Annotated in this window: 45 protein-coding genes and 1 pseudogene; 17 read left to right on the top strand and 29 right to left on the bottom strand. The window is 73.0% G+C overall.

Annotated elements, in window-relative coordinates; genetic code table 11:
• The 15 genes from IE239_RS35040 to IE239_RS34975 form a co-directional block, all read right to left on the bottom strand.
• Window positions 1-184: flavodoxin-dependent (E)-4-hydroxy-3-methylbut-2-enyl-diphosphate synthase (locus IE239_RS35040; protein ID WP_190153515.1), on the bottom strand; the 184-nt coding region annotated here is incomplete at its 3' end.
• 4 nt (window positions 185-188) lie between these two features.
• Window positions 189-1,211 (bottom strand): adenosyl-hopene transferase HpnH, encoded by a 1,023-nt coding sequence (gene hpnH, locus IE239_RS35035; RefSeq protein ID WP_190153514.1) that lies wholly within the window; start codon window positions 1,209-1,211, stop codon window positions 189-191.
• A gap of 5 nt (window positions 1,212-1,216) precedes the next feature.
• Complete coding sequence (locus IE239_RS35030) at window positions 1,217-1,858, bottom strand: phosphorylase family protein (RefSeq protein ID WP_190153513.1); 642 nt, start codon at window positions 1,856-1,858, stop codon at window positions 1,217-1,219.
• Window positions 1,858-3,879, bottom strand: a complete 2,022-nt coding sequence (shc, locus tag IE239_RS35025) for a squalene--hopene cyclase (RefSeq protein WP_190153512.1) — start codon at window positions 3,877-3,879, stop codon at window positions 1,858-1,860. Before shc ends, IE239_RS35030 begins: the two co-directional genes overlap by 1 nt.
• Before the next feature lie 117 nt (window positions 3,880-3,996).
• Entirely contained in the window at window positions 3,997-5,139 is a 1,143-nt protein-coding gene (locus tag IE239_RS35020) for a polyprenyl synthetase family protein (protein ID WP_190153511.1), read from the bottom strand.
• Window positions 5,136-6,641 carry a hydroxysqualene dehydroxylase HpnE gene (gene hpnE / locus IE239_RS35015; protein ID WP_190153510.1) on the bottom strand — a complete coding sequence of 502 codons (1,506 nt, stop codon included), beginning with the start codon at window positions 6,639-6,641 and terminating at the stop codon, window positions 5,136-5,138. The genes IE239_RS35020 and hpnE overlap by 4 nt, the downstream gene beginning before the upstream one ends.
• The gene (locus tag IE239_RS43390; RefSeq protein ID WP_352307096.1) at window positions 6,638-6,742 is read right to left on the bottom strand and encodes a DUF6380 family protein; all 105 of its coding nucleotides are present in this window, start codon (window positions 6,740-6,742) and stop codon (window positions 6,638-6,640) included. The genes hpnE and IE239_RS43390 overlap by 4 nt, the downstream gene beginning before the upstream one ends.
• 47 nt (window positions 6,743-6,789) lie before the next feature.
• Window positions 6,790-7,740, bottom strand: coding sequence for a presqualene diphosphate synthase HpnD (gene hpnD / locus IE239_RS35010; RefSeq protein WP_190153509.1), 951 nt, complete (start codon window positions 7,738-7,740; stop codon window positions 6,790-6,792).
• Entirely contained in the window at window positions 7,737-8,657 is a 921-nt protein-coding gene (hpnC, locus tag IE239_RS35005) for a squalene synthase HpnC (protein ID WP_190153508.1), read from the bottom strand. The genes hpnD and hpnC overlap by 4 nt, the downstream gene beginning before the upstream one ends.
• A 604-nt stretch (window positions 8,658-9,261) precedes the next feature.
• Window positions 9,262-10,191, bottom strand: coding sequence for an ABC transporter permease (locus IE239_RS35000; RefSeq protein ID WP_190153507.1), 930 nt, complete (start codon window positions 10,189-10,191; stop codon window positions 9,262-9,264).
• 98 nt (window positions 10,192-10,289) lie between these two features.
• Entirely contained in the window at window positions 10,290-11,174 is an 885-nt protein-coding gene (locus tag IE239_RS34995; protein WP_190153506.1) for a glycosyltransferase family 2 protein, read from the bottom strand.
• The gene (locus IE239_RS34990; RefSeq protein WP_190153505.1) at window positions 11,171-11,950 is read right to left on the bottom strand and encodes a CDP-alcohol phosphatidyltransferase family protein; all 780 of its coding nucleotides are present in this window, start codon (window positions 11,948-11,950) and stop codon (window positions 11,171-11,173) included. Before IE239_RS34990 ends, IE239_RS34995 begins: the two co-directional genes overlap by 4 nt.
• Complete coding sequence (locus IE239_RS34985; RefSeq protein WP_190153504.1) at window positions 11,928-12,989, bottom strand: iron-containing alcohol dehydrogenase family protein; 1,062 nt, start codon at window positions 12,987-12,989, stop codon at window positions 11,928-11,930. Before IE239_RS34985 ends, IE239_RS34990 begins: the two co-directional genes overlap by 23 nt.
• Window positions 12,977-13,729: a phosphocholine cytidylyltransferase family protein gene (locus IE239_RS34980; RefSeq protein WP_190153503.1), complete on the bottom strand. Its 753-nt coding sequence runs from the start codon at window positions 13,727-13,729 to the stop codon at window positions 12,977-12,979. The genes IE239_RS34985 and IE239_RS34980 overlap by 13 nt, the downstream gene beginning before the upstream one ends.
• Window positions 13,726-15,555, bottom strand: a complete 1,830-nt coding sequence (locus tag IE239_RS34975; RefSeq protein WP_190153502.1) for a DUF5941 domain-containing protein — start codon at window positions 15,553-15,555, stop codon at window positions 13,726-13,728. Before IE239_RS34975 ends, IE239_RS34980 begins: the two co-directional genes overlap by 4 nt.
• A 330-nt stretch (window positions 15,556-15,885) precedes the next feature.
• Between IE239_RS34975 and galE the strand changes: the two genes are divergently transcribed.
• The 3 genes from galE (at window position 15,886) to idi (ending at window position 18,730) form a co-directional block, all read left to right on the top strand.
• Window positions 15,886-16,854, top strand: coding sequence for a UDP-glucose 4-epimerase GalE (gene galE, locus IE239_RS34970; RefSeq protein WP_190153501.1), 969 nt, complete (start codon window positions 15,886-15,888; stop codon window positions 16,852-16,854).
• Between the two features lie 151 nt (window positions 16,855-17,005).
• Window positions 17,006-17,947, top strand: a complete 942-nt coding sequence (locus tag IE239_RS34965) for a cation diffusion facilitator family transporter (protein ID WP_190153500.1) — start codon at window positions 17,006-17,008, stop codon at window positions 17,945-17,947.
• Window positions 17,948-18,136: 189 nt separating this feature from the next.
• Window positions 18,137-18,730 (top strand): isopentenyl-diphosphate Delta-isomerase, encoded by a 594-nt coding sequence (idi, locus tag IE239_RS34960; protein ID WP_190153499.1) that lies wholly within the window; start codon window positions 18,137-18,139, stop codon window positions 18,728-18,730.
• 3 nt (window positions 18,731-18,733) lie between these two features.
• Here idi and IE239_RS34955 read toward each other — a convergent pair whose 3' ends face one another.
• Entirely contained in the window at window positions 18,734-19,252 is a 519-nt protein-coding gene (locus tag IE239_RS34955; RefSeq protein WP_190153519.1) for an ATP-binding protein, read from the bottom strand.
• Between the two features lie 308 nt (window positions 19,253-19,560).
• Here IE239_RS34955 and IE239_RS34950 point away from each other — a divergent pair, with 308 nt between their 5' ends.
• The 3 genes from IE239_RS34950 (at window position 19,561) to IE239_RS34945 (ending at window position 23,127) form a co-directional block, all read left to right on the top strand.
• On the top strand, window positions 19,561-20,304 hold the full coding sequence (locus tag IE239_RS34950; protein WP_190153498.1) for an enoyl-CoA hydratase/isomerase family protein: 744 nt from the start codon (window positions 19,561-19,563) through the stop codon (window positions 20,302-20,304).
• 181 nt (window positions 20,305-20,485) lie between these two features.
• Window positions 20,486-20,617, top strand: a complete 132-nt coding sequence (locus IE239_RS43050; RefSeq protein ID WP_268254552.1) for an LPFR motif small protein — start codon at window positions 20,486-20,488, stop codon at window positions 20,615-20,617.
• A gap of 98 nt (window positions 20,618-20,715) precedes the next feature.
• Entirely contained in the window at window positions 20,716-23,127 is a 2,412-nt protein-coding gene (locus IE239_RS34945) for a Tex family protein (RefSeq protein WP_190153497.1), read from the top strand.
• Between the two features lie 382 nt (window positions 23,128-23,509).
• Here IE239_RS34945 and IE239_RS34940 read toward each other — a convergent pair whose 3' ends face one another.
• Window positions 23,510-24,208: a TetR/AcrR family transcriptional regulator C-terminal domain-containing protein gene (locus tag IE239_RS34940; RefSeq protein ID WP_190153496.1), complete on the bottom strand. Its 699-nt coding sequence runs from the start codon at window positions 24,206-24,208 to the stop codon at window positions 23,510-23,512.
• 112 nt (window positions 24,209-24,320) lie between these two features.
• Here IE239_RS34940 and IE239_RS34935 point away from each other — a divergent pair, with 112 nt between their 5' ends.
• Window positions 24,321-25,508: an FAD-dependent oxidoreductase gene (locus IE239_RS34935; RefSeq protein WP_190153495.1), complete on the top strand. Its 1,188-nt coding sequence runs from the start codon at window positions 24,321-24,323 to the stop codon at window positions 25,506-25,508.
• On the opposite strand, the gene IE239_RS34930 is transcribed toward IE239_RS34935, so the two are convergent.
• Complete coding sequence (locus tag IE239_RS34930; RefSeq protein WP_190153494.1) at window positions 25,505-27,148, bottom strand: ABC-F family ATP-binding cassette domain-containing protein; 1,644 nt, start codon at window positions 27,146-27,148, stop codon at window positions 25,505-25,507. The two genes, IE239_RS34935 and IE239_RS34930, sit on opposite strands and share 4 nt — an antisense overlap.
• 90 nt (window positions 27,149-27,238) lie before the next feature.
• On the opposite strand from IE239_RS34930, the gene IE239_RS34925 reads away from it, so the two are divergent.
• Complete coding sequence (locus IE239_RS34925) at window positions 27,239-28,195, top strand: NAD(P)/FAD-dependent oxidoreductase (RefSeq protein ID WP_190153493.1); 957 nt, start codon at window positions 27,239-27,241, stop codon at window positions 28,193-28,195.
• 83 nt (window positions 28,196-28,278) lie between these two features.
• Here the strand turns inward: IE239_RS34925 and IE239_RS34920 are convergent, their stop codons facing one another.
• Complete coding sequence (locus tag IE239_RS34920) at window positions 28,279-30,228, bottom strand: Xaa-Pro dipeptidyl-peptidase (RefSeq protein WP_190153492.1); 1,950 nt, start codon at window positions 30,226-30,228, stop codon at window positions 28,279-28,281.
• Window positions 30,229-30,614: 386 nt separating this feature from the next.
• On the opposite strand from IE239_RS34920, the gene IE239_RS34915 reads away from it, so the two are divergent.
• Window positions 30,615-30,794 (top strand): hypothetical protein, encoded by a 180-nt coding sequence (locus IE239_RS34915; protein ID WP_190153491.1) that lies wholly within the window; start codon window positions 30,615-30,617, stop codon window positions 30,792-30,794.
• 126 nt (window positions 30,795-30,920) lie between these two features.
• Here the strand turns inward: IE239_RS34915 and IE239_RS34910 are convergent, their stop codons facing one another.
• Together IE239_RS34910 and IE239_RS42620 are read right to left on the bottom strand one after the other, a co-directional pair.
• Window positions 30,921-31,904 (bottom strand): PfkB family carbohydrate kinase, encoded by a 984-nt coding sequence (locus tag IE239_RS34910; protein ID WP_190153490.1) that lies wholly within the window; start codon window positions 31,902-31,904, stop codon window positions 30,921-30,923.
• Window positions 31,901-32,056, bottom strand: a pseudogene (locus IE239_RS42620) (Appr-1-p processing protein); the annotation flags it as partial. The gene IE239_RS34910 and the pseudogene IE239_RS42620, both read right to left, overlap by 4 nt.
• Before the next feature lie 222 nt (window positions 32,057-32,278).
• Between IE239_RS42620 and IE239_RS34905 the strand changes: the two are divergent.
• Window positions 32,279-32,992: a MerR family transcriptional regulator gene (locus tag IE239_RS34905; protein WP_190153489.1), complete on the top strand. Its 714-nt coding sequence runs from the start codon at window positions 32,279-32,281 to the stop codon at window positions 32,990-32,992.
• Window positions 32,993-33,005: 13 nt separating this feature from the next.
• Here the strand turns inward: IE239_RS34905 and IE239_RS34900 are convergent, their stop codons facing one another.
• Genes IE239_RS34900 through IE239_RS34890 form a run of 3 tightly spaced genes read right to left on the bottom strand, consistent with a single transcriptional unit; the run spans window position 33,006 to window position 37,647 of the window.
• The gene (locus tag IE239_RS34900; protein ID WP_190153488.1) at window positions 33,006-35,183 is read right to left on the bottom strand and encodes a 3-hydroxyacyl-CoA dehydrogenase NAD-binding domain-containing protein; all 2,178 of its coding nucleotides are present in this window, start codon (window positions 35,181-35,183) and stop codon (window positions 33,006-33,008) included.
• Between the two features lie 40 nt (window positions 35,184-35,223).
• Entirely contained in the window at window positions 35,224-36,438 is a 1,215-nt protein-coding gene (locus IE239_RS34895) for an acetyl-CoA C-acetyltransferase (protein ID WP_190153487.1), read from the bottom strand.
• 39 nt (window positions 36,439-36,477) lie between these two features.
• Complete coding sequence (locus tag IE239_RS34890) at window positions 36,478-37,647, bottom strand: CaiB/BaiF CoA transferase family protein (protein WP_190153486.1); 1,170 nt, start codon at window positions 37,645-37,647, stop codon at window positions 36,478-36,480.
• A 182-nt stretch (window positions 37,648-37,829) separates the two neighbouring features.
• Here IE239_RS34890 and IE239_RS34885 point away from each other — a divergent pair, with 182 nt between their 5' ends.
• Together IE239_RS34885 and IE239_RS34880 are read left to right on the top strand one after the other, a co-directional pair.
• Window positions 37,830-39,002: a saccharopine dehydrogenase family protein gene (locus tag IE239_RS34885; RefSeq protein WP_190153485.1), complete on the top strand. Its 1,173-nt coding sequence runs from the start codon at window positions 37,830-37,832 to the stop codon at window positions 39,000-39,002.
• A 469-nt stretch (window positions 39,003-39,471) separates the two neighbouring features.
• The gene (locus IE239_RS34880) at window positions 39,472-39,660 is read left to right on the top strand and encodes a hypothetical protein (RefSeq protein ID WP_190153484.1); all 189 of its coding nucleotides are present in this window, start codon (window positions 39,472-39,474) and stop codon (window positions 39,658-39,660) included.
• On the opposite strand, the gene IE239_RS34875 is transcribed toward IE239_RS34880, so the two are convergent.
• The 3 genes from IE239_RS34875 to IE239_RS34865 all read right to left on the bottom strand — a co-directional run bounded on the left by IE239_RS34875 (window position 39,609) and on the right by IE239_RS34865 (window position 41,923).
• Complete coding sequence (locus IE239_RS34875; RefSeq protein ID WP_190153483.1) at window positions 39,609-40,331, bottom strand: endonuclease V; 723 nt, start codon at window positions 40,329-40,331, stop codon at window positions 39,609-39,611. The two genes, IE239_RS34880 and IE239_RS34875, sit on opposite strands and share 52 nt — an antisense overlap.
• Before the next feature lie 86 nt (window positions 40,332-40,417).
• Window positions 40,418-40,747 carry a plasmid stabilization protein gene (locus IE239_RS34870; protein WP_190153482.1) on the bottom strand — a complete coding sequence of 110 codons (330 nt, stop codon included), beginning with the start codon at window positions 40,745-40,747 and terminating at the stop codon, window positions 40,418-40,420.
• A 96-nt stretch (window positions 40,748-40,843) separates the two neighbouring features.
• Entirely contained in the window at window positions 40,844-41,923 is a 1,080-nt protein-coding gene (locus IE239_RS34865) for a WD40/YVTN/BNR-like repeat-containing protein (protein WP_190153481.1), read from the bottom strand.
• A gap of 253 nt (window positions 41,924-42,176) precedes the next feature.
• Here IE239_RS34865 and ssgD point away from each other — a divergent pair, with 253 nt between their 5' ends.
• The 4 genes from ssgD to IE239_RS34845 all read left to right on the top strand — a co-directional run bounded on the left by ssgD (window position 42,177) and on the right by IE239_RS34845 (window position 46,611).
• Window positions 42,177-42,593 (top strand): spore wall synthesis regulator SsgD, encoded by a 417-nt coding sequence (gene ssgD, locus IE239_RS34860; protein WP_190153480.1) that lies wholly within the window; start codon window positions 42,177-42,179, stop codon window positions 42,591-42,593.
• A 278-nt stretch (window positions 42,594-42,871) separates the two neighbouring features.
• Window positions 42,872-44,494 (top strand): ABC-F family ATP-binding cassette domain-containing protein, encoded by a 1,623-nt coding sequence (locus IE239_RS34855; RefSeq protein WP_190153479.1) that lies wholly within the window; start codon window positions 42,872-42,874, stop codon window positions 44,492-44,494.
• 138 nt (window positions 44,495-44,632) lie between these two features.
• A complete protein-coding gene (gene ddaH, locus IE239_RS34850) occupies window positions 44,633-45,409 on the top strand; it encodes a dimethylargininase (RefSeq protein WP_190153478.1) in 777 nt (258 codons plus the stop codon).
• Window positions 45,410-45,636: 227 nt separating this feature from the next.
• The gene (locus IE239_RS34845) at window positions 45,637-46,611 is read left to right on the top strand and encodes an acyl-ACP desaturase (protein ID WP_190153477.1); all 975 of its coding nucleotides are present in this window, start codon (window positions 45,637-45,639) and stop codon (window positions 46,609-46,611) included.
• A 339-nt stretch (window positions 46,612-46,950) separates the two neighbouring features.
• Here IE239_RS34845 and IE239_RS34840 read toward each other — a convergent pair whose 3' ends face one another.
• Window positions 46,951-47,196, bottom strand: a complete 246-nt coding sequence (locus IE239_RS34840) for a WhiB family transcriptional regulator (RefSeq protein ID WP_190153476.1) — start codon at window positions 47,194-47,196, stop codon at window positions 46,951-46,953.
• Between the two features lie 426 nt (window positions 47,197-47,622).
• Here IE239_RS34840 and IE239_RS34835 point away from each other — a divergent pair, with 426 nt between their 5' ends.
• Window positions 47,623-48,414 carry a VOC family protein gene (locus tag IE239_RS34835; protein ID WP_190153518.1) on the top strand — a complete coding sequence of 264 codons (792 nt, stop codon included), beginning with the start codon at window positions 47,623-47,625 and terminating at the stop codon, window positions 48,412-48,414.
• Between the two features lie 44 nt (window positions 48,415-48,458).
• On the opposite strand, the gene IE239_RS34830 is transcribed toward IE239_RS34835, so the two are convergent.
• On the bottom strand, window positions 48,459-49,487 hold the full coding sequence (locus IE239_RS34830; protein WP_190153475.1) for a LacI family DNA-binding transcriptional regulator: 1,029 nt from the start codon (window positions 49,485-49,487) through the stop codon (window positions 48,459-48,461).
• Window positions 49,488-49,764: the final 277 nt, after the last annotated feature.

The following is a 49,764-nucleotide window of genomic DNA, read 5'->3' as shown; positions in this document are numbered from 1 at the left end:
TCAACTCGGCGATCTGCTGCAACGTCGCACCGATGTCCGACGTACGCGTCGTCGTCATCGACTGCACCGACACCGGCGCGTCCCCGCCGACCGCCACCGGGCCGACCTGGATCCGCCGCGACGCACGCCGCGGCGACACCGGCCGGACCGGCAGCTCGGGAACACCCAGGGACACGGCGGTCATGCCGTCACTCCCGGTTCCCGTTGACGGTGTCGCGCAGGGCGCGCAGGGACTCCTTGAGCGAGCCCATGGTGGCCAGGACGGCGGTGGGCTCGTAGCCGCAGTGCGCCATGCAGTTGGCGCAGCGCGGGTCCTTGCCCCGGCCGTACTTGTCCCAGTCCGTTTCCTCGATCAGCTCACGGTAGGTCGGCACATACCCGTCGCTCATCAGATAGCAGGGGCGCTGCCAGCCGAAGAGCGAGTAGTTCGGGATCGCCCACGCCGTGCACGGGAAGTCGGCCCGGCCCTCCAGGAAGTCCAGGAACAGGGGCGAGTGGTTGAGCCGCCAACGGCGCCGGTTGCCGCCCGAGAAGGCCTTCTTGAACAGCTCGCGGGTCTGCTCCACGCCCAGGAAGTGCTCCTGGTCGGGGGCCTTCTCGTAGGCATAGGCGGGCGAGATCATCATCTCGTCGACCTTGAGGTCGTCGTTGAGGAAGTTGAGCACCTCGACGACGGTCTGCGGGGTGTCGGTGTTGAAGAAGGTCGAGTTGGTGGTCACCCGGAAGCCGCGCCGCTTGGCCTCCTTGATGGCGGCCACGGCCTCGTCGAACACCCCCTCCTTGGCCACGGACTCGTCGTGCCGCTCCCGCAGCCCGTCGATGTGCACGGCGAAGGCGAAGTAGGGCGAGGGGGTGAACTTCTCCAGCTTCTTGCGCAGCAGCATGGCGTTGGTGCAGAGGAAGACGTACTTCCGTTTCGCCACCAACTGCCGCACGATCTCGTCGATCTGAGGATGCATCAGGGGCTCGCCGCCGGCGATGGACACCATCGGCGCACCGGACTCCAGCACCGCGCCCACGGCCTGGGCGACCGGCATGCGCTGCTTGAGCACTCCCGCCGGATGCTGGATCTTGCCGCAGCCCTCGCACTTGAGGTTGCAGGCGAAGAGGGGCTCCAGCTCGACGATGAGCGGGAACTTGTCGCGCTTGCGGAGCTTCTGTTCGGCCAGGTATGTAGCGACCTTGATGGACTGGCGCAGCGGCATGGCCATACGGCTCACCTCCGGGGGAGCAGAACATTACGGTGCCATTCGAAAAAAGCAGGCAGGACGCAGCGAAGAACGCGGAAAGCCGATATTCCACCGCGCACCGTGCCGATCCGGACGAGTTCATGTTCCGGAGCGTCCACGACCACCCGGACGGCCGCAACCGGGCGCGGCTCGGCGCGCACGGCGCTCAGGAGCGTGGCCGCCGATTCCATGTCGACCGCGATCGCGCCGGTCGCGAGCAGATCGCCCCGCTCGTGGCCGCGTACCACGTGGTCGGAGCCGGTGAGCGGACCGGTGTGGACGGTCCGCCCGGGCAGGGTGCGCACGAGTTCCTTGACGAGCAGTTCGGTGCCCACGCAGGGCACCCGGCCCCGCGGGTCGCGGGTCTCCTCGGCGACGACCAGGTCGCCGGGGTGCATGCCGGGGGCGAGCCCGGCGCAGAAGCCCGTGGCCAGCACGGCCGCCCCGCCCAGCACCGGGTCGGACAGGACCCGGGTGACGGAGCGCTCGGCCGCCTTGGGGCCCATGCCCGTCCGCAGGACGGTGACCGGCCCGTCGGCGCCGCCGCGGTCGCCCATGCGCAGGGCGAGGTGCTCGATGCCGAGCGCGCAGGCGATCAGCAGCGGCGCCGGGACGGGCTGGGCTCTCATCAGCTCCCCTTGCCCTCGGCGGACGCCGCGTGCGGGGCGGGCTGCTTGCTGAACGGCTCTCCGTGGACGTAGCGGCCGAGCGCGGTCAACGGGAAGACCTGCCGGTAGAGGTGGTAGTTGATCGAGAAGTCCCAGGGGAAGCCGGTGCCGGTGAAGTGGGGCTCGTCCCAGGAGCCGTCCTCCCGCTGGGTCCGGGCCAGCCACGCCACGCCCCGTTCGACGGCCTTGGAGTCCCGCTCCCCCGCCGCCAGCAGGGCCATCAGCGCCCAGGCCGTCTGGGAGGCCGTCGACGCCCCGCGGGCGCTCCATCGCGCGGGGTCCCGGTAGGAGCGCAGGTCCTCGCCCCAGCCGCCGTCGTCGTTCTGCACCCGCTCCAGCCAGCCGACCGCCGCCCGGATCGCCGGGTGCCGGGCGGGCAGGCCCGCGGCCGTGAGGGCGGGCACCACCGACCCCGTGCCGTAGACGTAGTTGACGCCCCAGCGTCCGAACCAGGAGCCGTCCGGCTCCTGGTTCGCGAGCAGCCACTCGATGCCGCGCCGGGTGCGCGGATCGTGCGAGAGTCCCTCGATCGCCAGCATCTCGACGACGTGCGCGGTGACGTCCGCGGACGGCGGGTCGATCACCTCGCCGAAGTCGCAGAACGGCATCCGGTTGGGGAACGGGCTGGTGTTGTCGACGTCGAAGGCGCCCCAGGCGCCGTTGCGGGACTGCATCCCGAGGTTCCAGCGCACTCCGCGCGCGATGGCCCGGTCCATGCGTTCAGGGTCGTGGTGGCGGACCCGGCGCAGCGCGAGGACGACCTCGGCGGTGTCGTCGATGTCGGGGTAGTTGTCGTTGTGGAACTCGAAGGCCCATCCGCCGGGCGGGAGTTGGGGTCGTCGCACCGACCAGTCACCGGGGCGCACCACCTGCTCGCCGAGCATCCAGTCGGCGGCCTTGACCAGTTGGGGGTGGTCGGCGGGCAGTCCGGCGTCGGCGAGGGCGATGGTGGCCAGGCAGGTGTCCCACACCGGCGACTGGCAGGCCTCGACCATCCGTGCGCCGTCCTCGCGCCACACCGTGTACCGGTCGAGGGACGCCAGCCCGGCCCGCATCACCGGGTGTCCGAGGTCGTAGCCGAGCAGGTGCAGAGCGATGAGCGAGTACACGGCGGGCGGCTGGATCCCGCCCCAGCAGCCGTCGTTCTCCTGGCGCTCGACGATCCAGCGGGCGGCGGAGTTCAGGGCCGCCCTGCGCAGCCTGCGCACGGCCACGGACCGGTAGCCCCGCACCACCTTGTCGAGCCGCTGGAAGAGTCCGTCCCAACTGTTCACAGGGGCGAGGGGCTTGGGCGGGCAGGGGTTCGCGGGGTCGGTGTGCAGCTCGTCGAGGGAGAACGGCGCCGGACGCACCGGCCGCTTCGCCGAGACGACGGTCAGGGGGACGATCGTCTGCCGGGCCCAGCAGCCGAAGTTGTAGATGCTCAGCGGGAACCATTTAGGGAAGAACAAGAGCTCGGGCGGCAGTTCGGGCAGGTCCTCCCATTTCCACCAGCCGAACAGGGCCAGCCAGATCCGGGTGAAGACCCGGGCGGCGGCGATGCCTCCCTGGTCGCGGACCCAGGCGGAGGCCCGGGCCATGTGCGGGGCGTCGGGGGCGTCGCCGGCCAGGCGCAGCGCGACGTACGCCTCGACGGTGGCGGACAGGTCGGGCGGGCCGCCGTGGAAGGTGGCCCAGGTGCCGTCCTCGCGCTGCTCGCCGCGCACGAAGAGGGCGGCGGCGCGGGTGGTCGGCTCGTCGCGGATACCCAGGAACTGACGGAGCAGCAGGTCCTCGGCGTCCATGGTGACGTTCGTCTCCAGGTCGCCCTTCCACCATCCCTCGGCGTCCTGCCGGGCCAGCAGGAAGTCGGTGGCGCGCTGCATCGCGCGTGCGGCGGCTTCTTGTACCCCGGCCGCCACGGGGACGGTGATGTCGGTTTCGCTGGCCGCGGCAGCGCGGGGCGGCAGGGCCCCGGTGCTTCCGTCGGTCGTCGCTGTCATGGCTTCCCCTTCGTGCAGTGTGCATGTCGTTGCGTCTGCTGTGGGTCCGCCGTCGGCCGGTGTCCTCTCCTCGCACACCGGCCGGCGACTACGCGAGGGCTATTCGACCGATAGTGATCATCTCTTTCGTACGACGACGAAGTCGGCGAGCGCCGTGAACCCGGCCCGCACCTGCTCGGGCATGTCGACGGCGTTCAGGGCCTCGATGGCGATGGTGTGCTGACGGCGTGCCTCCCCGGCGGTCCAGTCACGGCCGCCCGCCTCCTCGATCAGGGCCGCGCGGGCCGCGAACTCCTCCTCGGAGAAGTTCTCGAAGTCGCTGCTCTTGGCGTCGGCGGCGAGCATCTCGCCGAGCCGCTCGGAGGCGGGGCCGCCCGCCGCGAGCGCGGCCACCACGGGCAGGGACTTCTTTCGCTGGCGCAGGTCGCTCCAGGTCTGCTTGCCGGTGGCCCCCGGGTCGCCCCAGATGCCGAGGAGGTCGTCGACGGCCTGGAAGGCGAGGCCGAGGTGGTAGCCGTACCGCTCCAGCGCGTCGGCGGTGCGGTCGTCCGCGCCGCCGAGCACCGCGCCGATGGAGGAGGCGCAGGCCAGCAGCGCGCCGGTCTTGTTGCCCTCCATCTCCAGGCACTCCTCGACGCTGACGCGGTCGCGGTGCTCGTAGGAGATGTCCTGGGCCTGGCCGTCGATGAGGGCGCGGGTGGCCGTCGTCAGACGCCGGGTGGCGCGGCCGGCCTCCACCGTGCCGAGTTCGAGGAGGACCTCGTTGGCGAGGGCGAACAGCGCGTCGCCGACCAGGATGGCCTGGGCGGGTCCGTGCACCTTCCACACGGTGTCGCGGTGCCGGCGCTGCTCGTCGCCGTCCATCAGGTCGTCGTGCAGGAGGGAGAAGTTGTGGACCAGTTCCACGGCGACCGCGCCGGGGACGCCGGCCTCGGGGTCGGCTCCCGCGACCTCGGCGGAGAGCACGGCGAGCGCCGGGCGCACGGCCTTGCCGCCGTCGCCGTCGGTGGGGTTGCCCTGGGCGTCGATCCAGCCGAAGTGGTAGGCGGCGACCGTGTCCATGGGCGGGGCGAGTCGGTCGACGGCCGCCCGCAGCACCGGTGTGGCCAGGGTGCGGCCGCGCTCCAGGAGCGCGGTCACGTCCACCGCGGTCCGCCGAGCGGCCGGTGAGGCCTGGGGCACAGTGGGCACATTTTCTCCTCTTGTCGCGGTACCGGAGGGGGTGCGGGGGTGTGCCGAGCCGTGCTGATCGAACTTCACCGGGTGCCACCTCGCAGGGGAACGCCGGTTCCCTCCGGCTCTCGGCCGGGGGTCCGGGGGATGTCCCCCGGAACGATGCAGTAGGCCGTCTCCTCGGATTCGAAGCGACGGCGGGGTCGGGGCCGGCCGAGGGCGCTCAGCGCGGCGTCCGCCGCGTTCACGCCGCTGCGGACCGCACTCTCCATGGTCGCGGGCCACCCGGTGGCGGTCCACGCTCCGGCCAGGTACAGGCCGGGGGCTTCGGTGCGGGCGCCGGGCCGCAGGCGCCCGACGCCGGGGGTGGGGGCGAACGTCGCCGTGCGCTCCCGGGTCACGAAGAAGTCCCGTACCTCGGCGCGGCGCGCTCCCGGCAGCAGCCTGCGCAGCTCGGGCAGGTAGCGCTCGCGCAGGACGGCGACGGGCTCGTCGATCTCGTCCTGCGCGGCGGACTGGGACACGGCGAGGTACTGGCCGCTCCGCAGCCCGGAGGCGTGGGTGCGGTCGAAGACCCACTGCACGGGGGTGCCGAGCGCCGCGAAGAAGGGCGTGTCGAGCACGGTGCGGTCGTAGACGACGTGCACGTTGAGGATCGGCGCGGTGCCGATCTCCAGCAGTCGTCCGGCGTCGTCCAGCGCCCCCTCGGGCAGCAGGTCGTACGCCTCGCGCTGGGGGACGGCGAGGACGACCGTGTCCGCGCGGAGGGTCTCGCCGGGAACCCCGACGCTCCACGTCCCGTTCGCCGCACGGGAGAGGGAGGTGACGCGTGCGCGGACCTCGGTCCGCACGCCCGCGGAGTCGAGCGCCCTGCGGGCGAGCCCGTCGTGCAGTTCGCCCAGCGGCACGTGCGCCCAGCCGATGTCGGCCGCGCCCGGGTCGGACAGCAGACCGGTCTTGAACACCATCGCGGCGAGCCCGAGCGAGCAGTCGCCGGCGACCGCGTTGAGGGTCGCGACGCCGACCAGGTCCCACAGGGCCTCGACGGCGCGCCGCGACTGGCCGTGCGCGGTCAGCCAGCTGCCGAAGTCCTGTGCGTCCAGGGCCGGATCGGCGAGGTCGAGCCCCTTGAGGGCGAGCGCGGCCCGGCCCACCCTCAGGCGTTCGGCGAGGGAGAGATGCGGATACGCGGCGAGGCTGCGCCCCAGATGCAGGGGCACGGGCAGCGCGTCGCGCCGCAGTCTGCCGAGCCGTCGTCCCTCGGGCTTGGCGAGGTCGACGACCGGCACGTCGAGACGTTCCTGCAACGGCGCCAGCGCGCTGCCCCCGATGCGGTCCAGGAACCAGCGGTAGCCGGTGCAGCAGCGCAGATACACGTGCTGTCCGTTGTCGACGGTCAGCTCGCCGCGCCGGAAGGAGAAGGCGAGGCCGCCGAGCCGGGGCCGGCCTTCGAGCAGGGTGACGCGCACGCCCGCGTCGGCGAGCGCGAGAGCGGCGGTGACACCCGCCAGCCCTCCCCCGACGACGACGGCGGAACGCCCCGGGGAGGCGGCTGCCGCCCCGGCGTCCGCCGGCTGCTCGTCGTTCATCGTGCACCCTCCCGCGCGGGCCGGTCATGGTGCCTGAACTCTGCACCGCGGACCGTCGCAGTCAGGGACGCCGCGCCGCATCGGAGGGTTGCGTGGCGCATTTCTCCGGCCGTGCCGCCTCGGTCCAGCACATCGCCCGCCGCGTCCATCAGGTGTGCCTCCTGACGGCCCGTCGCGACACGTGCCGGGTGTCCAGACCGGACAGCCCGCGCACGGCGACATAGGCCTTCTCCCGGCCGGGCAGCGAGACGCGCCCGCGCAGCACCGCCTCGGGGTCGCGTTCGATGCGGTCCAGGAGCCGCCGGTAGATGCCGGCCATGGCGGCGACGCAGGCGCCGCTGCGCCGGTCGAGCAGGGGCAGCAGCCGGTACCCCTCGGCGAACAGGGTGCGGGCCCGGCGCACCTCGAAGTGCACGAGACCCGCGAAGTCGGAGCCCTCCGGCGGCTTCGGCCCGTCGAACCCGGCCGAGCAGCCGAACTTGGCGAGGTCGTCGGCGGGCAGATAGGTGCGGCCGCCCGCCGCGTCCTCGCGGACGTCTCTGAGGATGTTGGTGAGCTGGAGCGCGAGTCCCAGCGTGTCCGCGTACTCCGGGGCGCGCTCGGCGCCGCGGGCACCCTGTTCGGCGCCGAACACGCCGAGCGAGAGACGCCCGATGGCGCCCGCCACGCAGCGGCAGTACGTCTTCAGGTCGTCCCAGGTCTCGTAGGTCTCGCCGCGCACGTCCATCAGGACGCCGTCGATCAGCTCGTCCAGGCCGCCGAGCGGGACGGGGAACGCCCGCGCCGTGTGCGCGAGGGCGACCGCGACGGGGTCGGTGTCGTCCTCGTCGACCTCGCCGGCCCGGACCCGGGTCAGCAGCGCCCGGGTCTCCTCCAGCCTCGCGGTCTTGACGTCGTCGTGCAGCGCGCCGTCGCCGATGTCGTCGACGCGGCGCGAGAACGCGTACAGCGCGGACATCGCGCGGCGCTTCGGTGTGGGCAGCAGCCTGATGCCGTACGCGAAGTTCCGGGCCTGCTGTCCGGTCACGGTCTCGCAGTAGCTGTAGGCGGCGAGTACCGGTGCGGACACGTGCGGTGACGACTCCACGGTCCGGATCACCCCTCTCCTCGCAGGGTCACGCCCACCTCGCGCAGCAGCCGGAGCTTGCCGGGCTCGGGCGGGCCGGGAAGTACGTCGTATTCGGCGGCGGCGATCGCCCGGATCGCCGCCCTTCCTCCCGCCACGAACCCCGCGAGCAGCAGTCTCAGCCTGCCGTCGACGCTACCCACCAGGGGGGCGCCTTCATTCAGGAGATCGCGGGCGCGTTGCGCCTCGTACGCGACCAGCGCGCGCACCGAGGCGCCCGAGGTCCGCGCGGCGAGGTCCGCCTCCTGGACGTGAAAGCGCTTCATGTCCGCGGCGGGCAGATAGACGCGGTCACGGCCGAGGTCCTCGGCCACGTCCTGCAGGTGCTCGACAATCTGCAGTGCGGTGCAGACGGCGTCGGACCGGCGGATCCGTTCCGGGGTCGCGGCGCCGGTGACGGCGAGGACGAGACGGCCGACGGGGTTGGCGGACAGTTCGCAGTAGGCGAGGAGGTCGTCGTACGTCTCGTAGCGGGTGACGAGCTGGTCCTGACGGTTGGCCTCGATCAGGGCGAGGAAGGGCTCCGGGGTGAGCGAGCGGCGGCGCACGGTCGGCCGGAGGCGGCGCAGCAGGGGGTGGCGGGGCGATCCGTCCGGTCCGTCGCATCCGTCGAACACGCGGCGCAGGTCGGCCTCGAAGGCGTCCAGCAGCACGAGCCGGTCCTCGGCCTCGGTGGCCGACACGCCGAGCAGGCGGGCGTCCTCGCCGCCCGGGGCCAGGTCGCCGTCGCCGATGTCGTCGACGAGGCGGGCGTAGCCGTACACGGCCATGAGGTCCTCGCGCCAGGCCCTGGGCAGGAAGAAGGGGGCGACGGGGAAGTTCTCGTGCGCCGCTTTGCCGAGGGTGTTGCGCTCGGGGTCGCCGGTACGTGGCGCCGTGGCCGCCGTCACCGTCGCCCGCCCGGGGCCGGGACGGCGCGGCCTGCGTCGAGCTGGGGAGTTTCCGTAGCCATTGCCGTCACATCTCCCGTTCTACACTGCCGACCCAATACGCACTATTTCGGACACGCCGCCCGGCTGTCCGCGCGACGGCCCCGACGAGGGGGCTGCGCAGTATCGCCCCACTTGCCGCGTTTCGGGACCGGTCCAGCTTACGTTGTACAACGCGCCGGGGATCGCGGGGGTGTCCCGCGCATCACAACAACACACCGATTGGCGTCAAGATTCCTGCGCGGGGCCCGAGTTGACGCTTCCTTTGCAGACGCGTCGCCCCGCCCGGCAGTTCCGCCGGAGCCTGGCCGAAACGCCGTGCCCGGCCGTGGACTTCTCGTACGCCTCAGGGATCCCCTGCGGCCGGGCCGTCCGGGCGCGGCCGGCTCCGCCCACGCAACCGGAGGCGGCCGCAGGTGACGGGCCGTCTGCCGGCCTTGACCGCCTCGTGCCGGCCGGACCTCAGGCGCGCATCGCCCCGGCGCCGCCGTAGCGGGGGCCGGAGCGGTCCTCGCCGGCGGCGACGGCCGGCGCCCGCGGGCCCGCGGGCCGCGCCGGGAGCGGCTCAGCCACGGCCGTACCTCTCCTCCGCCCTCCAGAAGTACACGAAGCCGCCGACGGCGATCAGCACCGCCCAGCCGCCCGCGAGCGCCCAGGCGTGTTCGGGGAGGTTCTCGGCGCCGTAGCCCTCGATGAGCGCGAAGCGCATCAGGTCCATGTAGACGGCGGCCGGGTTCCACTGCAGGATGTTCGCCGCCCACTGCGGCTTGTCCGCGAGGAAGACCGGGATGGAGAACATCACGCCGGACGCGTACATCCACGTCCGCATCACGAAGGGCATCAGCTGCGCCAGGTCCGGGGTCCTGGCGCCGGCCCGGGCGAGGATCAGCGCGAGCCCGGTGTTGAAGCAGAACTGCAGGGCGAGCACCGGGACGATCAGCGCCCAGGACAGGTCCGGGTAGCTGCCCATGCCGATCACCACGAGGAACAGCACGAGCATGGAGTAGAGCAGTTGCTGGAGCTGCTGCAGGGCGAAGGAGACGGGCAGCGCGGCGCGCGGGAAGTGCAGGGCGCGGACCAGTCCGAGGTTGCCGGAGATCGCGCGCACGCCGCTCATCGCGGAGGTCTGCGTGAAGGTGAACACGAAGACGCCGGTGACCAGGAAGGGGATGTAGACGTCCTTGGACATCCCCCGGCCGGCGTCGAGGAGCAGGCCGAAGATCATGAAGTACACGGCCGCGTTGAGCAGCGGCGTGGCCACCTGCCACAGCTGGCCGAGCCTGGCCTGGCTGTACTGCGCGGCCAGCTTCGCCCGGGAGAACGCCAGGATGAAGTGACGGCGCCCCCAGAGCCGGCGGACGTACTCCGGCAGCGGGGGCCGGGCTCCGCTCACGGCCAGTCCGTGCCGGGCTGCCAACTGCGCGGCCGTGAGGCCCTCGTGGGGTGGCGGAAGCGCGCTCACGGCGACTCCGACGTCTTGTGTCGACTCACTCACCAGTAGGAAACCTTCGTCTTCGGGGTGTGCGCCCCTGGCGGGGCCGGCACGATCCGGGGCCCCGCGGCACGGCCCGGGCGCCCTCGGAAACGAGCTTGTCAGATCACCGGAGGCCGGCCCAGCCGGGTGAGCCGCCACACCGTTCGCCACTTCATGGGCCTGCGCGGTCCGCACGCGGTCGTCCACCCTTCCCGGAAACCGCCGGACCACGCCCTGAGCGCGGCTCCCGAGGGGCGGCGGGCGAGGGTGAGCAGCAGCCAGACCCCGAGATACACCGGGACCAGGGGGGCGGGAAGGTTGCGGCGGGCCAGCCAGACGCGGTTGCGGGCCACCATGCGGTGGTAGACCGCGTGCCGCGAGGGCGCCGTCGTCGGGTGGTGCAGCACCATGTCGGACCGGTAGTCGATCATCCAGCCCGCGTCGAGGGCCCGCCAGGCCAGGTCGGTCTCCTCATGGGCGTAGAAGAACTCGTCCGGGAGCCCGCCGACCTCGGCGAAGACCTTCGTGCGGACGGCGTTGGCACCGCCGAGGAACGTGGTGACCCGGGAGGAGCGCATCGGGTCGGAGGCGCGCAGCCGGGGCACGTGGCGACGCTGGGTGACGCCGGTGTCCGGGTCGGCGATGCGGAAGCTGACGATGCCCAGCTTCGGATCGGCGTCGAAGGCCCGGCGGCACAGCTCGGCCGTGTCGTGGCGGGCGAGGAGGCCGTCGTCGTCCAGGAACAGCAGGACGTCGACGTCGCGGCCGCCGGGGCCGAAGGCCTCGATGCCCACGTTGCGGCCGCCGGGGATGCCGAGGTTCTCGGGGAGTTCGACGGTGCGGACGCCCTCGGGGACGGGCGGGACGGGCGAGCCGTTGCCGACGACCACCACCTCGACGCGGTCGCCTTCCTGCTCGGCTATCGAGTCGAGCAGGGCGCGCAGCTCGTCGGGGCGGTCGCCCATGGTGATGACGACCGCGCCGACCTTGAGGGCCGCGCTCACTTCAGCCTGCTCGACGCCAGGATCGACACCAGGTGCAGCAGGGTCTGCACGAGCGCGATGCCGGCCAGGACCGCGACGCCGAGCCGGGAGAAGAACAGGTCGCCGCGGACCTGGTCGGCGACCGCCAGGACCAGGATCAGCAGGGAGGCCTCGATGCCGAGGATCAGGCGGTGGAACTTGAGCAGGGAGGCGGCCCTGCGGGCCAGCGCCATGCCGGAGGAGCGCATCTCCGAGGCGGCCTCCTGCACCGGCGGCTTCCCGCTCTGGTGGCGGGCGACGGCGACGAGGTCGGTCTCGGCCTTGATCAGGATCGCGCCGAGCGCGGCCAGCGTGCCGAGGAAGGCCCACAGCCAGTCGATGCGCCCGCTGCCCCACAGGTCCGCGGCGCGCAGTCCGAAGCCGACGAGGACGGCGGCGTCGGTGAGGTAGGCGCCGACGCGGTCCAGGTAGACGCCGTTGAGGGAGTACTGCTTCTTCCAGCGCGCTATCTCGCCGTCCACGCAGTCCAGCAGCAGGTACATCTGCACGCACACCACGCCGAGCACGGCTCCCGCGATGCCCGGCACCAGCAGGGCCGGGGCGGCGAGGACGCCGAAGACGGTCATCAGATACGTGAGCTGGTTGGGCGTGACCCTGGTGTTCACCAGGTAGCGGTCCACCCGCAGGGACACCTCGCGCATGTAGAGGCGTCCCATCCAGTGCTCACCGCTGCGCCGGTCCTTCACCCCCGGAGGGTGGACGACCGGTCTGAGTTCAGCTACCGATGGCCTTGACATAGTCGGCGTAGACGTCCTTGATCTGTTCGGTCTTGAGGTCGAGGTGTTCGAGGATCGTGTAGCGGCCGGGCCGGGTCTCCGGGGCGAACTCCACGGCCCGGACGAACTCGTCCGCCGTGAAGCCGATGTCCTCGGGCAGGACCGGCAGTCCGTGCCGGCGCAGCACCTGCGCCATGTAGGCCGACTCCTCGACGGCTCCGCGCAGGTACATCGCGAAGGCCGCGCCCAGGCCGCACTGCTCGCCGTGGGCGGCCGCCCGTCTGGGGAAGAGCAGGTCGAAGGCGTGGTTGATCTCGTGGCAGGCGCCGGAGGACGGGCGGGAATCGCCCGACACCGACATGGCGATGCCGCTGAGCACCAGCGCCTCGGCCAGGACCTGGAGGAAGTCGGTGTCCTGGATGCCGCCCGGGTGCCTGAGCACCGCCTCACCGGCCTGGCGGGCGATCGCGGCGGCCAGACCGTCGATCTTCTCGCCCTTGACCCGGTTGGCCAGCTCCCAGTCCGCGATGGCCGAGATGTTCGACACCGCGTCGCCGATGCCGGCGCGCACGAACCGCACCGGGGCCTCGCGGATGACGTCCAGGTCGATGACGACGGCGATCGGGTTCGGGACGCCGTAGGAGCCCCGACCCGCGTCGTTGTCGAGGGTGGCCACCGGCGAGCACAGGCCGTCGTGCGCGAGGTTGGTCGGCACGGCGACGAGCGGAAGACCCACCCGCGCCGCGGCGAACTTGGCGCAGTCGATGATCTTGCCGCCGCCCAGGCCCACGACGGCGTCGTAGCGGCCGGCCTTTATGTCGCCGGCCAGCCGGACGGCGTCGTCGAGGGTGCCGCCGCCCACCTCGTACCAGGTGGCGCCGGGCAGGGCCGGGGTGAGGCGCTCGCGCAGCCGGGCGCCCGAGCCGCCGCTGACGGCGATCGCGAGCTTGCCCGAGTGCGAGATGCGCTCGTCGGCGAGGACGCCGACCAGGTCGTCGAGGGCACCCGGGCGGATGTCGACGACGACGGGCGAGGGGATCAGCCGGGTCAGTACTGGCACGCGATCTCCCGTCCGCGGGCGAGGTCGTCGTGGTTGTCGATCTCGACCCACGCGACGTCGCCGATCGGCGCCACGTCGATACGGAAGCCGCGGTTCACCAGTTCCTGGTAACCGTGCTCGTAGAACTGCTGCGGGTCGGTCTCCCAGACGGTCCTGAGCGCGTCGGCCAGTTCCGGGGCGGCGTCGCCCTCGATGAGGGTGACGCCGATGTACTCGCCGGTGGCCTCGGCCGGGTCCATCAGCTTGGTGATCTTCGTCATGCCCTTGCCGGGGTCGACGACGACCTTCATCTCCTCGTCGGCGAGGGACTTCACGGTGTCCAGCGCGAGGATGATCCTCCTGCCCTCGCCGCGCGCGGCGAGCAGCGTCCTCTCCACGGAGACGGGGTGCACGGTGTCGCCGTTGGCGAGGATCACGCCGTCCTTGAGGGCGTCACGGCCGCACCACAGGGAGTAGGCGTTGTTCCACTCCTCGGCCTTGTCGTTGTCGATGAGGGTGAGCCTGAGGCCGTACTTGGCCTCCAGCGCCGCCTTGCGCTCGTACACGGCCTCCTTGCGGTAGCCGACGATCACCGCGACCTCGGTCAGACCGATCTCGGCGAAGTTGCCGAGCGTCAGGTCGAGCACCGTGGGCTCGCCCTCTATGCCCGCGGGCCCCACCGGCACCAGCGCCTTCGGCAGGCTGTCGGTGTAGGGGCGCAGACGCCGTCCGGCGCCGGCCGCCAGCACGAGGCCGATCATGCGGGTTCTCCTTCATCGTGTACGGCGGGGGCCCCTGCGGACACCCAGAAGCGGATGCTCTCGACGAGCACCACGACGGCGACGGCCACGGCGACGACCGTGAGCGCGACCGTGAACTGCGAAGCGGTGAGCACCACGGCCAGCACGGCGACGAGCAGCGTGCGCCCGTCCTGGCCCCCGATCGCCCGCACCAGCCAGGCCGGCGGCGCTCCGGCGTCGCCGCGGATGCGGTACACCGTGTCGTAGTGATGGTAGGCGACGGCGGCGACCAGTCCGAAAGCCGCGGGAAGGGCTCCGTCGGCCCCGGCCTTGGCCGCGAGGATCAGGACCGTGCAGTACTCGCCGGCCCGGAAGAGCGGCGGGACCAGCCAGTCGAGGGCGCCCTTGAGGGGGCGGGCGACGGCTTCGGCGCACAGCAGGACGTACAGGACGGCGGCCAGCAGGAGCGAGAAACCCGGTCCGTCGAACGCGGCCGCGAGCACCAGCAGGACGACACCGGCGAGCGCGCTGAGCGGCGCCGGGATGCGGAGGCCGGCCGGGACCCTGCGGGCCAGCAGTTCCGTGAGGGGGCCGCTGTCCGCGAGGTCCGCCAGCGCCTGCGCCGCCCGGTCGGTGCGCCGGGCCTTGCGGGTCAGTGAGCGCAGGACCCGCCCGGCCGTGGTGTACGTCGCCGCGAAGGCGCAGCCGATCAGCAGCGCGTAGAAGGTGATGCGCGGCGTCGTCGCGGCGGTGAGAACGGCGATCATGGCCCATCGTTCACCGATGGGCAGGACTATCATCCGCCGCACCCAGACGGTCCAGCCGACGCTGTCGAGCTTGTCGGAGAGGGCGGCGGTGGGGCTGGTGTTGGCGGTGGCGTCGTGGTTGGCCTCGTTGAAGGAGAAGTCCACGACGTGCCGGCAGGTCTGCAGGACCATGGCGCCGAGCGCCAGGGCCCACACGTCGTCGCCGCCGCGGGCGGCGCCGAGCGCGAGACCCGCGTAGTAGGCGTACTCCTTGGCGCGGTCGAAGGTGGCGTCGAGCCAGGCGCCGAGGGTGGAGTACTGGAGGGAGTACCGGGCGAGCTGGCCGTCGGTGCAGTCCAGGACGAACGACGCGATCAGCAGGACGCCGGCCGCGACGAAGCCGCCCCGGGTGCCGGTGGCCGCGCAGGCCGCCGCGATCAGCGCGGTGATCAGCGAGGCGGTGGTGACCTGGTTCGGGGTGAGGCCGCGGCGGGCGCACCAGCGGGCGAGGTAGCGCGAGTACGGGCTGATGAAGTGGGTGGTGAAGAAACCGTCGCGGGCTTTGACGGCCGACTTCAGCCGGACGGCCTCGTCGTCCACGGCGGCGACGGCCTGCCGTGCCTCGTTGCGGGCCTGCGGGTCGGCGGGTACCTCGGCGACCAGGCTGCCCAGCTCGGGGCGGTGCACGTCGGCGCCGTCGGCGTCGAGGGAGGCGACGACGCGGTCGGCGAGGCTGTCGACGTCCTGCACGCTCGACGTGGCCAGCGCGGGGGCGCCGCCGGGAGCTGCGCCGCCGGGAGCGGAACTCTCCCGGGCCATCGCGCGGGTCAGGGCCGGCCGGCCGGCCGGCTGCGCGGTCACCGCGCCCGGGATCGCGGCGAGCGCGAAGCGGGGGTCGGTGAGGCCGAGGCGCAGCGCGTGTCCGTGGCCCACGAAGCGGGCGTCCACGACGGCGACGCGCTCGTCGCCGGGGACGGCGGCGAGGAGGGCCTCGGCGTCACCGGCGTCGGAGGCGGTCCGGACGTCGAAGCCGAGGGACCGCAGATCGCCCTCGATCGACGATCCGGGGACCGGCGAGCCGGTGAGGATGGCGGTCGACAACCGAACTCACTCCCTGGTCCGGCGCATACGCGCCGGTCATGTACACAATGGGGGGCGGCCCCTTGGCCGCACCGGCGGTCTCACCGGTGGCCGCGCCGGGCGGGCGGCATGTCGGCAGAGGCTATCGGATGCCGGGAGGCCCGCGTTCACCGCCCGTTCGGGCTCGATCCACGTGGTCCGACGGCCCGGCTCGAACCGGCCTGTGCCGAGATCATCATCGGTGATCGGCGGCCCGGCCGACAAACCGTGCCGCACAGATCCGATATCGCCGACATCACCGACATCGCCGACCGCGCGGGGGTCCCCGCCTCTCGGCATAGGGTCTCAGGCATGACATGGCTGATCACCGGCGGAGCCGGATACATAGGGGCGCATGTGGCACGGTCCATGACCGGCGCCGGGGAGCGCGTCGTCGTTCTGGACGACCTCTCCACGGGCACGGCCGCGCGGCTCGGGCCGGACGTCCCGTTCGTGCGGGGCTCGGCCCTCGACACCGGCCTGGTCGAGCGCGTCCTCGCCGAGCACTCCGTGACGGGCGTGGTGCACCTGGCCGCGCACAAGCAGGTCGGCGAGTCGGTTGCGCGGCCCACCCGCTACTACCGGGACAACGTCGGCGGTCTCGCCGACCTGCTCGACGCGGTCGCCGGGGCCGGGGTCCAGCGGTTCCTGTTCTCCTCCTCCGCGGCCGTCTACGGCAACCCGGACGTGGACCTCATCACGGAGGACACCCCGTGCGCACCGGTGAACCCGTACGGCGAGACCAAGCTGGCCGGGGAGTGGCTGGTGCGGGCGGCGGGCCGGGCACACGGCTTCGCGACCACGTGTCTGCGCTACTTCAACGTGGCCGGGGCGACGGCGCCCGAACTCGCCGACACCGGCGTGTTCAACGTCGTCCCGATGGTCTTCGACCGGCTCACCCGGGACGAGGCCCCTCGCATCTTCGGCGCGGACTACGACACGCCGGACGGCACCTGCATCCGCGACTACATCCACGTCGCCGATCTGGCGGACGCGCATCTCGCGGCGGCCCGGCGGCTGTCCGCGCCGGACACGGTGGGCGATCTCACGGTGAACATCGGCCGCGGTGAGGGTGTGTCCGTGCGCGAGCTGGTCACGCTCATCGGCGAGGTCACCGGCGACACCCGGCCCGCGGTGGTCGAGGACCGCAGGCCCGGGGACGCGCCGCGCGCGGTGGCCTCGGCGGAGCTGGCGGCCCGGGAACTCGGGTGGAAGGCCCGGCAGGGCGTGCGCGACATGGTCGACTCGGCCTGGCGCGGCTGGCAGTTGCACCACTCCTGAAGCCCAGGGTGAGGGTGCCCTGACCTGCGGTTCGTTTCCGCAGGTCAGGGCACATGACAACGGTGTTCAGTGCCGCGTTGCCGGATACCCCCCACCCGTAGTTGACTGTGGCCCAGGGCGGGACACGACCGATCACGAAGGGGCGGCTTCCATGGGGGCTGGGCACGACCACGGCCACACCCACACGCACGCGCCGGCCACCGGCACGGCCGCGGCGGCGTACCGCGGCAGGCTGCGGGTCGCCCTGTCGATCACGCTCGGCGTCATGGCGGTCGAGATCGTCGGCGGGCTGCTCGCCGACTCCCTCGCGCTGATCGCGGACGCGGCGCACATGGCGACGGACGCGCTGGGCCTGGGCATGGCGCTGCTCGCCATCCACTTCGCCAACCGGCCGCCGAGCGCCAACCGCACCTTCGGGCTGGCCCGCGCGGAGATCCTGGCCGCCCTCGCCAACTGTCTGCTGCTGCTCGGAGTGGGCGGCTACGTCCTGTACGAGGCGGTCCAGCGGTTCCTCACGCCGGCCCCCACCGAGGCCGGGCTGATGATCTGGTTCGGCGCGGTCGGCCTGGTCGCGAACATGATCTCGCTCACTCTGCTGATGCGCGGCCAGGCGGACAGCCTGAACGTGCGCGGGGCGTTCCTGGAGGTGGCCGCGGACGCGCTCGGCTCGGTGGCGGTGATCGTCTCGGCGGTGGTGATCCTGACCACCGGCTGGCAGACCGCGGACCCGGTCGCCTCGCTCGCCATCGGCCTGATGATCGTGCCGCGGACCGTGAAGCTGCTGCGCGAGACGCTCGACGTGCTGCTGGAGTCGGCCCCCAAGGACGTCGACATGGCGGAGGTGCGGTCCCATCTCCTGGCCCTGGACGGGGTGCAGGACGTCCACGACCTGCACGCCTGGACGATCACCTCGGGGATGCCGGTGCTGTCGGCGCACGTGGTGGTGGACTCGGACGCGCTGAACGCGATCGGCCACGAGAAGATGCTGCACGAGCTCCAGGGCTGTCTGGGCGACCACTTCGACGTGGAGCACTGCACCTTCCAGCTGGAGCCCGGCGGACACGCGGAGCACGAGGCGCGGCTCTGTCACTGAAGGTCCGCGCGTTCCCCGACGGCGTATCCGCACAGGCGTTCCGGGCGGTTCCCCGCCCCCCGCGCCGGGCAAGATCAGCTACCGGGTCTCCTGCCGCGCGCGGGACATGCGCGCGTTCGCGCGAAGTGCCGGGAGTGCCGGGCGCGTACGGCAGACTGGGGACGCGAGGACCGATGCTTAAGGATGGGTATGCCGATCACACCTGCCACCGCGACACACAACTCGTCGAACGGCACCGCTGAAGCGATCTTGCTGGAGCTGGTCGACGAGAACGGCGTCACGATCGGCACCGCGGAGAAGCTCGCCGCCCATCAGCCGCCGGGGCAACTGCACCGCGCGTTCTCGGTGTTCCTGTTCGACGAACGCGGCAGGCTGCTCCTGCAGCAGCGGGCGCTCGGCAAGTACCACTCCCCCGGCGTGTGGTCGAACACCTGCTGCGGTCACCCCTATCCCGGCGAGGCGCCGTTCGCGGCGGCGGCGCGGCGCACGTTCGAGGAGCTGGGCGTCTCCCCGTCGTTGCTCGCCGAGGCGGGCACGGTCCGCTACAACCACCCGGACCCGGACTCCGGCCTGGTGGAGCAGGAGTACAACCACCTGTTCGTCGGGCTGGTGCAGGCTCCGCTGCGGCCGGACGCGCAGGAGGTCGGCGACACGGCCTACGTGACGCCCGCCGAGCTGGCCGCACGGCATGCCGAGGCCCCGTTCTCCTCCTGGTTCATGACCGTGCTGGACGCCGCGCGGCCGGCGGTCAGGGAGCTGACCGGACCCTCGGCCGGCTGGTGACGTTCAGGGCAGCGGCACCGGCTTGAGCGGCAGGGCGGCCCAGACAACCTTGCCGCCGCTCGCCGTGTGCTCGACGTCGCACACCCCGCCCGCCTCCCTGGTGAGCTCCCGTACCAGGAGCAGTCCGCGGCCGCCCGTGCGGGCGTGGTCGGCCTCCAGGGCGGTCGGGCGGTAGGGGTGGCTGTCCTCGACGGCGACCCGCACCCACTCGGCTCCGACGGCGATCTCCACCTCGAGCGTGGGCGACAGCACCGCCGCGTGCCGGACGGCGTTGGTCACCAGCTCGGAGACGATCAGCAGGAGCGCCTGGGCCAGGTCGTCGGGGACCGGCACGCCCTGGCGGCGGAGCAGGTCGCGCACGGCGTGCCGCGCCTGCGGGACCGAGGCGTCCACGGCGTCCGCGGTGAACCGCCACACGCCTTCGTAGGGCAGCGGTCGCGGTTCGGCCTCGTCAAGAGGTCCCGAAGGTGCGGCCGGTCCGCCCGCTGGGCGGGGGTCGGACCCGCGCCCGTGATCGTCCATCGTCCGGTCGCCGTCCTCGCGCTCGATTGTCACCACACGTCGAGTGTGGGAACGAGACACTCACCTCCGGATGACTGAACAGAAGTCAGCGGTTAATGAGCGTTTCCGACTCGATCAGAAGGACACCGTCGGGCGCAGGACCGTTTCTGTCGCGTCTGCGCCGCCTTCACGCACTCTTCGGGTTGTACGGGTTCGCCGGCGCCGCTTCTCCCTTTCGGCCCCTTCGCCGCCGACATCGCCCGCCGCGTGTCGCCGCCTCGCGTGAACCGCCTCGATCATGCGAGGAGCCGGGTGGTTAACATCCGTGCATGGAGCCCGAATTGCTGTACGGCGTCACCGACCAGGTCGCCACTGTCGTCCTGCACCATCCCGCGAAGCGCAACGCCATGACGGCCGCGATGTGGGCGGGGCTGCCCCCGCTGCTGGACACTCTGGCCGCCGACCCCGGTGTGCGGGCGCTGGTGCTGACCGGCGCGGGCGGCACCTTCTGCGCGGGAGCCGACATCTCCACGCTCCAGGAGGCGCCGGAGGCGCCGCAGGCGCTGGCCGTGCGGGCCGAGGAGGCCCTCGCCGCGTTCCCCAAGCCGACGCTGGCGGTGGTCCGGGGGCACTGCGTGGGCGGGGGCACGCAGCTCGCGGCGGCGTGCGACCTGCGGTTCGCCGAGGAGGGCGCGCTGTTCGGGGTGACGCCGGCGAAGCTCGGGATCGTGTACCCGTCGTCCTCCACCCGGCGGCTGGCGGCGCTGGTCGGTCCGGCGACCACGAAGTACCTGCTGTTCTCAGGTGAGTTGATCAACGCCGAACGGGCACTGCGCACGGGACTGGTGGACGAGGTGCTCGCCGCGGAGGAACTCGACGAGCGCGTCCCGGAGTTCACCCGCGTCCTGGTGTCGCGCTCGCAGCTGACGCAGGCCGCCGCCAAGGAGTTCGCCAACGGGCGCACGGACCGGGACTCCCACTGGGCCGCGCAGGCACGCGGCAGCGGCGAGACCGCCGAGGGCGTCGCCGCGTTCCTGGAGGGCAGGGGACCGCGGTTCACCTGGACCGTGTGAGCCGCGCGGGTCGCGGACGCCGGGCAGCGCCGCGCCGGGGACTCGGGCCGGGCCGCTGACGGTCCGCACGCGAGCGCCGTCCGGGGGGCAGGCAGGATGCATGTTCGCGCCGTGTCGCGGTACCCGGACATCGGAAAGCGCAAGTCGAGGTCCGGCAGGACCAGGGCGAGAGGGGACTCACGTGTTCCGTGCGATCGGAGACGTACTGCGGCAGATCGGCTCGGCGGTGGCCACCGTGGTGACGCTGCCGTTCCGGGCGGTGGCCCGGCTGTTCGGCGGCGCCTCGGACACCGCCCACGGCCGCAGGGCCTGAGCCCCGGCCCCACGCCGGGTGTCCGCCCTGATCCCCCGTTGTCCGTGCCACCTGCCACAATTGCCGCGCAACCTCAGTGGAGAAGGCGGTAGGGGATCGTGACGACACCCGGGTCCATCGAAGCAGGATCCATCGAAGGCAGGATCGCCGAGGAACTCGGCGTACGGGAACGGCAGGTCAGAGCGGCCGTGGAGCTGCTCGACGGCGGCTCCACGGTGCCCTTCATCGCCCGCTACCGCAAGGAAGCGACCGAGATGCTCGACGATGCGCAGCTGCGCACGCTCGAGGAGCGGCTGCGCTATCTGCGGGAGCTGGAGGAGCGGCGGTCGGCGATCCTGGAGTCGGTGCGCGAGCAGGGCAAGCTCACCGACGCGCTGGAGGCGCAGATCCGGGGTGCCGAGACCAAGGCGCGCCTGGAGGACGTCTACCTCCCCTACAAGCCCAAGCGGCGCACCAAGGCTCAGATCGCCCGCGAGGCGGGCCTCGAACCGCTCGCGCAGGGGCTGCTCGGCGATCCGTCGGTCGACCCGCTCGCGGCCGCCGCCGCGTTCGTCGACGCCGGCAAGGGCGTCGCCGACGCGCAGGCGGCGCTGGACGGCGCGCGGGCCATCCTGACGGAGCGGTTCTCGGAGGACGCCGACCTGATCGGCGAGCTGCGCGAGCGCATGTGGGGGCGCGGCCGGCTCGCCGCGAAGGTGCGCGAGGGCAAGGAGGAGGCCGGCGCGAAGTTCGCCGACTACTTCGACTTCTCCGAGCCGTTCACCGCGCTGCCCTCGCACCGGATCCTGGCGATGCTGCGCGGCGAGAAGGAGGACGTGCTCGACCTCGTCCTGGAGCCCGAGGAGCCCTCCGGACAGCCCGGCCCCTCCTCGTACGAGGGCATCGTCGCCGGCCGTTTCGGCATCGCGGACCGCGGCCGCCCGGCCGACAAGTGGCTGACCGACACCGTGCGCTGGGCCTGGCGCACCCGCATTCTGGTGCACCTCGGCATCGACCTGCGGCTGCGGCTGCGGACGGCCGCCGAGGACGAGGCCGTGAACGTCTTCGCCGCCAACCTGCGCGACCTGCTGCTCGCCGCCCCGGCGGGCACGCGCGCGACGCTGGGCCTGGACCCCGGTTTCCGGACCGGCGTGAAGGTCGCCGTCGTCGACGCGACCGGGAAGGTCGTCGCCACGGACGTCATCTACCCGCACGTCCCGGCGAACAAGTGGGACGAGGCGATCGCCAAGCTGGCGCGGCTGGCCGCGGAGCACGCGGTCGACCTGATCGCCATCGGCAACGGCACCGCGTCCCGCGAGACCGACCGGCTCGCCGCCGAGCTGATCGCCGGACACCCCGAGCTGAAGCTCACCAAGGTGATGGTGTCCGAGGCCGGCGCCTCCGTGTACTCGGCCTCCGCGTTCGCCTCGCAGGAACTGCCGGACATGGACGTCTCGCTGCGCGGCGCCGTCTCGATCGCGCGCCGGCTGCAGGACCCGCTCGCCGAGCTGGTGAAGATCGACCCGAAGTCGATCGGCGTCGGGCAGTACCAGCACGACCTGTCCGAGGTGAAGCTGTCGCGTTCGCTGGACGCGGTGGTGGAGGACTGCGTGAACGGCGTGGGCGTCGACGTCAACACGGCCTCCGCGCCGCTGCTCGCCCGGGTCTCCGGCATCACCTCCGGGCTGGCGGAGAACATCGTGGCGCACCGGGACGCCAACGGTCCGTTCACATCCCGCACGGAGCTGAAGAAGGTGCCGCGGCTCGGCCCCAAGGCCTACGAGCAGTGCGCGGGCTTCCTGCGGATCCGCGGCGGCTCCGACCCGCTGGACGCCTCCAGCGTGCACCCGGAGGCCTATCCGGTGGTGCGGCGCATGGTGAAGACCTCCGGACAGGAGGTGGCCTCGCTGGTGGGCAACACGGCGGTGCTGCGCTCGCTGCGGCCGACGGACTTCGTGGACGAGACGTTCGGTCTGCCGACCGTCACCGACATCCTCAAGGAGCTGGAGAAGCCCGGGCGCGACCCGCGGCCGGCGTTCAGGACGGCCGTCTTCAAGGAGGGTGTGGAGAAGATCTCCGACCTGACCCCCGGGATGGTCCTGGAAGGCGTCGTCACCAACGTGGCGGCGTTCGGGGCGTTCATCGACGTCGGCGTCCACCAGGACGGCCTGGCGCACGTCTCCGCGCTGTCGAAGACCTTCGTCAAGGACCCGCGGGAGGTCGTCAAGCCCGGTGACATCGTCAAGGTGAAGGTCCTCGACGTGGACATCCCGCGCAAGCGGATCTCCCTGACGCTCCGGCTGGACGACGAGGCCGCCGCGCCCGGCGACCAGGGGCAGCCGTCCGGCGGCGGACGTCAGCAGCGCGGCGGCGGGGGCCGTCCGCCCCAGCAGCGCCAGCGACAGCAGCAGGGCGGCGGGCAGCAGCGCGGCGGCGGCTCGCGGCAGGCGGCGCAGCCGCCGGCGAACAGCGCCATGGCCGACGCGCTGCGCAAGGCGGGCCTGCTCGACCCGAAGAAGGGCCGGAGCTGAGAAGCCGGTGACCCCGTCGGCGCCCGGTCCCCTCACGCGGGCCGGGCGCCGGCGGGCCGGCCACCCCTCCTCCGGCGCAAGTCCCCTTCGACGGACACCGTCCGGTCGGCGGAGCGCCCCCCTGAGCGGACGCGAACCCGAGGCCGGCCTGCGGACCTGCGAACCTGCCCCCAGGACGCCCGCGACGCGCAGACCCGATCGAGGTCTTCACGCTGCCCGAGGACGACGAGAAGCGCTTGCGGACACAAGCCGGGCGCGAACCGGCCAGGTTTCGCGGTGCCGCTGAGGTTCTTCGCCACGGTCCACGGCGGCACGGGCGGCCGAGCGGTCGAGCCGTCGAGCGATCGAGCGGTCGGTGGCCCGGCACCGCGTGGACCGCGGCTCACACGGGCGGCCGCGGGCCCGCGGCCGTGTTCAGGCCGCCCAGGAGCAGGTCGAGGCCGGTGGTGAACTGGTCGCGGTCGGCGTGATCGCGCAGGTGCTCGGTGGCGCGTGTCAGGAAGGGGTAGTCGGCGGCGTCGAGTGCCTCCCAGCGTCGGGCGGTCCGGGCGAGGAAGGCGTCGCGGCTGACGGTCGCGTCGTGGACGGTGCGCGGGGCGATGATCTGCGCGCTGACGCCGGTGATGTAGTAGGAGATCGCGGTGGCGACCTCGAAATGGCGTTCGGCGGGCAAGGCGGTCCCGGCGACCAGGGTGCCGATGCGGTCGAGCAGGCGCAGCGCGTTCGCCAGCGTGGGCGGCGCGGACACATGCGACGCGGCCCACGGGTGCCGGTCCAGGGCGTCGAAGACGGCGACGGCGAGCGCGCGCAGCCCGGAGCCGGCGTCTTCCCCGGAGCCCGGGTCCGCCGCGAAGGCGTGACCGAGCACCTGGTCGGCGGCCAGGGCGACGAGTTCGTCCTTGTTCGACACATGCCAGTACAGCGCGCCGGGCCCGGTCTTCAGCTGTTTGGCCAGCAGCCGGAAGGTGAGCCCCCGTTCGCCCAGCTCGTCCAGCAGCGCGACGGCCGCTTCGACGATCAGTTCTTGTGAGAGGGCGTCGGCGCGCCCTCCGGTGGGTGCTCTTCCCCGGGTCCGCTGCATGACCTCATTTTGACACACCCTGGACCGGCGTTCCATATTGCTTATGGAACGCCGGTCCATTTGGACGTCGGGTGCGTGCCCGACGCTGCGCCGTGCGGAAACGAGGAAACCCATGAACACCAGCCACCATCCGATCGTCATCGTCGGCGCCGGCCTCGGCGGCCTGACCCTCGCCCGGGTCCTGCACGTCCACGGCATTGCGGCGACGGTCTACGAGGGCGATCCCTCGGAGGCGTCCCGCACCCAGGGCGGCCAGCTCGACATCCACGAGGCCGACGGGCAGCGCGCGCTCGCCGACGCCGGACTCACCGACGAGTTCCGCGCGGTCATCCACCAGGGCGCCGAGGCGACGCGCGTCCTCGACCCGCAGGGCAGGCTGCTGTTCGACGCCCCCGACGACGGCACGGGACAGCGTCCCGAAGTGCTCCGCGGCGACCTGCGCCGGATCCTGCTCGACTCGCTGCCCGACCGGACCGTCCGGTGGGGACACAAGGTCGCCGGTGTCCGGTCCCTCGGCGACGGCCGGCACGAGCTGACCTTCACCGACGGCACGACAGCGACCAGCGGTCTCCTCATCGGCGCCGACGGCGCCTGGTCGAAGGTCCGCCCCCTGCTCTCCGACGCCGAGCCCCGGTACACCGGCACGACGTTCGTCGACATCCACCTGTACGACGCCGACGAGCGGCACACCGCGGCGGCCGAAGCGGTCGGGGCCGGTGCCATGTACGCGCTGACTCCGGGCAAGGGGATCATCGCGCACCGCGAGGCGGGGAACGTCCTTCACACGTACGTCGAGCTGAACCGTTCCGCCGAGTGGATCGCCGCCGTCGACTTCACCGACGCCCCCGCCGCGACCGCCCGGGTGGCGGCCGAGTTCGACGGCTGGGCCCCGGAACTCACCGCGCTGATCACCGACGGCGACACCGCACCGGTCGCCCGCCCGATCCACACGCTCCCGGACGGACACCGATGGGAGCGCGTGCCCGGGGTGACGCTCCTCGGCGACGCCGCACACCTGATGCCGCCGTCCGGTGACGGCGCGAACCTCGCGATGTTCGACGGCGCGGAACTCGGCAAGGCGATCGCCGCCCACCCCGACGACGTCGAGGCGGCCCTCACCGCCTACGAAGAGGCGCTGTTCACCCGCACCGAACCCTTCTACGCCGAGGCCCACGACATGCTGGCCCTCATGCTCGGCGACCGGGCGCCGGCCGGATTCATCGACCTCTTCGCGCCGCGGACCAGGCCGACTGACCCGACCCCGACAGCCGGATCGCAACCCGGCCGGCCCGACCTCTAGCGGGTCTCCGTCACCTTGCCGTTCGCGACCTCCAGCCGGCGCGTGACGTGGACGGCGTCCAGCATGCGCCGGTCGTGGGTGACCAGCAGCAGCGTGCCCTCGTAGGCGTCGAGGGCGGACTCCAGCTGTTCGATGGCCGGCAGGTCGAGGTGGTTGGTCGGCTCGTCGAGGACGAGGAGGTTGACACCCCGGCCCTGCAGCAGCGCGAGGGCGGCGCGGGTGCGTTCGCCGGGTGACAGCGTGACCGCGGGGCGCATGACGTGCTCCGACTTCAGGCCGAACTTGGCCAGCAGGGTGCGCACCTCGGCCGGTTCGGTGTCGGGGACGGCGGCGCGGAACGCGTCGAGGAGCGACTCCGCCCCGTGGAACAGCCGCCTCGCCTGGTCGACCTCGCCGACCAGGACTCCCGACCCCACGGCCGCGTGTCCGGCGTCCAGCGGGATCCGGCCGAGGAGCGCGCCGAGCAGGGTCGACTTGCCCGCGCCGTTCACGCCGGTCACCGCGACCCGGTCGGCCCAGTCGATCTGCAGGGTGACCGGTCCGAGGCGGAAGTCGCCGCGCCGCACCTCGGCGTCGCGCAGGGAGGCCACGACCGCGCCGGAGCGCGGGGCGGCCGCGATCTCCATGCGCAGCTCCCACTCCTTGCGCGGCTCGTCGACGACCTCCAGGCGCTCGATCATGCGCTGCGTCTGCCGGGCCTTGGCGGCCTGCTTCTCGCTGGCCTCGCTGCGGAACTTGCGGCCGATCTTGTCGTTGTCGTCGGCCGCCTTGCGGCGCGCGTTCTTGACGCCCTTGTCCATCCAGGAACGCTGGGTCTGCGCCCGGTCCAGCAGGGCGGTCTTCTTGTCGGCGTACTCCTCGTAGTCCTGGCGGGCGTGCCGGCGGGCCACGTCCCGCTCCTCCAGGTAGGCGTCGTAACCGCCGCCGAAGAGGTTGATCTGCTGCTGGGCGAGGTCGAGTTCGAGGACCTTGGTGACCGTGCGGGTGAGGAACTCCCGGTCGTGGCTGACGACGACCGTGCCGGCGCGCAGGCCGGTCACGAAGCGTTCGAGACGCTCCAGGCCGTCGAGGTCGAGGTCGTTCGTCGGCTCGTCGAGGAGGAAGACGTCGTAGCGGCTCAGCAGCAGGGAGGCGAGACCCGCGCGGGCGGCCTGGCCGCCGGACAAGGAGGTCATCGGCTGGTCGAGGCCGACGCCGAGCCCGAGCGAGCCGGCGATCTCCGCGGCACGCTCGTCGAGATCGGCGCCGCCGAGGCCGAGCCAGCGTTCCAGGCTCGTCGCGTAGGCGTCGTCGGCGCCCGGCGCGCCGTCGACCAGCGCCTGGGTGGCCTCGTCCATCGTGCGCTGCGCCTCGGCGACGCCGGTGCGGCGGGCGAGGAAGTCCAGCACGCTCTCGCCGGGCCGGCGTTCCGGTTCCTGGGGCAGATGGCCGACGGTCGCGGTCGGCGGGGAGAGCCGCAGCTCGCCCTGTTCGGGCGCGGTGAGCCCGGCGAGCAGCTCCAGCAGGGTGGACTTGCCCGCGCCGTTGGCTCCGACCAGCCCGATCACGTCCCCGGGGGCGACGACGAGGTCGAGCCCGGAGAAGAGGGAGCGGTCGCCGTGCCCGGCGGCGAGGTTCTTGGCGACGAGGGTGGCAGTCATCAGACGGTAGATCCTAGTGGGCGTGCGCCGCCCCCGGTCGCCGGGGCTGCGCTCCGAACGCCGTGGGCCGGGGTCGGCTACCGTCCCCGCGTGGACACTCAGGGAAACGGCGGGATCGTCGTCGTCGGGAGCGGGGTCGTCGGGCTGACGACGGCCGTCGTCCTCGCCGAGCGCGGCCGGCGGGTGCGGGTATGGACGCGGGAGGCCGCGGAGCGGACCACCTCCGCCGTCGCGGGCGCGCTGTGGTGGCCGTACCACATCGAGCCGAAGGCGTCGGCACGGCGGTGGGCGCTGCGTTCGCTCGAGGTGTACCGGGAACTGGCCGGGCGGCCCGAGGAGACCGGGGTGCGGCTGGTCGAGGGCGCCATGGGCGAGGTGGACCCGGCGGACGTCGAGGGCTGGACGGCGGGCCGGCTGCCCGCGCTGCGCCGGGCCGCCGCCCACGAGCACCCGGCGCGGAACGCGGTGTGGGCGCGACTGCCGCTGATCGACATGGCGGTGCATCTGCCGTGGCTGCGGGCGCGACTGCTGCGGGCGGGCGGCACGGTCGAGGAGCGCACCGTGTCCGACCTGGGGGCGGTGGACGCGCCGGTCGTGGTCAACTGCGCAGGCCTGGGCGCCCGTGATCTGGTCGGCGACACCTCGGTGCGGCCGGTGCGCGGGCAACTGGTCGTGGTGGAGAACCCCGGGGTGGACACCTGGCTGGTGTCCACCGCCCCGGACGGGGAGCTGACCTACTTCTTCCCCCAGCCGGGACAGCTGCTGCTGGGCGGCACGTCCGAGGACGGCGTCTCGTCCCTGGAACCGGATCCCGCCCAGGCGGAGGCGATCGTACGGCGGTGCGCCGCGCTGCGGCCGGAGGTGGCCGGGGCGCGGATCCTGGCACACCGGGTGGGCCTGCGGCCGGCCCGGCCGGCCGTACGGCTGGAGCGGCAGGCGCTGCCCGGCGGACGCACGGTCGTCCATCACTACGGACACGGCGGAGCCGGGGTGACCGTGGCCTGGGGATGCGCGGAGGAGGCGGCCGCGCTGGCCGCCTCCTCCTGACCGGTCACGGATCCGGTGCGCGTGCGCGTTCCCTGGCCCGTCTCGGCCTGTCGCGACCGGTTTCGGGCAGTCGCGCCGGCGGGTCAGGGAATGCGGAGCCCGCGGCCAGGCGCGCCCGCACCGGCCGGCGGGAAGCCCTGCGAGGCGGTGACGGCCGGCCGTGCCCCGGCCGTCGCGGCGGCGAACGCCTCGGCTCCGCCGACGAAGGGGACCCGGGCCGAGGTACGGGCCAGGTCCACGGTGAGCGTAGGAGTGTCGGCGGGCGGGTCGATGAGGTCCTTGTCGGTGCCCGCCACGATCAGCGCGAGGCGGTGACCGGCCGGGACCACGTGATCGGTGGCCGCGAGGTCGAGGGTGATCGTGTACACCCTGCCCGGGATCAGCGGCACACCCTTGCCCGGGTCTGCGTAGGTGCCGAGGTCGGCCCAGCCCCGGCTGACGACGGTGGCGACGACGTCGGCCGTCCTGGCCTCGGTCTCCTTGAAGCAGGCGCTGTCGCCCGCGGTGCTCTCGCCCCAGCAGGTGCGGTCGGCGCGGGTGATGATGCCCTCGCCGCTCGCCGCGTAGTCCCGGACGGTGTCGGGGCCGAGGTCGACGAGGACGGCGCTGAGGTGGGCCGTCGCCGTGGTGGGCGTGGCGGTGACCGTGACCTCGGAGGAGCCGGCCAGGCGCAGGCCGTGGGTGAGGGCGCCGGTGACGAAGCCGGCCTTGTCGGGGGTCGCCGTGTCGATCCGCGCGGCCCAGTCCATCTCGTCGAGCCGCTGGTCGTCGGTGAAGGTCGCCCTGCCCGTGCCCTTGCGCAGGCCGAGGGCGCCGACGCCGGGCCGGTCGCCGGCGGCCGGGCGCAGGGTCGCGGTCCGGGTGCCGTGCGGCGGCCAGACCTTCGAGGTGACCCACTGGCCGGGGTGACGTTCCACGTCGGCCATGGGCTCGCGGTCGATGCCGTTGTCGTAGCCGAGGAGTTCGTGGTCGAACCAGCGGTGCAGGGTGTCGACCCAGTCGGCGCGGCGGAAGTCGAAGGGGTCGACATGGCCGGTCTGGGAGAGCCAGATCTTGCGCTCGACGCCGTTCTTCGCGAGGGCGTCCCACCACTGGCCGAAGTTCTTGGCGCGGACGTTGAGGTCCTGCATGCCGTGCACGAGGAAGACGCTGGCCCGCACCTTGCGCGCGTCCTTGACGTAGTCACGCTCGGTCCACAGCGCCGTCCGGTCGCCGGTGCGGGGCGCCCCGTCGACGAGCCGGCGCTGGACGGCGGTGCACCGGGCGCGCGCTTCGGGGGCGGTGACGTAGTCGGCGAGGGCGTCGGGGCCGGAGTCGTACAGGGGCGCGCCCTGGGCGAAGTAGTAGTCGTACCAGGAGGAGATGGCGCTGATCGGGACGATCGTCCTCAGGCCCCGGACGCCGGTGGCGGCGACGGCGTTGGCTATGGTGCCGTCCCAGCTCTTGCCGATCATGCCCGTCGCGCCGGTGGTCCAGCTCGCCCTGGCGGCTGTGGAGCCGGTGCGGGTGGTGTAGGCCCTGGCGCGGCCGTTCAGCCAGTCGACGACCGCCTTGGCGGACTGCACCTCGAAGCGGCCTCCCACGTCCTCGCAGCCGTCGGAGCGGCCGGTGCCGGCCAGGTCGACGCCGACGACGGCATAGCCGCGCGGGACGAAGTAGTTGTCGTAGAACAGCGGCATCCGGACGATGTTCCCGGCCGCGTCGTACGTCTTGAGCTGCCCCTCGTTGCCGCGCCCGCAGCAGGAGTAGTAGGGGCTCGCGTCCATGATGACGGGCACCTTGCGGCCCTGTGCGGCGGGCTCGCGGGGGCGGACGATGTCGGCGGCGACCCGGTCCGTACGGCCGTCGCCGTCGGCGTCGAGCCCGGTGTCGACCCAGACGGCCTCGCGGACGGCGTCCGCGTAGGAGTACACGGGCCGGCTCTCGCGTGGTGCGCCGTGGGCCGCCACCGGGGTGAGTAAGGCAGCCGTCAGGAGGGTGATGACGGCGGTCGCGAGCGGTCTCCAGGTCGTGAAGCGCGTGCGTGTCGGCATGCGCGGGACGGTACTCGCGTCAACTCCCGTGCAGAAGAGGGCAGATGATGCCCGCGTGAGTGCGGGGCGGGCGGTGGCCGGAACACGGCCGTCCGGCGGTTCGCTCCCGACGGCCGAACGGCGATCGTGTGACGGGACCGGACGGTGAAGCCGGGCGGCCCGGGCCCGGAGATCCGGTTCGGCATCCGCCGTCCACGACCGGGCGCGCCTGCGGTGCAGTCACTGCGCGACGAGGCGGAAACCGCCGCGACGCACGGCGGCCACGCGCCTGAACCCTCCCGGTCCGGCCGCGGCACGTCCGGAACTTCCCGAACTCCCGTCTGGTGCGGGGCGGTTCTGGGTAACAAGCGGTGCAGGCAGACAGGTGCAGAGAACGGGGAGAGCCCATGGCGAACGCGCGGAACGGCAACGAGGGTCTGGGTGTGTGGCGGGTGCTGCCGCTCGTCGGAGCAGTGATCATGGCTGTCGGTCTGATCGGCGGTGTGCCGCTGCTGACGCTGCTGGGCTCGGTCGTCGCCCTGGTCGGGGTGGTCGGCCTCACCGTGGCGAGACGTAAGCAGAACTGACGGCGCACGCCGGCAGACCTCGTGACAGACCTCACGGGGTCCTCACACCGGGGGTCCTCGCGCCGGGCGTCGGCCCGCTCGCGGGGCACGCCGGCAGGACTGCGGTCACGGCCCGCCGACGCCGGGTCAGGCACCGCTCTGTGAGGCGGCGGCCGCCGGAGCCGTGACCGCCCCGGGGGCGGTCGCCGCGCCCGGCAGTCCGGCTCGCGACAGGGCGGCGCTCTCCGTGGCCGGCACCGTGCAGGCGTACGCCCCCGCCAGCGCGCCGTACTCGGCGCACCGGCGGGGCGGTTCGCCGCGGAGCCGGCCGAAGAGGAAGGCGGCCGCGAACGCGTCGCCCGCGCCGTTGGAGTCGATCACCGGCGCGGGCGGGGCGGCGGCCGGGACGTGGGTCACCTCGCCCCCGGTCAGCAGGTACGCGCCCTCCGCCCCGGCCGTCGCGACGACGACCTCGGCGCGGCCGCGCGCGGCGATCCGGCGCATGGTCGCGTGCGGGTCCGGCAGCGCGGTCACGGAGACGAACACGACGTCCGCCTCGTAGGCGAAGGCCTCGTGGTAGGGGTTCTCGCCGTCCCAGTTGTGCAGGTCGGTGGAGATGCCCACGCCCGCCTCGCGGAGTACGGGGAGGGCCTCGGCGCAGGGGTGGGTGATGGACACGTGCGCGTGGCGGCTCGCCGCGGCCAGGGCGCGCAGCGTGTCCTCGGGGAAACGGTCGTCCGGGCGGCTGCGGCTGTTGTCGTACAGCGAGAGCCGTCGCCCGTCCGGGCTCACCATGTTGACCGCGCGCTTGGTGCCGGCGGGCTGCGGGATCGCGGTGAGGCCGATCCCCCGGTCCCGGTGCAGCGCACGCACGAGGTCGCCCTCGGGGTCGTCGCCGAGGAAGTCCAGGTGGTGGGTGCGCAGGCCGAGGGCGGCCAGGCCCAGGGCGACGAAGTCGCCGGTCTGCCCGGCGCGGGCACGGATCCCGCCGTCGATCATGTAGCTGTCGGCGTACGGGAGCGGCAGCTCCGGCACGTACACGATGGTGTCCACACCGGCCCCGCCCAGGACCAGCACGTCGATGTCCCCTGCGACGTCCCCTGCTGCGTCCCCGTCGATCTCCGCGCTCATGTGCGTCGTCCCTCCCCGTGGTCGTGCACCGTAACCGCTGCGCCCCGCCGCGCCAGCCGCCCGCTGACGAGCGGCTCGACCCGGGACCGCTTGCCCCCGGCCACCGCGCAGCCTATCCGTGGCATGTGCACCGACGCGCCGGGTTCCAGCGCCCCCGGCTACGCGGGCCGGCGGATCCTGGCGGCGGCCCCCCGCATCCGGCGCCGCCCGCACCGCCCGCAGCGCGCGAGGCCCCAAGCCCGGGGTGACCATGCGGCGGCCGGCGTCACACAGCGTCGCTACTCGCGCGGCCCGCACCGCGGCTCCGCGCTCCGCCGCCCCGGGGTTCACAGCGCCGGTGTCACAGCACCGGTGTCACAGCGATACTGCTGCACATGACGAGCGAGATCGAGGAGCCGGCCCTCACGGTCGACGAACTGGCGGCCCGGGCGGGGGTCACGGTGCGTACCGTGCGCTTCTACTCGACCAAGGGGCTGCTGCCGCCGCCGGTCATCGGTCCGCGCCGGGTGGGTCACTACGGCCCCGCGCACCTCGCCCGTCTCGCGCTGATCGAGGAGCTGCGCGAGCAGGGACTGACGCTGGCGGCGATCGAGCGGTACCTGGACCGGCTGCCGCCCGGGCTCGACGCCCATGACCTCGCCGTCCACCGGGCCGTGGTGGCCTCCTGGGCGCCCGACGCGGTGGAGACGGTGACCCGCGAGGAACTCCAGCGCAGGGCGGGACGGCCGCTCGGCGAGGAGGACGTCGACCGGCTCGTCGCGATGAACGTCGTACGGCGCGGGCAGGACGGCTACGGCGTCGACCCCGGCCTGCTGCGTCTGGGCGTACGGCTCCTGGACGTGCCGCTGTCGCAGGAGTCGATCCGTGCCGCCCGCGCCGTCCTCCTCGACCACGCGCGCGCCGCGGCCCACGAGCTGTCGCGGCTGCTGCGCGAGGAGGTGCCGGAGGGCGACGCGCAGGCGGTGCGCTCACTGTCGGCGCACATGCAGCCCCTGGTCGTGCAGGCCCTGCTGACGGCCTTCCAGCGCTCGCTCACCGAGGAGCTGCGGGAGTGGCTCGGGGAGCCGCCGTCCGACGGCTCCCCCTGAGGCGCCCGCCCGCTCAGCGCGCGTCCGTGAACGTCTCGCCGTTGTCCGCCTTCGCCACCAGCAGCGCGGGCGGGGTGAAGCGGTCGCCGTAGCGCTCGGCGAGTTCACGCGCGCGTGCCACGAAGCCGGGGAGCCCGCCCTCGTAGCCGTTGATGTACTGCAGCACGCCGCCGGTCCAGCCGGGGAAGCCGATGCCGAACAGGGAGCCGATGTTGGCGTCGGCGACGGAGGTCAGGACGCCTTCCTCCAGGAGCCTGACCGTGTCGAGGGCCTCGGAGAAGAGCATGCGTTCCTGCATGTCCTCGAACGGGATCGCGGCCCCCGCGCGCGTGAAGTGCTCGCGCAGGCCGGGCCACAGCCCGGTCCGGCCGCCGTCCTCGGCGTACTCGTAGAAGCCCGCTCCCCCGCTGCGCCCGGTGCGCCCGAACTCGTCGACCATGCGGTCGACGACCGCTTCGGCGGGGTGCGCGGTCCAGGTGCCCCCGGCCTCCTCGACGGCTCGCCTCGACTCCCGGCGGATCTTCCGCGGAAGGGTGAGCGTCAGCTCGTCCATCAGGGAGAGCACCTTGGCCGGGTAGCCGGCCTGCGCGGCCGCCTGCTCGACGGAGGCGGGCTCGATGCCCTCGCCGACCATGGCGACGCCCTCGTTGATGAACTGGCCGATCACACGGGAGGTGAAGAAGCCGCGCGAGTCGTTGACGACGATCGGGGTCTTCCTGATCTGCCGGACCAGGTCGAAGGCGCGCGCGAGCGCCTCGTCGCCGGTGCGCTCGCCCTTGATGATCTCGACGAGGGGCATCTTGTCGACGGGCGAGAAGAAGTGCAGGCCGACGAAGTCGCCCTGGCGCTCGACGCCTTCGGCCAGGGCGGTGATGGGCAGGGTGGAGGTGTTGGAGCACAGCAGGGCGTCGGGGGCCACGATGTGCTCGATCTCCTGGAAGACCTTGTGCTTGAGGGCGGTGTCCTCGAAGACGGCCTCGATGACGGCGTCGCAGCCGGCCAGGTCGGCGGGGTCCGCGGTGGGCGTGATGCGGGCGAGCAGCGCGTCCGCCTTCTCCCGGGTGGTACGTCCCCGGGCGACGGCCTTGGCGCAGAGCTTCTCGGAGTAGCCCTTGCCCTTGGCGGCGGCCTCCGGGGAGACGTCCTTCAGGACGACGTCGATGCCCGCGCGGGCGCACGCGTAGGCGATGCCCGCGCCCATCATCCCGGCGCCCAGGACGGCGGCCCTGCGGACCGTGCGGGGCTCGACGCCCCGGGGGCGGCTGACGCCGGAGTTGACGGCCTGGAGGTCGAAGAAGAACGCCTGGATCATGTTCTTCGACGTCTGTCCGGCGGCCAGCTCCACGAAGTAGCGGGCCTCGATGACCTGCGCGGTCTCGAAGTCGACCTGGGCGCCCTCGACGGCAGCGGCGAGGATCGCGCGCGGCGCCGGGTAGGGGGCGCCGTTGGTCTCCTTGCGCAGACTGGCCGGGAAGGCGGGCAGGTTGGCGGCGAACCGGGGGTTCGACGGGGTGCCGCCGGGGATGCGGTGACCCGGCTCGTCCCAGGGCTGCCGCGACTCGGGGTGGGCGTCGATGAAGGCGCGGGCCTTGGCGAGGAGTTCCTCGGGCGTGGCGGCGACCTCGTGGATCAGGCCGTGCTCCAGGGCCTGGCGGGGGTTGTACTGGTTGCCCTTGAGGAGGACCTTCAGGAGGGCGTCGGTGATGCCCAGCAGGCGCACGGTGCGCACGACGCCGCCGCCTCCGGGGAGCAGGCCGAGGGTGACCTCGGGGCAGCCGATCTTCGAACCCGGCGCGTCGAGGGCGACACGGTGGTGGCAGGCGAGGGCGAGTTCGAAGCCGCCGCCGAGGGCCGCGCCGTTCAGGGCGGCGACGACAGGCTTGCCGAGGGTCTCGATGCGGCGGAGGTTGCGCTTGATCTCCAGTCCGCCCTCGAAGAACTCGCGGGCCGTGCCGGGGGTGACGCGGATCAGGTCGCGCAGGTCGCCGCCGGCGAAGAAGGTCTTCTTGGCGGAGGTGAGGACGATGCCACGGACGGAGTCCTGCTCGGCCTCCAGGCGGTCGGCGACCGCGGCGAGCGAGGCGCGGAAGGCCGCGTTCATGGTGTTCGCGGACTGGTCGGGGTCGTCGAGGACGAGGGTGACGAGGCCGGTGCGGTCCTGTTCCCAGCGGATGGCGGTGCTCTGTGTCATGAGGGGATCTCCGTAGAAGTCTTGGGTTCCGCCGGGGTGGTCAGACGCGCTCGACGATCGTGGCGATGCCCATGCCGCCGCCGACGCACAGCGTGGCGAGGCCGTAGCGCTTGTCCTGGCGCTCCAGTTCGTCGACGAGCGTGCCGAGGATCATCGCGCCGGTGGCGCCGAGGGGGTGGCCCAGCGCGATCGCGCCGCCGTTGACGTTGACCTTGTCCAGGGACAGGCCCATGTCCCTGACGAAGCGCAGGACGACCGCCGCGAACGCCTCGTTGATCTCGACCAGGTCGATGTCGTCGATGGTCAGACCGGCCTTGGCGAGGGCCTTGCGGGTGGCGGGCGCGGGGCCGGTGAGCATGATCGTCGGCTCGGAGCCGGAGACGGCCGCGGAGACGATCCGCGCGCGGGGGGTGAGTCCGTGGCGCTCGCCGACCTCCTTGCTGCCGATCGCGACCAGGGAGGCGCCGTCGACGATGCCGGAGGAGTTGCCCGCGTGGTGCACGTGGTCGATCTTCTCCACCCAGTGGTACTTCTGCAGGGCGACCGCGTCGAAGCCGCCCAGCTCGCCGATGTCGGCGAAGGAGGGCTTCAGCCTGCCGAGCGAGTCGGCGGTGGTGCCGGGGCGCGGATGCTCGTCGTGGTCGAGGACGACCAGGCCGGCGCGGTCCTTCACCGGGACGACCGAGCGGTCGAAGCGCCCTTCCTTCCAGGCCGTCGCCGCCCGCTCCTGGGACAGGGCCGCGTACTCGTCGACGTCACGCCGGGAGAAGCCCTCGATGGTCGCGATGAGGTCGGCGCCGATGCCCTGCGGCACGAAGTTCACGGCCAGGTTGGTCATGGGGTCGTTGAACCAGGCTCCGCCGTCCGAGGCCATCGGCACCCGGGACATCGACTCCACGCCGCCCGCGAGGACGAGGTCCTCCCAGCCCGAACGGACCTTCATGGCGGCCAGGTTGACCGCTTCCAGACCCGAGGCGCAGAAGCGGTTCTCCTGCACGCCCGCCACGGTGTCCGGCAGCCCGGCCGCGAGGGCGGCGATGCGCGCGATGTCGGAGCCCTGGTCGCCGACGGGGCCGACCACGCCGAGCACGATGTCGTCGACGGCGGCCGGGTCGAGGCCGGGGAAGCGGTCGCGGAGCTCGTGGATGAGGCCGACGACGAGGTCGATGGGCTTCGTGCCGTGCAGGGCGCCGTCCGCCTTGCCGCGTCCGCGCGGGGTGCGGATCGCGTCGTACACGTACGCTTCGGTGCTCACTGGTCAAGCCTTTCGGGAGGGTGGGCCGAGCCGGGCGGGTCAGTCGCCCCGGGACGGAGGGTTCGGGGCGGGCTGCGCGGGGTCCGTCACGAGGGCGGGTATGTCCCAGTCACGGGCCACCTCGCGGGTGTGGGCGCCGGGCAGGGCCGGCCCGGTGCGGACGGCCGTGGGTGTCGCGGAGAACCGGGGCGCGGGGGCCGGCTGGGTGATGCCGCCGTGGTCGGTGAAGGTGCCGCGGGCCTCGAGGTGCGGATGGTGCGGGGCCTCACGCAGCGACAGCACGGGCGCCACGCAGGCGTCGGTGCCTTCGAAGACGGCGGTCCACTCGGCGCGGGTGCGGGCCTTGAAGCGGGCGGCGACGGCCTCGCGCAGCTCTCCCCAGCGCGTCCAGTCCCTGCGGGCTTCACGGAACTCCTCGAGGCCCAACAGGTCCACGAACGCGTCGTAGAACTGCGGCTCCAGCGCGCCGACCGCCATGTGGCCGCCGTCGGCGGTCTCGTACGTCCCGTAGTACGGGCAGCCGCCGTCGAGGAGGTTGGCGGCGCGCCGGTCCTGCCAGCCGCCGGCCGCCAGCATGCCGTGGATCATCGCGGAGAGGTGGGCGACGCCGTCGACGATGGCCGCGTCGACGACCTGGCCGACGCCGCTCTCGCGCGCGTGGTGCAGGGCCGCGAGGACGCCGACCACGAGGTACAGGGAGCCGCCCGCGTAGTCGCCGAGCAGGTTGGCGGGGGCGGGCGGCGGCTGGCCGGGGGCGCCGATCATGCCGAGGGCGCCGGTGAGGGCGATGTAGGCGACGTCGTGGCCCGCGCGGTGGGCGAGCGGGCCCTGCTGGCCCCAGCCGGTCATCCGGCCGTAGACCAACCGGGGGTTGCGGGCGTGGCAGTCCTCGGGGCCGACGCCCAGGCGTTCGGCCACTCCCGGCCGGTTGCCCTCGATGAGGACGTCGGCGCGGGAGGCGAGATCCAGGACGCGCGCGGGGCCGTCCGGCGCCTTCAGGTCGACGATCACCGAGCGCTTGTTGCGGTTGGTCACGTCATGGGAGGGGTCGATGCCGAGGGAGGCTCCGCCGGGGCGGTCCACGCGGACGACGTCGGCGCCGAGGTCGGCCAGAAGCATGCCGGCGAAGGGCCCGGGGCCGATGCCGGCCAGCTCCACCACCCGCACCCCTGCCAGCGGGCCCTGCCCGGCCGCGTGTCCCGTCGTCATCCAGCCCCCTTGCTGTGACACAACCGATGTAACACCAGTGATGCTATGAACGCGGTGGAGCAGGCACAAGAGCCGAACGAGCAAGCGCTTGGACACTTCGGGACACCTGCCGTCGGCCTCCGCTCTTCTCACGCTAGCCTCAGCCACCGACAGCGGCGCGGGCTGTAAGGCAAAGGGGTGTCATGAGCAGGCTGAAAAGGTCGGACCGTCCGTACGACATCGTGCTCTTCGGAGCCACCGGCTTCGTCGGGACGCTCACCGCGGAGTACCTCGCCGCGCACGCGCCCGCCGAGGTCCGCTGGGCGATCGCCGGCCGCGACGGGACGAGACTGCGACAGCTGCGCGAACGGCTCGGCGTGGACGTCGGGGTGCTGCGGGCCGACGTCTCGGACCCGGCGTCGCTGCGCGCCCTCGCGGAGCACGCGCGCGTGGTGGCCACGACGGTGGGCCCCTACGTGCGGTACGGCGAGGAGCTCGTGGCCGCCTGCGCGGACACCGGCGCCGACTACCTCGACCTCACGGGCGAGCCGGAATTCGTGGACCTGACGTACGTGCGGCACGACGTACGCGCGCGGGAGACGGGGTCCCGGCTGATCCACGCGTGCGGCTTCGACTCGGTCCCGCACGACCTGGGCGCGTACTTCACGGTCCGGCAGCTCCCCGAGGGCGTGCCGTTGACCGTGGACGGCTTCGTGTCCGCCGACGCCTCCATGTCGGGCGGCACCCTCGCCTCCGCGCTCGGCCAGTTCGCGCGCGGCCGGCAGATGCTGGCCGCGGCGCGGGAGCGCGGGAGGCACGAACCGCGGCTGCCGGGCCGTCGCGCCGTCGCAACCTTGGGCGCGCCCCGGTTCGCCCCGGAGGTCGGCGCCTGGGCCCTGCCGCTGCCGACCGTCGACTCGCTGATCGTGCTGCGGTCGGCGCGGGCCCTGCGGCGCTACGGACCCGACTTCCGCTACCGGCACTACGCGGCGGTGCGGCGGCTGCCCGTCGCCGTGGGCGGCGTCGCGGCGGTCGGCGCGCTGGTCGCGGCGGCCCAGCTGCCGCCGGCCCGGCGCTGGCTGTCGGACCGTCTCAAGCCGGGCGAGGGGCCGAGCGCGCAGACACGGGCGCGCAGCTGGTTCTCCGTCCGCTTCGTCGGCGAGGGCGGCGGCCGCCGGGTCTGCACCGAGGTCTCGGGCGGCGACCCCGGCTACGACGAGACGGCGAAGATGTTCGCGGAGGCCGCGCTGGCCCTCGTCTGCGACGCCCTCCCGCCGACGGCGGGGCAGGTCACCACGGCGGTGGCGATGGGGGACGCGCTGACCGCGCGGCTGATCCGGGCGGGCGTCCGGTTCCGCGTCGCGGCGCGCCGCTGAGACGTCCCGTGCTCCCCTCGCGCCCGTTCCGCGCCGGCCTCGGACCGGTCGCCGCACGAGGGCTCAGGAGCACGGTGCGTGGTGATGCGGCGGCCTGCCCGGAGCACGGGCGTGCGGACATCCGCGCGCGTACTTCGGACGCCGTGCGCGGACGCCGTGCTCAGGCGGCGTGCACAGCGGGTGTGCGCGGCGGGCGTCCTGCGACGGCGTCCGCGGCGGGCGTCCTGCGACGGTGTCCGCGGCGGGCGTCCTGCGACGGTGTCCGCGGCGGGGGTCCTGCGACGGCGCCCCGCGCCGCGCACGGCGTGCTCGCGGAGGTCACCGGACCGCTCCCGTCGTCCCGTCCTTGCCCCGCATTGGGGACTTCTCCCGCCGCCTGCTCGGCGACTTCGCCGGAAAGTGCCAACAAGCACTTCGATGAAACGATTGAAGCAGCTGATCGCAGCGATCGGACGAGAAGAGGAGCAGCATGAAGTTCGTTCTCGAAGTCACCGTCGACGAGGGCGCGCTGGCCCGGGACCCGGTGGGCGAGCTGGGGCGCATCCTGCGGTACTGGGGCGGCAACCTGAAGCACTACGCCCTGGAGGCCGGGGACGGCTCGGTGATCTACGACTCCGCCGACGCGGAGGTCGGCCGTTGGCGGATCGTCGCCTCCTGAAGCGCCCGGCGGCACAGTGAGTCCGCCCGGCGGGTGGTCTCCGGAAGGCGGAATCGCGGGGTGAGGGCGAGGGTGTGGGCGCAGGCGCCGTCCAGGCCGACCCGGTGGCCCACGGACACGAAGACCGGCTTCACGCCCGCCCGGGTGCGCAGCGCACGCCCCACCTCGTCGCCGCCGGCCAGCAGCGGGGACGAGGATCCGCGCGGCGCGTCCGGGTCGTCGTAGGTGAAGGCGAAGGGGTTCTTGGCGACGCCGAAGGTGGGCAGTCCGGTGAGGACCCCGAGGTGGGCGGCGAGGCCGAAGCGGCGCGGGTGGGCGAGGCCGTAGCCGTCGCAGACGACCAGGCCGGGCGGGCAGGGCAGGGCCTCCAGCGCGGCGAGCACGGTGGGGATCTCGCGGAACGCGAGCAGTCCGGGGATGTACGGGAAGGAGATCCGCCCGACGGCGGTCGCCTCGGCGACGACGTCGAGGCTCGCCGCGTCCAGCACCACGGCGGCCGCCGCGACGATGTCGCGTGCGTCGTCGTAGGCGACGTCGACCCCCGTCACGTGTCCCGTCCCGGGCTGCGGGCCCGGCTCGTCGAGCACCACTTCGGCCCGCAGCTCGTCCTGGACGGCGCGGGCCTCCTCCTCGGTCGCGGGCCAGCCCGCGGGAACGTTCACGGTCGTCATGGTGGTGACGAGCGTACGACTCCCGCGGACGGGCTCGCGATCGTGTTTCCGGGGTGCCCGGGGCCCTGTCTCCCCGGGCGGTGGTGTCAGCTCCTGCCGTCGAGGGCGCGCTGCAGCTGACTCTTGTTCATGTCCGAGCGGCCCTTGACCCCTCGTCGCCGGGCCTCCTCGTACAGCTGGTCGTACGTGGGGCCCTGGGAACCCTTGCCCGACCGCTGTCCGCCGCGCCTGCCGGACGACATGTCCTGCGTGGAGGTACGACTGGCGGTCTTCGACTCGCCGGCCCGGGCGCGCTCCTTGTTGACCGTCCGGGCGGCGATCTCCTTGGCGCGGCCGGCGCTCTCGCCCCGGTCCTGCGCGCTCTCCTTGATGTGCTCGTACTGGCGCTCCCGCTTGGGGCTGGAACCGCGTGGCATGGACGCTCACTCCTTTCGCGTTCGCCCCCTCCGGGTACCCGGAAACCGGCGCCTCTCCGAGTGCGCGCCTCTTGGAGCACGCAGCTCTCCGGGCGCTCACCTCTCCAGGCGGGCCACCCGTCCCTTTTCGCCCGCGGCCCAGCAGCCGAGGTCGGCGGCGCAGTCGACGGTGTCGTACGAGCCGGTGTCGACCGTGCGCCAGGTGCGGCCCGCGTCGGTGGTCAGGTCGGTGCCGGTGGGGCCGACGGCGAGCGCGGCGGAACGGCTGTGCGGGATCCAGGCGACGCCGGAGCGGTAGGCAGGCGGGGGCGAGGCGGCGGGCCGCCACGCGCGGCCGCCGTCCCCGGTCGCGGCGGCGGCCTGCGGGGACGGCTGGTCGGGACGGTAGTCGCCGCCGACGGCGAGGCCGTGTACACGGTCGCGGAAGGCGACGGCGAAGACCCCGCGCGCGGGGTCGCCGGCCGGGACGGGCGCGTCGGCGGCCTTCCAGGTCAGTCCGCGGTCGGAGGAGTGCAGCACCCGCGCGCGTGCGGCGCCGCCGGTCGCCAGCCAGACGTCCTTCGGTCCGGAGGCGGCAAGACACTGACCGCTCGCGGCGAAACCGGCCTCGCCGTCCTGGGCGGCCGGCATCCCGCGGTCGGGCAGCACCGTCCAGGAACGACCGCCGTCGCTCGTCGACAGGACGCGGAACCGCCCGTCCACCGGGTCGCTCACGGCGAGACCGTGGCGGCGGTCGAAGAAGGTCATGCAGTCGTAGAACGCGCGGGCGTCGGCGTTGCGGAAGGACTCCGTCCAGGTCGTCCCGCCGTCCTCGGTGCGGTAGACGCGCGACGCCTCGCCCTCCCCGATGGCCAGCACCACCGCGTGGCGCGCGTCGAACGCCTCGACGTCGCGGAACTGCAGGTCGGCGGCGCCGGGCGGCGAGACGTCGCGCCAGGTCGCGCCGCCGTCGACGGTGCGCAGGACCGTGCCCCGGGTGCCGGCCACCCACGCGGTGGCGCGGTCGACCGCCGCGAGCCCGCGAAAGCGCACGGCCGCGTCGCCGGTTTCCTTGAGGGCCCAGTGCGGCGGCGAGGGGGCCCCGGTGTGCGCCTGGGCCGGCAGCGCGGTCAGGACGGCGAGCGCCGCCCCGCAGGCCGCGGCCGCCGCCCGGCCGCCCGTTCGTGTCGTCCGCATCGTGCGTCGCGTCTTCCCCAAGCGCCTCATGGCGGGGGAAGCTAGCCCACGGCTTTCACCGGCGTCCAGATGCCGCGATCGCCTCAGCCGCCTCCCAGGGCACGAGAAGAGTGGTGAGTCACTCGCGTGCATGAAAGGCGGTGACCGAGGTCACTAGAAATGCGTGTGCACGGATAGGCCGGTTCAGGCGTCTCTTCCAGTGTCCGGACGCACCGCCCGGAAGTCCGTCCCGCCGTCACGAGGGAGCAAGGCGTTGTCCACCGTCATCGAGCAGCCCGTCGAGGCCCGCCTGGTCGCCGCCGCGCCACGCATGCAGAGCATCCCCGCCACCTTGCACTACGACCGCCAGGATCCCTTCGCCGTCCGGATGACGTTCCCCGCTCCGGCCACCCTGGAGGGCGTCGAGGTCTGCTGGACCTTCGCCCGTGAACTCCTCTCGGCCGGCCTGCACGACGCCGAGGGCCACGGCGACGTCCGGGTACGCCCCTACGGGTACGACCGCACGGTGCTGGAGTTCCACGCGCCCGAGGGCACCGCCGTCGTGCACGTGCACTCCGCCGACATCCGCCGCTTCCTGGAGGCCGCGGGCGAGCTGGTGCCCACCGGCACCGAGTACCGGCAGCTCGACCTCGACCACGACCTGGCGGAACTGATGCGCGACGCCTGCTGATCCGTTTTTAATCCTTTGACGGCTCTCTCGAGCCCTCCTACGGTGTGAACGGTTCTGTTGCCGTCGATCGGAGAAGGACGTTGCTCCTCTGAGGTCCTGAGACACCGCGCCACACGTCTGGAGTGTGCGCGCCGCGTGCGACCTCGGCCTGCGAGCCGTCCCTGCGGAGCGGGATCCTCCTGCTGTCCTCCGCGTTCCCCCGCCCCGGCGGTGGTCGCCGCTTCCCGGTGTCTCGACACGCGTTGCCCTGACCGCACACGCACCCGACGAGGCCCGCTTTGACTCATTCCGTCACCTGTACCTCCCTCGCCTTCTCCTGGCCGGACGGCACCCCCGTCTTCAAGGGACTCGACATCGCCTTCGGCCCCGGACGCACCGGACTGGTCGGCGTCAACGGCTCCGGCAAGTCGACCCTGCTGAAGCTGATCGCCGCAGAGCTCGCCCCCGCCGACGGCACGGTGCGCGTCGCCGGCGAGGTCGGCCATCTCCCGCAGAACGTCACCCTGGACACCTCCCTGAGGGTGGACGCCGTCCTCGGCATCGCCGCGCAGCGCGCCGCCCTGCACGCCATCGAGGCCGGTGACGTGTCCGAGGAGCGTTTCGCGACCGTCGGCGACGACTGGGACGTCGAGGAGCGCGCCCTGGCCGCCCTCGGCGAACTCGGACTCGGTCACGTCGACCTCGACCGCACCGTCGGCGAGGTGTCGGGCGGCGAGTCCGTCCTGCTGCGGCTGGCCGCCCTGCTGCTGCGCCGGCCGGACGTCCTGCTGCTGGACGAGCCGACCAACAACCTCGACCTGTACGCGAGACGGCGGCTGTACGCGGCCGTCTCGGCCTGGCCCGGCGTCCTGGTCGTGGTCAGCCACGACCGGGAGCTGCTCGACCTCGTCGACCAGATCGCCGACCTGCGCTCCGGGAAGGTCACCTGGTACGGCGGCGGTTTCTCGGCGTACGAGGAGGCGCTGGCCACCGAGCAGGACGCCGCCGAGCGCATGGTGCGCGTGGCGGAGGCCGACCTGCGCAAGCAGAAGCGCGAACTGTCCGACGCCCGGGTCAGGCTGGCCCGCCGCAGGCGGTACGGGCAGAAGATGTACGAGCAGAAACGCGAGCCGAAGATCGTCATGGGGGCACGCATGCGCGCGGCGCAGGAGTCCGCGGGCAAGCTCCGCATCATGCACGAGGAAAGACTCGCCGAGGCCAGGGAACGGCTCGACGAAGCGGCCGAGGCCGTACGGGACGACGACGAGATCCGCGTCGACCTCCCCCACACGGCGGTGCCGCCGGGGCGCGAGGTCCTCACCCTGATGGACCTGCGGCTCGCGTACGGCGCGCGCGTGGCCGGTGGTTTCGACCTGCGCGGCCCCGAGCGGGTCGCCCTGGTCGGGCGCAACGGCGCGGGCAAGACGACACTGCTGCGCACGATCGCCGGTGAGCTGGCGCCGGAGGCGGGCGAGGCGAACGCGCGCGTGCCGCTGCGTTTCCTGCCCCAGCGTCTCGACATCCTCGACGACGAGCTCACCGTCGCCGAGAACGTGGCCCGCCTCGCGCCGGGAGCCACCGGCAACCGGGTGCGGGCCCGGCTGGCCCGCTTCCTGTTCCGGGGCGCCCGCGCCGACCGGAAGGCGGCGACGCTGTCCGGCGGGGAACGCTTCCGGGCGACCCTGGCGGCCCTGATGCTGGCCGAGCCCGCGCCGCAGCTGCTGCTGCTGGACGAGCCCACCAACAACCTCGACATGGCGAGCGTGCGTCAGCTCACCACGGCTCTGGAGTCCTACGAGGGGGCGTTGATCGTGGCCAGTCACGATCTGCCGTTCCTGGAGTCCATCGGCATCACCCGGTGGCTGCTGCTGGACGGGGAACTGCGGGAGACGACGGCCGAGGAGGTGTCGGGCCCGGTGTAGGCCTTTGCGCTCCGCGCGGGTCTCAGGAGGGCCACATTGTTACTGCGGGGTTTTGTCCTGGTGGTCCCGCGCTGCATGATGGCTGACCGGCGCCGCGTCCGAGGCGCCGGTCGCGCCACCCGATTCGGAGACCTGGACGTGCCCAGCAAGAAGGCCCTCATCCGCCGCCCCAGCCCACGCCTCGCCGAAGGCCTGGTCACGCATGTCGAGCGGGAGAAGGTCGACGTGGAGCTCGCCCTGCGGCAGTGGGAGGCCTACGCCGAGGCGCTGCGCACGCACGGCTGGGAGACCGTCGAGGTCGACCCCGCCGACGACTGCCCGGACTCCGTGTTCGTCGAGGACACGGTGGTGATGTACAAGAACGTCGCCCTGATCGCGCGCTCCGGGGCCGAGTCCCGGCGGGACGAGACCCTCGGGGTGGAGGAGGCCGTGGCGCGCCTGGGCTGCTCGGTGAACTGGATCTGGGAGCCGGGCACGCTGGACGGCGGCGACGTCCTCAAGGTGGGCGACACGATCCACGTCGGCCGGGGCGGGCGGACCAACGCGGTCGGCGTCCAGCAGGTGCGGGCCGCCTTCGAACCGCTGGGGGCGCGGGTCGTGGCCGTGCCGGTGAGCAAGGTGCTGCATCTGAAGTCGGCGGTCACGGCGCTGCCGGACGGAACGGTGATCGGCCACATCCCCCACCTGGACCGCCCGTCGCTGTTCCCCAGGTTCCTCTCGGTGCCCGAGGAGTCCGGCTCGCACGTGGTGCTCCTCGGCGGCCCGCGGCTGCTCATGGCGGCGAGCGCGCCGAAGACGGCCGAGTTGCTCGCCGATCTCGGTCACGAGCCCGTCGTGGTCGACATCGGCGAGTTCGAGAAGCTCGAGGGATGTGTGACGTGCCTCTCGGTCCGGTTGCGTGATCTGTACGTCTGACCCCGGGATCGCATCACCCGTTCAACCTTGGGACCTGCGGTTCCCGGAGCTGTTCGGGTGGGGCCGAGCAGGAGTCGAATCGCCCGGCGTACTGCTGCTGATCAGCGATGTTTACAGCGCCCTTAACTTACGGTTTCGTAACCTACGGTGACGTAGCCTACGATCCCGTAAGTTCCGGCCCCGCTCGCCGGAGTGTTCCGCTCCGCTTCACGTCCCCTGGAGTTCTCGTGACGATCGCCTCCCCTCACCTCGGCAGCCCCGCCGTCTGGACCGACGCCAAGCTGCTGTACGCGCTGGAGGAAGTGGTCGAGACCGAACTCAACCGGCATCTGAAGGTCACCAAGGACTGGATGCCCCACGAGTACGTGCCCTGGAGCGACGGCCGCAACTTCCCCGGCCTCTTCGAGGACGGCGAGGCCTGGGAGAAGGGGCAGTCCAAGGTCACCGAGATCGGCCGGATCGCGCTGGTCGTGAACCTGCTCACCGAGGACAACCTGCCCAGCTACCACCACGAGATCGCCTCGCTCTTCGGCCGGGACGGCGCCTGGGGCACCTGGGTGCACCGCTGGACGGCCGAGGAGGGCCGGCACGGCATCGTGATGCGCGACTACCTGCTCGCCTCGCGCGCGGTGGACCCGGACAAGCTCGAGCAGTTCCGCATGTCCCACATGAGCGAGGGCTTCGAGTCCGACAACCGGCACTCGATGCTCCACTCGGTCGCCTATGTCGCCTTCCAGGAGCTGGCGACCCGCGTCTCGCACCGCAACACCGGCCACCAGTCCGGCGACCCGGTCTGCGACCGCATGCTGGCACGCATCGCGACCGACGAGAACCTGCACATGGTCTTCTACCGCAACCTCCTGAAGGCCGCGTTCGAGCTCGCCCCGGACATGACCATGCAGGCCGTGCGCGACGTGCTGGTCAACTTCCGCATGCCCGGTCACGGCATGCCCGGCTTCGAGCGGTTCGCCGCGCAGATGGCCATCGGCGAGGTCTACAACCTGCGCATCCACCACGACGACGTCATCCAGCCGGTGCTGCGGTTCCTCAAGGTCATGGAGATCGACGGCCTCGGTCCGGAGGGCCTGAAGGCGCAGGAGGAGATCGGCCTGTACATGGGCGGGCTGGACGCCGAGGCGCTGAAGTTCGACGAGAAGCTGGCCGCCCGCAAGGCCCGCATGGCGGCACGCGCCGCGGGCTGACCGGCTCCGCCACGCTCGCTCCGACGGCTCGCACAGGGGAAACGCCTCCCCCGTGCGGGCCGTTCGCGTCGTCAGGGGCGTGGCGCCGGTCGGCCCCGGGCAGGCGACCGGCGCCACGCGCCGGGTGGGAGCGAAGCCCACGCGCCGGGAACGGTGTCGATCCGCCGGGCGGGCGCGTGCCTTCGCGCGCCCTGTCCGCACGCCCGGCCCGAAATCCTCGACCGCGCCCCCGCGACGCGGTCGCCCGGATCCCGGGATCTCCGTGGGCCCCGCCCGGTCCGACCCACCGACCCGGCTCACAGGTCCGCCCCACCGGTCCGGCCGGGGTGACCTGCCCGTTCAGTGCGCCGTGCGCCTGATCTCCAGACGCTCCTTCTCGGAGAGGCCGCCCCAGACGCCGAAGCGTTCGTCGTGGGCCAGGGCGTAGTCGAGGCAGGCGGGGCGCATCTCGCACATGCCGCAGATGCGCTTGGCCTCCCGCACCGAACTGCCGGGCTCGGGGAAGAAGAACTCCGCCCCGGTCTGTGCGCACAGCGCTTCCCGCTGCCAGGTGAGGTCGGGGGTGGGAATCGTGTCGGTGTACATGGCGAAGATCGTGCCCGGCGGCGCAAAACGTTCGATCAACGCCGGATATACGCACGCCGCTGCCGGGCCCGGACCCGGTCCGTCCGAATGCCCGATGCCCCAAGACCCCGATTCCCGATGCCCTGATGCCGGGAAGACCCGCCGCCTCGATGATGGCCCGGGCGACCGCCGCGACGCACGGCGGCGCGCGCGGGCCTACGACGACCGCCCGCGGCTGCGCCTGCGCCGACAGTCCGTCCGGCCCTCCCCGCCCTTGGGCCGTCCGCGTCCATACGGCCGCCGGTGTCCGTGGGACCTTCCGGCTCCTTGGGACCGCCGGTGTCCGTGGGACCGTCCGACTCCGTGGCCCCGCTCCGGCAGCGGTTGTCAGTGGTCGGTGCCAGACTCGGCAGTGCACTGGACGGGACCCCTGCGAGGAGGGCGATGATGCTCACCACCCGTTTCGTCGACGGCGCCCCGAACTGGATCGACGTCGGCACGCCCGACATCGACGGCGCCACCGCCTTCTACGGCGCTCTGTTCGGCTGGAGCTTCCGGTCGGCGGGGCCCGAGGCCGGCGGCTACGGCTACTTCCAGCTGGACGGGAAGACCGTGGCGGGCGGCATGCAGACCACACCGGAACAGGGCCCGCCGTCGTGGACGGTGTACTTCGCGACGGCGGACGCCCGGGCGACGGCGGAGGCCGCCGAGCAGGCGCACGGCAGAGTGACCCTCGCGCCGATGGACGTGATGGGCGAAGGCACCATGGCGATCCTCGCCGACCAGGCGGGAGTGCCGTTCGGCCTCTGGCAGCCGGGCCGGACCAAGGGCGTGGACGTGGCGAACGAGCCCGGCTCGCTGTGCTGGGTCGAGCTCTACACGCCGGACATCGCCGCGGCTGCCGCCTTCTACCACGCGACGCTGGGCCTGGAGACCTACGCGGTTCCCTTCCCCGGTGGCACGTACACCTGCGTCAACCCGGCCGGCGCCGACGAGGACGCGATGTTCGGCGGCATCGTCCCGCTGTCCGACGACCCCACCGAGGCCGGGTCGCAGGCGTACTGGCTGCCCTATTTCGAGGCCGCCGACGTGGACGCGGCGGTCGCCAGGGCCGAGGAGCTGGGCGCCGGTGTGCGGATGCCCGCCACGAACCTCGAAGGAGTCGGCCGCGTCGCCCGGCTCGCCGACCCCTACGGCGCCCGTTTCGCCGTGATCAAGAGCGCGCCCCGGGAGCAGTGAGCCTGCCCCGGCCGGCCGGGGCAGGTCCCTGAGGCCGCACGGATCTACGCCGACGCCCGGCGCACCAGCGTGGTGGGCAGCACGACCCCGCCGCCCTGTTCCTCGCCGGCCCCGCGCCGGTCGAGACGGCGCAGCAGAAGACGGGCCATGATCCGGCCCATCTCCTCGATGTCCTGGCGGACCGTCGTCAGCGGCGGATCGGTCTGCTCGGCGACGGGCAGCATGTCGTCGAACCCCACCACCGCGACGTCCTCGGGCACGCGCCGCCCGTGTTCGCGCAGCACGCGCAGCACGCCCGAGGCGGTGAGGTCGTTGGCGGCGAACACCGCGTCGACGTCGGGGCAGCGGTCCAGCAGTTCGCGCATGGCGCGCTCGCCGCCGCCGGGGGTGAAGTCGCTCTCGACGACGAGATGCGGCCCGGTGTCGCCCACCACCTGCCGGTATCCGTCGAGCCGGTCCGCCGCCGAGGTCTGGTCGAGGGGGCCGCTGATGTGGGCGATACGGGTGCGGCCGAGACCGGTCAGGAGGCGCACGGCCTCGCGGGCGCCGCCGCGGTTGTCGCTGTCGACGTAGACGACGTCCCGGGTGCCGTCGCTCCAGCCGGGACGCCCCCCGAACACGGTCGGCACGCCCGCGCCCTGGATCAGGCCGGGCAGCGGGTCGTCGAGGTGCAGCGAGAAGACCAGCGCCCCGTCGACATGGCCGCCGGCGAGGTAGCGGGCGACGCGGGCGTGGTCGTCGCGGCCCTCGGTGAGCAGCAGCACCAACTGGTTGTCCTGAGCCGTCAGTTCCTTGCTGATGCCGCGCAGCTGGAGAGCGAAGAAGGGATCGGCGAAGACCCGGGTCTCCGGTTCGGCGATGATGACGGCGACCGCGTCGTGCCGTCGGGTGACAAGGCTGCGCGCGGCCTGGTTGGGCACGTATCCGAGTTCGTCCACGGCCTGCCGCACTCGCGCGACGAGCGGTTCGCGCACACCGTCCCCGCCGTTGACGACCCGCGACACGGTCGCCCGGGAGACCCCGGCCCGGGCTGCCACGGCCTCCAGCGTGGGACGCGGCGCTGTCTCGGTCACTTCGGGACTCCTCCTGGGCCGGCTGCGGATCAGGATAGCCCCGCGAGGCGGTCACGGTGAGAGCGCTCTCGCCGTCGGCCCGACAGCCGCCGGCTCCGTGCTCGTGCGAGTCGCACGACGACCGGGACGAGCGACGTCCGGGGAACGGACAACGTCCCGCCCGGGAACGGGCCGCGTCCGGGGAACGGGCCGCGTCCGGGGAACGGGCCGCGTCCGGGGAACGGGCCGCGTCCGGGGAACGGGCCGCGTCCGGGGAACGGGCCGCGTCCGGGGAACG

The organism is Streptomyces humidus (genome assembly GCF_014649655.1).
GTDB classification, from domain to species: Bacteria; Actinomycetota; Actinomycetes; order Streptomycetales; family Streptomycetaceae; genus Streptomyces; species Streptomyces humidus.
The sequence above is the reverse complement of the archived record's forward strand: the minus strand, read 5'-3'. Positions and strand labels throughout refer to the sequence as shown.

Excerpts from the sequence above, each read along its gene's own strand:
- galE (WP_190153501.1), top strand. The coding sequence starts at position 15,886 with ATGACATGGCTGATCACCGGCGGAGCCGGATACATAGGGGCGCATGTG.
- hpnE (WP_190153510.1), bottom strand. The coding sequence starts at position 6,641 with ATGAACGACGAGCAGCCGGCGGACGCCGGGGCGGCAGCCGCCTCCCCG.
- IE239_RS34990 (WP_190153505.1), bottom strand. The coding sequence starts at position 11,950 with ATGTCAAGGCCATCGGTAGCTGAACTCAGACCGGTCGTCCACCCTCCG.
- IE239_RS34955 (WP_190153519.1), bottom strand. The coding sequence starts at position 19,252 with ATGGACGATCACGGGCGCGGGTCCGACCCCCGCCCAGCGGGCGGACCG.
- IE239_RS34950 (WP_190153498.1), top strand. The coding sequence starts at position 19,561 with ATGGAGCCCGAATTGCTGTACGGCGTCACCGACCAGGTCGCCACTGTC.
- IE239_RS34940 (WP_190153496.1), bottom strand. The coding sequence starts at position 24,208 with ATGCAGCGGACCCGGGGAAGAGCACCCACCGGAGGGCGCGCCGACGCC.
- IE239_RS34840 (WP_190153476.1), bottom strand. The coding sequence starts at position 47,196 with ATGTACACCGACACGATTCCCACCCCCGACCTCACCTGGCAGCGGGAA.
- IE239_RS34910 (WP_190153490.1), bottom strand. The coding sequence starts at position 31,904 with ATGAGCGCGGAGATCGACGGGGACGCAGCAGGGGACGTCGCAGGGGAC.
- IE239_RS34870 (WP_190153482.1), bottom strand. The coding sequence starts at position 40,747 with ATGCCACGCGGTTCCAGCCCCAAGCGGGAGCGCCAGTACGAGCACATC.
- IE239_RS34835 (WP_190153518.1), top strand. The coding sequence starts at position 47,623 with ATGCTCACCACCCGTTTCGTCGACGGCGCCCCGAACTGGATCGACGTC.
- IE239_RS34980 (WP_190153503.1), bottom strand. The coding sequence starts at position 13,729 with ATGATCGGCCTCGTGCTGGCGGCCGGCGCCGGACGGCGTCTGCGCCCC.
- IE239_RS34865 (WP_190153481.1), bottom strand. The coding sequence starts at position 41,923 with ATGCGGACGACACGAACGGGCGGCCGGGCGGCGGCCGCGGCCTGCGGG.
- idi (WP_190153499.1), top strand. The coding sequence starts at position 18,137 with ATGCCGATCACACCTGCCACCGCGACACACAACTCGTCGAACGGCACC.
- shc (WP_190153512.1), bottom strand. The coding sequence starts at position 3,879 with ATGACAGCGACGACCGACGGAAGCACCGGGGCCCTGCCGCCCCGCGCT.
- IE239_RS34890 (WP_190153486.1), bottom strand. The coding sequence starts at position 37,647 with ATGACGACGGGACACGCGGCCGGGCAGGGCCCGCTGGCAGGGGTGCGG.
- IE239_RS34930 (WP_190153494.1), bottom strand. The coding sequence starts at position 27,148 with ATGACTGCCACCCTCGTCGCCAAGAACCTCGCCGCCGGGCACGGCGAC.
- IE239_RS34875 (WP_190153483.1), bottom strand. The coding sequence starts at position 40,331 with ATGACGACCGTGAACGTTCCCGCGGGCTGGCCCGCGACCGAGGAGGAG.
- IE239_RS34935 (WP_190153495.1), top strand. The coding sequence starts at position 24,321 with ATGAACACCAGCCACCATCCGATCGTCATCGTCGGCGCCGGCCTCGGC.
- IE239_RS34905 (WP_190153489.1), top strand. The coding sequence starts at position 32,279 with ATGACGAGCGAGATCGAGGAGCCGGCCCTCACGGTCGACGAACTGGCG.
- IE239_RS34915 (WP_190153491.1), top strand. The coding sequence starts at position 30,615 with ATGGCGAACGCGCGGAACGGCAACGAGGGTCTGGGTGTGTGGCGGGTG.
- IE239_RS34920 (WP_190153492.1), bottom strand. The coding sequence starts at position 30,228 with ATGCCGACACGCACGCGCTTCACGACCTGGAGACCGCTCGCGACCGCC.
- IE239_RS34965 (WP_190153500.1), top strand. The coding sequence starts at position 17,006 with ATGGGGGCTGGGCACGACCACGGCCACACCCACACGCACGCGCCGGCC.
- IE239_RS43390 (WP_352307096.1), bottom strand. The coding sequence starts at position 6,742 with ATGCGCCACGCAACCCTCCGATGCGGCGCGGCGTCCCTGACTGCGACG.
- IE239_RS34880 (WP_190153484.1), top strand. The coding sequence starts at position 39,472 with ATGAAGTTCGTTCTCGAAGTCACCGTCGACGAGGGCGCGCTGGCCCGG.
- hpnH (WP_190153514.1), bottom strand. The coding sequence starts at position 1,211 with ATGGCCATGCCGCTGCGCCAGTCCATCAAGGTCGCTACATACCTGGCC.
- IE239_RS34900 (WP_190153488.1), bottom strand. The coding sequence starts at position 35,183 with ATGACACAGAGCACCGCCATCCGCTGGGAACAGGACCGCACCGGCCTC.
- IE239_RS34885 (WP_190153485.1), top strand. The coding sequence starts at position 37,830 with ATGAGCAGGCTGAAAAGGTCGGACCGTCCGTACGACATCGTGCTCTTC.
- IE239_RS35030 (WP_190153513.1), bottom strand. The coding sequence starts at position 1,858 with ATGAGAGCCCAGCCCGTCCCGGCGCCGCTGCTGATCGCCTGCGCGCTC.